We start from the raw sequence: 57,671 nt of genomic DNA on the forward strand, positions 1-57,671 counted from the left end.
AGGCCGAACACCTTCGTCATAAACAAGAAGTAAAAGAAATATATGCACGTCGAAAAGAATCCATTGAACGAGTCTTTGCGGATGCAAAAGAAAAGCATGGTATGCGATGGACTACTTTAAGAGGCCTTAAAAAATTGTCCATGCAGGCGATGCTTACGTTTGCTGCCATAAATCTTAAGAAATTAGCCAACTGGACTTGGGTAAGCCCAAAAATGGCATAAAGAATAAGAATAATAGGCAAAATCACACTCATTTCTAAGATGGATTCTGTGAAAAATTCTTAAAATCATAAAGGCATTTGGGAATAAAAACATTCCCAAATGCCTTTTGTCTTCAATCTGATAGGAAGACCTTTCTTGAATAAAAAGGTCTTCCTATTTTTTTTATTCTTGATCTGGTCGCATCCACAGTAATATTAAAAAAGCTAGACCGATATAGCCAAAAATCGGATATAATATAGAAAGCAAGGTTCCATATTCAACAATGCTAATAAAGTAACTAACGATGAAGATTGCTAAAATAATAATTGAACTGTGAATCGGAATATATCGTCTGATCTGCCTTTCCAGACCAAAGGCATTTCCGATCACAGAAGTAAAGATTTCTCCATAAATAATTAAGATAAAAATCCAATACAGTCCTGCTGCTAATGACTTCATCATGACGGCCATTGGAATTTCATATAAAGTCACATGATCAAGCATGACAAGTGTAAAATGACTGGACAATAAAATAAGCGTTAAAAGGATTCCACCTATTCTTCCGCCCCACTTCACCACTTTTTCATCTTTTAACTCAAACGCAACCGGGACTAAAACAGCCTGGGCGAGAGAAAGATTAAACGCTGTATATGTAAAAGGAGCAAGCACAGCTTTCCACCCGTCACTTTGCGGCGGAATCCACATGACATGGTCGATGAATTGCGGCAGTTTCATTGATAAAATCATTAATAAAAAACTAAATCCAATCATCATTGGAACGACAAATGTATTAACAGCAAATAACCCTTTGGTTCCGACTGTTAAGACGAGGATTGAAAGAATGATCGTGCCAAACACCCCTGCTTCTTTTGGAATATGTAATTGTTCTTCAAAAACAGCTCCGGCTCCCGAAAGCATGACAGCATTTACACCGAGTAAAATAAAAAGCATTAAAACATTAATTCCCGCCCCAAAAAAACGGCCAAATAATACAATATTTAATTCCTGATAAGAACGGCTCTTCGTTTCGATTGCCACCAGCATTAATTTTGTTCCCATTGCTACAAATAGGTATCCGGCAAATATCATCCCCAAAAGTCCCATAAAACCGAATCGGGTGAAAAACTCTACTATTTCTCTCCCAGTTGCAAATCCTGCACCGACGATGGTTCCAACATAAACGGCGGCCAGTTGTAAAGCCTGACTCCATTTCCCAGTCATCAACTCACCTTCTTCCATTACATATATATGACAACTTGTCCTGCCCTACCACAATAAAAAGCAAAACACTTGAAAGTCAAAAAAGGTCAGAGTATAATAAAAACGTAATTAGTCAAAGATAGTCAAAGTCAAAAAACAAAAAAAAGGAGGATGTTATATGCTTTGTCAACAATGTAAGAAGCGTCAGGCAACGATTCATCTTCGCTACCAACTTAATAATCAAATAAACGAAACACATATATGTCAAGACTGTTATCAGGATGTTGTTAACTATGCTGGTCTAAACGGGAATAACACTCCTTTTGATCACACCCCGTTCGGATCTTGGAATAAATCAGCACAAAAAGAAAATAAGGCAAAGGATTCTTTCCTAGAGGATCATGCAAAAAACCTGTCTTCCCTAGCTAAGACAGGAAGAATTGATCCTGTAATCGGCAGAGACGACGAAATGGAACAGGTTATCGAAATTTTAAATAGAAGAAACAAAAACAACCCTGTTCTAATCGGGGAACCTGGTGTTGGTAAAACTGCAATTGCTGAAGGACTAGCTCTAAAAATTGCAGAGGGCAGTGTGCCTGAAAAATTGTTAAATAAAACAGTTTACGTGTTAGATGTTGCTTCACTTGTTGCCAACACAGGAATTCGCGGTCAATTTGAAGAAAAAATGAAAAAGCTGATTGAAGAAGTTCAAAACGATTCAAGCATAATTTTATTTATTGACGAAATTCATTTGCTGGTTGGTGCAGGGTCAGCGGAAGGCTCTATGGATGCAGGCAACATTCTTAAACCAGCATTAGCCCGAGGAGAGCTGCAATTAATCGGTGCGACAACCTTAAAAGAATACAGAAAGATTGAGAAGGATCCGGCTCTGGAACGAAGATTCCAGCCTGTCATGGTGAAAGAACCGACACTTGAAGCTGCTGCCAAAATTTTATTAGGGCTAAAAGAACGCTATGAGGATTTCCATCAGGTGACTTACACAGATGAGGCAATCAAAGCCTGCGTACAGCTTTCACATCGATATATTCAGGATCGGTTCCTGCCTGATAAAGCGATTGATTTATTAGATCAGGCTGGTTCAAAGGTGCAGCTCGATGCCAATAAAGGCTCTGCAGCTGAAATTAAAAAACAATTAGCTGCATTAAAGGAGCAAAAAGAAGAAGCTCTGAAACTTGAGAATTATGAGGAAGCAGCCAAGTTAAGAGATCAAGAAAATAACTTGCTTGAGCAGCTAAATCAGGTAAGTGAAACCAATGAAAAACCAGTCGTTACAGTGGATGTTATTCATCAAATAATTGAAAAGAAAACTGGCATTCCTGTCGGCAAATTAGAGAATGAAGAAAATATGAAGCTCAAAAACCTAGAGAGTGCCATGAAGCTCAAGGTTATTGGCCAAAATCAAGCGATTGAGAAAGTTGCTAAAGCCGTTAAGCGAAGCCGGGCAGGTCTTAAGCCCAAGACAAGACCAATTGGATCCTTCCTCTTCGTTGGGCCAACTGGTGTTGGAAAAACCGAGCTGGCCAAGACACTTGCATATGAATTGTTTGGAACAAAAGATGCATTGATACGCCTTGATATGAGCGAATTTATGGAAAAACACAGCATTTCTAAAATTATTGGTTCTCCACCTGGTTATGTAGGTCATGAAGAAGCTGGCCAGTTAACTGAAAAAATTCGCCGGAACCCGTACAGCATTATACTTTTAGACGAAATTGAAAAAGCTCATCCTGATGTGCAGCATCTCTTCCTGCAAATTCTGGAGGATGGCCGTCTCACTGATAGTCATGGCACAACTGTAAGCTTTAAAGATACGGTCATTATTATGACATCAAACGCTGGTGTTTCAGAAGTAAAGAAACCTGCAGTAGGATTTAACCAGACCAATGTTGAAGAAGAAACAAGTATATTGGAAAAACTTGGGGGATTCTTCAAACCTGAATTCCTTAACCGATTTGATAGTATTATTGAGTTCAACCGCCTTGAGGAGCCAGAGTTAATCCAAATAGTAGATTTACTTCTGGACGAATTAGCAGAGACTTTACAATCTGAACAAAAAATAAAGCTTGAAGTATCTGATGAGGCGAAAAGATATATTGCTAAACGTGGCTATCACCCTCAATTCGGTGCAAGACCATTGAGACGAGTGATTCAGGAAAAAGTAGAAGATCCAATCGCTGATCTTTTATTAGAAGGTTCACCTGTCAAAACCATTTCTGTAGAGTCAGCCGACAATGAGCTTTCCATTCAAGCTCATTAATATGAAACAAAAGAGACCTAAGCAACGGCTTTGGTCTCTTTTGTTGTATTTTTTAAAGTTTTGTATCGTCCACTGAGGAAAGCCAACCATTAATCTCATTAATAACTGATTCGATACAGCCTTCTTCAAAAGGAGATAGTAAGCCTGCAGATTTAACTAGCTCTGTAAAAGATAAACTGCCGCCTCGTTTACATAAATTAACATAGCTTTGCCATGCTTCCTTTTGGTTCTTCTGTGCTTTTACCCAATATTGAAATGCACAAATTTGAGCAAGAGTATAATCGATATAATAGAAAGGAGAACTATATATATGACTTTGTCTTTGCCAATAGCCTCCGTTCTCTAAATACTCATTTCCATCATAGTCACGATGCGGCAGATATTTCTTTTCAATTTCTCTCCAGGCACGATTTCTTTCGTCTGGCGTTGCCTGATAGTTCTGATAAACCCAATGCTGAAATTCATCAACTGCTACCCCATAAGGCAGGAAAAGAAGAGCTTCACTTAGATGGGAATATTTATATTTTTCGGTATCTTCTTTAAAAAACAGCTCCATCCATGGCCATGTAAAGAATTCCATAGACATAGAATGAATCTCACAAGCTTCGTGTGTAGGGAATTGATACTCAGGAACCTCGTAATGTCTGCTAGAGTATACTTGGAATGCATGTCCTGCTTCGTGAGTCAATACATCAATATCCCCTGAAGTTCCATTAAAGTTAGAGAAAATAAACGGAGATTGGTAATCAGCAATATACGTACAATAGCCGCCTCCCGCTTTCCCTTTTTTTGCCACTAAATCCATTAGTTCGCGGTCAAGCATAAACTGGAAAAATTCATGAGTTTCATCTGATAATTCAGCATACATTTTCTTGCCGTTTTCAATAATCCATTCTGGAGAGCCCTTTGGAGCAGCGTTACCAGTTGTGAATTTTAAAGTCTCATCATAGTATTTTAGCGATTTGATCCCAATCCGCTTACTCTGTCTTTCTCTTAATTGAGAGGCTAATGGAACTATATAAGTTTCAACCTGTTTTCTAAAATTTGCGACCATTTGCGCGTCGTATCCGACTCTTTGCATTCTCGCATATCCAAGTTCTACAAAATTATCAAATCCTAATTTTTGCGCAATTTCTGTTCTTACTTTGACTAAGTCATCATATATCTGATCTAATTTTTCTTTATTTTCCGCCATAAATCCAAAACGGGCATTATTAGCTTTAATCCGCATATCCCGATCTTTGGATTCCATAAATGGCCCTAATTGGGCAAGCGTTCTTTCCTCACCCTCAAACGGAATTTTGGCAGAAGCCGTCAGCTTTGTATATTCACTTGAAAGTTTATTCTCTTTTTGGAGTAAAGGAATAATCTCAGGTTTAAATGTTTTCAGTTTAAGGTCGGCCAAAGCAAATAACTGTTTGCCCCATTTTTCTTCAAGCTCCTTGCGAAATGGAGACTTAACTAATATCTCGTAGAAGGAAACCACTAAACCATCTATTTCAGGATAAGATTCATCCATGAAATCCTGTTCTGCCTTGTAAAATTCATCCTCCGTATCAATCGAATGCCGGATGTAAACAAGGTTTGCCAAGGTATCAAATTGATTTCTAAGGCGATTTATTTCCTTCATGGATTCATTAACTTGCTCAAAGGATGCTGCATTCTTAAACTGTTCCAAAGTACGATTAAACTCTTGCTTAAAAACTTCTAAATTGGGTCTTTTGTAATGATATTCTTTAAATGTCTTCATTTTTCTTCTCCTTAAATTAAGTTAGCCAACCTTTATTTTCGATATCGGAATCATTTTTTCCTGCCCGTAAAGAAAAAAAGAGAGTACTTATCAAACGTACTCTCCAAATTACAATTCTTTCCCCGCTGAGGTTTTGCCGATTTGCTTCATAACATCGATTGCAATTGCTTTCTCTTCCTCAGAAACAGCAGACATTAATTCGTGAAGTCTTTTGGCATGCTCAGGAAAAAATTGATCCATAAAAGCTGTTCCTTTTTCTGAAATTTGCCCGAATGTAACCCTGCGATCACTTGGACATGCAATTCGCCTCATTAAGCCTTTCTTCTCAAGTTTATCCACTACATATGTAATGCTTCCGCTTGCAATTAAGATTTTTTCACCAATTTGCTGCAGAGGCTGGTCACCTTTATGATATAAAAGCTCTAAGACTGCAAACTCGGTTGGATTCAGTCCTTCTTTTTGGATATAACGGTTTACCCTTTCATTTAAGTTTTTATATGCTTTTGATAGAACCACAAAAAGCTTGAGTGACTGTTGGAGATCTTTATTTTCTATCATTTCTCCTCATTCCCTAACCTTTCTTTTTCATTAAGTATAATAATAATCATCAACAATTGTCAAATAAAGGAATATTCGATAAAAATTACACATTAATGAGGGTAATTTCCGCCAACAACCTTCCAATTATGATTCACTTCTGCTCGAACCGTCTTATGTTTAAGAAAATAATTTGCTAGTAACTCTGTCATATCGGTTTGCACCTCTTTTATGACAGGCTTATTTTTAAACATCGTATATTCACCGCCGCCACCAGCACGGTAGTTATTCATCACAACCTCGTATAGTCCGGCTGGATCTATTGGTTCCCCGTTGCAGGTCAGCTCTTTTATTCTATTGCCTTCTGGCTCTGATACATCAATAATATAATGAATACCTTCCCACATATCGTAATTGTAGTGCTGCGGCTTCGGTTCACTAAAATTTGGATTGACCGTAATCCTTCCGTCTGAAGAAAGCTGGAAATAAGTAGCCGACTGTTCCAAAGCAGCCTTTATGTCATCACCTGATATTTGCAGAACAATAAGCGTATTTGGATAAATGTAGTTGGAAACGATATCTCTCATTGTAACTTTCGAAGAAAAACCTCTTGAGCTATTGTTAAAGAGGGCTGTATTTGATATGTTCGCATCGGCAGCATCCATTTGTACCTTATTAATAAACTCAATAAGAGGATGTTCTTCTATTCTTACCTTCATTGGATCCTGGATTGACATGTCCCCTTCAATGATACCAATTGGCTGGTCAAGCCACTTTTGTGTATTTTCTTCATATTCTTGCGCAAGTCCAATAATCTCTTGATCAGTTTCAATGTCATCCATCATAATTACATCTGCTTGTTTGTCACGGACTACCCATGACTCTCCGTGTTTTTCTAATGAAATGGTAATCTTCCCCAGCCCTTTTCCGTTAAAGGACGGCTGAACTACGGTTACGCCATTCAATGAGTCAACAGCTATGGTGCGATGCTGATGTCCGGTCAGGAGTATATCTATTCCCTGTATGGTTTGGCATATTTCATAGGCCTGGTTTTCTCCTGTTAACGGTTCCGTTGTTTTTCCCGTTTCTATCTCTTTTTCAAATCCTCCGTGATAGGAAACAACTAGTACATCAAACTGTTCATGATCCCTTAAATAGGCTACCCATTTTTTAGTTGACTGAAGTGCATCCTCGAAAGCGAGTTCCGATATGTGATTCGGATTTTCCCAATTTGGGATATAATGAGTAGTCACTCCTAGAACCGCCACTTTTAATCCATTAGGAAAGGATTTTATAATGTACGGTTTTCCAAAATAAGGCTCTTTTGTTGCTTTATGAACAATATTACAAGATAGCCAAGGAAAGGATGATTCGTGAACAGCCTGATTTAACACCTTCATTCCATAATTAAATTCATGATTGCCAATAACCCCAGCATCATATTGAAGGGTATTTAAGATTTTAATCATAGGATTCGGCAGCTGATTCGCAAATCTTATGTAATGATAGGTTAACGGAGTCCCTTGAATTAAATCACCATTATCAATTACTAGTGTGTAAGGATTTGGATCCTTCTCTTTTTTAATGACTGTTGCTATTTTGGCCAAACCTAATGCTGTTTCTTCATTTGTTCCATAATTAATTGGCAAAATGTTTCCATGCACATCACTTGTCTCTAAAATCGTTAAATTTATTTGCTCCCTGACAGTCATTTTCGACCCTCCAATCTCAAAATTTATTTATAAAACAAATGCCAAAGCATCGTTGCTTTGGCTAGTTTGTTATACAATACGCTTTCTTATAGCTGCAGACAAGAAATCAATAACGGTAACAACGACGATTATTACAAGAATAATCATTCCCATTTCATTCCAATCACGATTTGATTTTGCAATGACAATCGCTGTTCCAATCCCGCCGGCCCCGACAATGCCGAGAATGGTTGATGCACGGACATCGACTTCAAATCTGTAAATTGCATAGGATAAAAATTCAGGAATAATTTGTGGAATGATCCCGTGGAACATAATTTGAATCTTATTCGCTCCTGCAGCCTCCATCGCTTCTACCACTTGCATATCGATGGACTCTAATACCTCAGAGTACATCTTTCCTAGCATTCCTGTAGAACCGATCGCAATCGCCAAAACTCCGGCAAATGGGGTTGGACCAACGGCTGCTACGAAAATAATGGCTAAGATAACGTCAGGAAATGCACGAATTGCACTTAAAATCCACTTACCGATTGTGGCAACAATAACATTTTTAACCATATTTTGCGCTGCAAAAAATCCTAATGGAACAGCAAGCACGGCCGCCATTAATGAGCCAACAAACGCAATATAAAGGGTTTGAATCATCGCATCTCTGACTGCGTAGAAATCTTCTTTAAAATTCAGGTCAAATAATTTTGGAATCACACGATCGAAGTTATTAAGCATTCGTTCGTATGATCTCGCCCATTCAATATTTATCCCCATAAATGTCCAAACATATAAAACAACAACAGCTATTATTCCTATAATTATTTTTGCTTTTTGTGTTGCAGATTTTTTCTTTTTAGGAGGTAATGTGAATTCCATTAAATTAAAGCCTCCCTTAACTTCTTACTAATGTACTCAATTACAATAACTAACACAAAAATGACAATAATAACCCCCATTGCAGCTTCAAATTGTCTAAAGTTCAGTAAGCTATTTAAGATTGTACCGATTCCGCCTGCACCTACTAAACCTAAAACTACAGAAGCACGGATGTTAATTTCAAATACATAAAGGGTAAATGAAATAAACTGAGGTAAAACTTGAGGGACTACGGCGAATCCAATCGTTTGAATTGAGCCGGCCCCTGAAGCCTTCATCGCCTCAAGAGGGTTCATATCGATAGCCTCGATCGTTTCACTTATTAATTTTGCCAAAATACCTAAAGAGAAAATAATAAGAGCTAATATCCCTGGCAGTACACCAATTCCAAATAAGCCTACAAATAAAACTGCAAGAACAATATCAGGGATTGTACGAAGAATATTTAAAACTACTCTTACAAATGTATAGAGATATTTATTGGTTGTAATATTACTTGCAGCTAATAGACATAAAGGAATCGTTAGAATCGCTGCGATAGTTGTGGCAATGACAGCCATTTGAATCGTTTCCGCTAATGATTCCCAAATTTGTGTAACAACTCCCCAATCAGGCGGGAAAAAGAAACCAAACACACGCTGCATATCTGGAATCCCTTCAATAAGCTCGGGGACCGTAGATTCCGTCTTGTATGCACTCCAAAAGTAAAAGCCTAATACAACCGCGAAAATCGCCGTAACTTGGGCTTTTTTCTTTGCTGGAACAAGACTAGGCGATTTTGCTTTTGAAGGTTTCTTTTTGTCTGAATTCACTCTAGGACACCCCCAAGCTTATCCTCCTCTTGAATTGGACGTCCATAAATTTGTTCAAATGTTTTTTCTGTAACTTCCGAAGCAGGACCATCAAATACAATCTCGCCGGCTCTCATTCCGATAATACGATCCGCATATTGCAGGGCCATATCAACATGGTGAAGGTTGACGATGGTTGTAATATTGTCCTCTTTATTAATCTTTCTTAAGTAAGTCATCACTTGATGGGAAGTGGGAGGATCTAGTGAAGCAACTGGCTCGTCTGCTAAAATATAATTAGGCTTTTGAGTTAAAACACGTGCAATACTAACACGCTGCTGTTGACCTCCACTTAACTCATCTGCCCGATTGTACAATTTATCTTCTATATTAACGCGCTTAAGATTTGCATAAGCTAACGCGACGTCTTCTTTTTTAAATAAGTTTAAAATACTTCTGAGAGTACCTGTGTAGCCTAATCTGCCGGCTAATACATTTTTAATCACACTAGAACGTTTCACTAAGTTATAGTTTTGAAAAATCATCCCAATTTTCGTACGCAATTTGCGCAAGTCATTTCCTTTTACCTTTAAAATATCTTGTCCATCTATCAATAATTCTCCGCTAGTTGGTGTAACTAATCGATTAATGCTTCGAATGAACGTTGATTTCCCAGCTCCGGATAAACCGACGATCACAACAAATTCACCATCTTTAATTTCCACATTAATGTTTTTTAAACCCTCAGTTCCGTTTGGATACACAAGGGAAACGTTTTTAAATTCAATCACGGTTTGAACCCCTCCAAAGCTTACAATAGTAACTCCCATAAAAGAGGGGAGACTAGGCATCTCCCCTCTTAATCATATAACATGAGATGTAATTTCAAATATTAGAAAGAAATGGAATCTTTAAATTGGTTGTAAGTTTCTTCAACTACTTTATATTCTTCGTGAGTAGCTTCAGTGATTCCAGTCCAGTTATATACTTCATCCATAATTTTTAGCATTTCTTTATCTTCATTAAATGATAAGAAGATTTCTTTGATTTGAGCTTGAAGCTCATCATCAAGATCTTTTGTTACAGAAATCGTATCGTTAGGAATATCAGCTGTATAGCCAATTACCTTTAGTTTTTCCATAACATCTGGGTAATCTTCTTCAAGCTCAGTACGAACATCTTCAAAAGTAGTTGCTACGTCTGCATCTCCATCATAAACTGCAATCGCGGCAGTATCATGACCACCTGCTGCAACAGTACCGCCAAAGAAGTTTTGCTCTAAGTCAGCAGGACCATCAAGTTCAAATTCATTAATTAACTGCGCTGCAGGGAAAAGGTAACCGGATGTAGATGTTGGATCTGCATATGCCCAAATTTTTCCTTCAAGATCCTTTAAAGATTCGATTCCAGAATCTGCACGAACTACATATTGTGCTTTGTATGTACCGCTGCCATAACGAACAGACTTAAGAATTACTTCAACACCATATTCTTGATTTGCCAATACATAACCAAATGCAGGGATAAATCCAATTTGAACTTCATTTGATCCCATAGCTTCGATCAATGCATTGTAATTTGTCATAACTTTTCCTTCTACTTCGATACCAAGCTCCTCAGATAATCTGTTTGCAAGAGGTTCAACCTTAGCAGAAATTTCACCTGAATCTTGTGAAGGTACAAATCCCATAACTAATTTTTCAGGCTTTTCTGAACCGTCTTCAGCATTTCCGTTTCCGCCAGCATCCTCATCTGCAGTACCGCATGCTGCAAGTACAAGTGAAAGTACAAGAACAAGTATAAGTCCGAAGATTTTCTTCATTCCTAGATCCTCCCAGTATCCTAATGTTTTTTTACAACCTCTCCTATTATGAATCAAAATATGACAAATTTCCACATGAATTATCAATTTTCGCAAAGTTGTTGTAATTATTTTGTAAGATTATACATAATTTTGTTAAGAGAGTTATAGATTAGAAAAATACTGGGGGGATTATACGCATTTGTGATTTCTAAAAGAAGACTATTTTCTAAATCAATGTTCCCTTCATGAAATTTCACAAACACTTTTTCCCTCGATAGTCTGTTATAATGGTTGTTGAACTTTACTAATACATAAGCAGGGTAAATAAGACAGAGTTAAGAATCTTATCTGTAAATCCTCAATCTATACAAACTGTCATACATATAATGAAGAAGGTGCACGAATGTCTAGCTTTGCATTACAAAAAAAAAGAGCTGAAACCCTATCCAAATCAACAAATGAACCTGTTTACCGCATATTATTTTTAATTTCACTTTGTCATCTTTTAAATGATTCTCTGCAATCCGTTGTCACAGCAATGTTTCCGATTCTAGAAAAAGAAATGAATTTATCCTATACACAGATGGGTTTTATCGTATTTTCACTTAATATTGTTTCATCCTTAATGCAGCCTGTGATTGGGATTGTTTCGGATAAAAAACCGATGCCCTATGCGTTACCTGCTGGTCTTACTTTTTCTTTCATAGGAATGATCGGCTTATCGGTTACTGATTCTTATCTTGGGATAATTGGTTCTGTCCTTCTTTTAGGTATTGGCTCCGCGACCTTTCATCCCGAAGGATCTCGGGTCGTTTATATGGCTGCAGGAAATAAAAGAGGAACAGCTCAATCTATTTTTCAGGTTGGCGGAAATACAGGGCAAGCCCTGGCTCCTTTAATGGCTGCTTTTATCCTTCTGCCGCTGGGTCTTGAAAAAGGAACATTCATCTTTGCATTTGTTGCTTTAACAGCTGTCATTTTCTTAGTTTTTGTTTCAAGATGGTATGCATCACAACTCAGTTCGAACAACTTAAATCTAAAGAAAAATGCTGCTTCCAGACACAATTCTGCTATTGATAAACGTGTTGGCTGGGTCCTTGTGATATTATTATTATTTATATTTACCAGAACCTGGTATCTTCAGGCGATCAGCAATTTTTATACGCTTTATTCGATTGAAGTATATGATTTTCAAATAAAGACCTCTCAAATTTATTTATTTGCTTTTCTTGGTGCAGGTGCACTTGGTACATTTTTTGGAGGGCCCCTCGCAGACCGATTTGGCAAAAAAAATATCATTTCTGCATCGATTATAATGACAATTCCGCTTGCTTTATTATTGCCGCACGTTGATCCGGTCTTTGCTTTTATATTGCTAGTTTTCATTGGATTCATTTTAATGACGAGTTTTTCAGTCACCGTCGTATATGCTCAGGAATTAGTGCCCGGACGAATTGGTTTGATGTCTGGTCTTACTGTAGGATTAGCATTTGGACTGGGTGCAATAGGTTCAGTAGCGTTAGGTAATATTGCAGACATGATCGGTCTTGAAATGATGATGATATCGATTTCCTTTTTGCCCATTTTGGGGTTAATCACTTTCTTATTACCGAAAAATGAATAAGTACCCATTTAATTGCTCACAACTAGGTTTTTGCTGGATACTATAGATATTACCTGTACTGTTTATATCATCAAATGTTGGGAGACCTGCGTATGAGTGAAGTTTTAATAGGGAGTGTACTTTCTGCACTTTCAACTGGCCTTGGTGCTTTGCTTATTTTGTTCTTACAAGATTCGCTTACCCATAAAGTTCGTGACAATTTATTAGCTTTTACAGCCGGTGTCATGATGGCGGCCTCCATGTTGGGTTTAATCCCTGATTCACTCGATAGCGGGGGATTCTTCCCTTTGGCTATCGGAATCTGTCTGGGAGTTATATCATTAACTCTTCTTGAAAAAAACATTCCGCACATTGACCTGGACCATACGAAAACTGGGATACGTTTTGACGAAAAAGCGATGTTAATCATTGCCGCAATAACCCTGCATAATATTCCGGAAGGCTTATCGGTTGGCGTCAGCTACGCTTCAGAATCTGGGGGAACCGGAAATCTAATCGCTTTTGCCATAGGTTTCCAAAATGCTCCTGAAGGGTTGCTCGTCGCCCTCTTCCTCATGACGCAAAAAATAAATAAATGGAAATCGTTTATAATCGCTACTTTAACGGGAGCCATTGAGATTGTAACTTCACTATTAGGATATTACTTAACTTCGTTTGTTGATTTTCTGGTGCCTTATGGGCTAGCCTTCGCCGCAGGAGCCATGCTCTTTATTATCTATAAGGAACTGATTCCAGAAAGCCATGGTGACGGAAATGAACGAACATCTACCTATTCCTTTATACTGGGAATATTATTTATGATTTTTCTTATTGAATTATTTCAATGATCATCTTGCTCTCTACTACCCTACTTGTTTTTCACAAATAAGTGCCTCCCTCCTGTAAAGTTAAAAAGTGGTCCTGAATGGATCTGTTCTCTAATGGTCGTAATCTAGATTAGTCTAGATCATACCTTAGGAGGACAGATCCTTTTTCAGTGGAAAACAATGGCTAGTATGAAACAAATTTCGGCAAGTAATTTGATATTATTACCAATTTTTTAAAAAAATAGGAATAAATTGTTGAAATTTATATTCACTATCATTTACAATAAAAAAAAAGCAGATAATTAATAGATTCCGGGATGAGGTGTTTTTTGTTGAAGGTACTTGTTGCAGCTCACGAGGTTGCAAATGCCCTAACTCGTTGGCATGATTTTATTAAAATGGGGAATATTGCAAAAAGTGAGCAGCTAAAAGAGGAAGTTGAGCATCTGCTGATGGACATGGAAAAAAATCAAGACGTCCTGCTTTACTACTCACTGATTGACTACAGGCATAGTCTTCTTTACAATAACGCAAACGAATCAGAGGAAAAGCTTCAAAATATTGATCCTCAGCATGAAATGAACGACTTACTCCTATATTATTACTACTACTTTAAGGGTATGCACCAGTATAAACTTCAAAACTATCAGGAAGCTCTTTCTTTCTATAATCAAGCAGAAATGTCACTAGAGAATCTATCGGATGAAATCGAGAAATCCGAATTTTTTTATAAAGTTGCCAGCGCTTATTATCATATGCGCCAATTTCTTTTAGCGATTGATTATACATTTAAAGCCATTTCTATTTATCAACACTATCCCCTTTATAAAAGCCGGATAGCAGATTGCCATAATGTGCTGGGACTCTGTTATTTAGGACGTAAAGAATATGAAAAAGCGGAGAAGCACTTTAAAGAAAGCTATGATGTAGCTAAAGAGATTGGAGATAAAGACCTCCAGGTATATTTAATGTACAACCTTGGCTATTTATATTCAGAACAAGATCAGTCTGAACTCGCTATTCAATTCTTATCCGAGGTAGCCTCTAAAAAATTTAGGCTTCACAAGGTATGTTATTTACTCGCCAAGGAATTTTTAAAAATTGGCGACCGAAAGCTTGCTTACCTGCATATCAGCAAAGGCAAGGAAATATGCCAGGAAATCAATAATGAAGAATATTTCCATCACCTAAAGGTTTTAGAATTGTTAGATTCTCCTCCACAGCATTTATTAAAGCGTACCACTATTCAAATGAATAAAGTGTTAGATTATTTCCAAGAACAAGGCTTACATGGGTTTGTCCATGATTATGCTATTGAATTTGGAAATCTGCTTTATAAAAATCGGTATTATGAAAATGCCAGTCATTTTTATAATAGAGGAGTTAATTGTCAAACTCCTAAATCTTAATGGGAGGATGGAAAATGAAAAAAGGGAGAAATTTTCTGTTCAAAACGATTGTATTAGGGGTATTGCTTGGCATAGCATTTGGATTTGCTTCAAGTGCTGTCTTCGCGGAACATGGGGAAATTCGCGACGATGAGCACGGCGAAATCCGTGATTAAAGACAATGAAATGAACTCCAGAAAAAGCCCTCATTCCATCAATATGGAATGAGGGCTTTTTCTATGTAATGGGAAACATTTTTTGGAAGATCATAATCATTTGTTTATGGACAATTCTCACTTCTGTAGACTTGGAGGCAGGTTTATGATCGTTATATTCATTTATGAGCTTGTCCAATTCCTGGCTATAGCGAACCGTTTGTTCGTCTGTATAACCAAATTGATTGGCCGATTGAATCATCTGTTCTCGCTTTTGTTTTATTTTTAATATCATTTTATCTTCAAAACTAATCTTATGATCTGGTATAGCGTTCACTATATAGACCCTCCTTTCACTTCCAAACATCTATTCAAAGGCAGTATTTTCGGAAATGTTTAGAAAACAAACGGGCCAGCACTTTTAGGAATTAAGTATACATCCAATTACTAAGTCTACTATGCCTTAAGGCTTGGCCTGTCTATAATTCTTCAAACAAACTATCCTTTTGAATTATTACAAATTATTCTATTTTTGTAAATAGATTCGCAAAACTAGACAATCCTTCTAAGGATTCGTCAAAATTTCCTATAAAGATAAACGAATTAAGGGATAATTCGACAAAAAATGCTTATATTCATACAGTAATCTAGTTAAAAAGCACTAAAATGAGAAGGTTTTAAATCAAATAAAAAAATATAGCCATTTAGACCTGTTTCATAAAATGATTAAATAGACCTGTTATTCTTATACATCTAGAAAAAGTCCCAAAAAAAAGAGACTACCCTAATAGGTATTCCCGAAGTCATTAAGGATGATTCGATTCTCTTTCTCTAATTGGTAAAATGATATGGAAGACAGTTCCATCTCCTACTTCACTTTCAACCTCAATTAATCCCGAGTGCTCTTCAATAATTTTATAACTAACCATTAACCCCAGGCCGGTACCTCTTTCCTTTGTGGTGTAAAAAGGCTCTCCCAGTTTTTTAAGTCTTTCTTTCGAAATACCGCTGCCTTCATCCCTAATAGATATGCGAATTGTATGATTGATATATTTTTGAATAGTTACAGTGATCACGCCACCCTTAGGCATGGCTTCAATTGCGTTTTTTATTATATTTATAAACACCTGTTTTAATTGATTTGGTTCACAATAAATTTTAGGAATGTCCCGATAGAAAATAGTTTGAAATTGCACATTGTGCATCATGGCTTGAGCATGTAAAAGCTCTAATGTTTCTTTCATAATCTGGACAATATCTTTTTTTAAATAATGAACAGCTTGAGGTTTAGCCAGAACAAGAAATTCAGTAATAATGGATTCAATCCTTTGAAGCTCAGAAGTAATGACATTAAAATACATCGAATGGTCTTCCTTGACACTGCTTTGAAGCAGCTGGATAAATCCTTTCAAGGCAGTCATCGGATTCCTGATCTCATGGGCAATGCCTGCCGCCAGTTCACCTACTACATTTAAGGTATCTGATTTACGCAATTGCTCTTGCATTTCCAGCCTTTCTGTAACATCCCGGAAGATGGTTAAATTTAACCCCTTTAAGATATTAAGCTTGGTCGAAAATTCAATATGTTTTTTCCTTTTATTAATTAGGGTAATCGATAAATTGCCATGATCATGTCCCTTTTGTCTTAAGGCTCCCAAATGTCGTTTAATCTCCCGAAAACCTTCAATTTTATTTCCTAATAATTGATTGAATTTTTTTCCTAGACAATCCTTTTTCTCAAGTTCTAATATTTTTGTCCCATTATGATTAATATCAACAATTTGATAATTATCTGTCCAAAGTATAAAACCATCTAGAGACCCTTCAAAGATTCTCCGGAACTTTTGCTCACTTTCTCGGAGTTCTTTTTCCATTTGACGCTGTTCGCTTACATTGCGCAAAATCGTCATGTTATACCCATCAATGGAATGGGATCTGGAGGTAAATTCAATCAGCTTCATTTGGCCATTTGGCATTAAAAATAATGTTTCGGCCCGGATCCCGTCAGATTGATTCAATCTATTGAAGATGCTCTTATAGTGCTCATCTTTTTTGTAGACAAAGTCATCTAATTTTTTCGTCAGCAGTTCTTCATATGTACACTCAAATAAACGGCAGGCCGCTTCATTGGCTTTGACAATTCTAAAAGAATGGTCCCAAAGAACAATTGCATCAAGCGCGCCTTCAAATAAATCTGCAAATAGCTGCTCATTTTTCTTAATTTTAACTTCCATTTCTTTTTTCTCGGTGATATCTCTCATTATTGACATATAAAGACCATTATGGATATTAGAACTTGTGCTAAATTCAAATATACATTGAGTATCACCCATTTTAAACGGGAGCTCACCCTTAGCAATCCCCATTTCCATTAAATGCTTCCATTGTTTGCAAAGCTTATAATGAAAATCGCTTGGAACCATTTCTTCTAGCTTTCGGCCAATAATTTTTTCCTTTGTCGTATTCAAGCTTTTTGTAAAAGAAGGATTCACATCCACAATAATGCCATCCTTGTTAAAAAAGACAATCCCATCCACTGCTCTTTTGAAAACGTCACTGAACATATGACTAGTAATCGCTTGTTCTCTTTCCATTTCTCTGCTAAAGGAGATATCTCTTATAATCATTAAATCATGTTTGGGTTTAACCACATTTATCCCTATATATTGGACATGCTTAACTTTACTGTTCCCTAATGTTAATAAAAGTTCATCAACATGCTGCCCATTGGCTTTCAGTTGACTTCTTTGGTGGTTATAGATCTCCTTTGGCACCAGTGATAAAAAATCTAAAATACTTTTCCGAAGTAATGTTTCTTCATTTTCTTCAAATAATTGAACAGCAGCCTGATTTACTTCTACTATTTTTAAATCCTCCTGAAGCAGGATCGCGGCGTCTAAGGAATTTTGATAAAAGGTATTTGTAATGGAAACCCTCTCTTCTAATTCTTTTACTCGCTTTTTTAGCCTTGCATACTCCTCTTTTCCTATAATGGGAAACTGTTCGTTCAAGCCTGTACACCCCTTACCAAAAAACGTTCCTTTTTTTACTTAGTTCGACAATTTTTCAAAAAATCCTTTATTCCTATAATGATTTGAAAGGATAAAATTGGATGCTTGTTTGATGTTAAAAAAGGGAATACAATGATACAGTTAATTTTATAAATGAGGGATGTTTATGACACGCCATGCATTTTTTGACAACGCCAAGTTCATTTTAATTTTCCTCGTTGTTTTTGGTCACTTGATTCAAAGCTATATAGAGGATTTTTATATGGTATCGATCCTTTATAAGGTCATCTATACCTTTCATATGCCAGCTTTTATTCTTATTTCCGGTTTTTTCGCCAAAGGATTTAAGGAACCGGGGTATATTAAAAAGTTAAGCATGAAATTGCTTTTGCCTTATTTCATTTTTCAGCTATTATATTCCGTCTATTATTACTTTTTACTCGATAGAAGCACCCTTGTCACAGATCCTTTTAATCCGCAATGGTCACTTTGGTTTCTGATCAGTCTATTCTTCTGGAATCTGATGTTATTTCTATATACAAAATGGAAACCTCTTGTTGCCTTAACAATTGCCTGTGGAGTGGCACTTCTTGTCGGCTATGTCGACTGGATCGGAAATTATTTAAGTCTATCCAGAACCTTTGTCTTCTTTCCATTCTTTTTGCTTGGGTATTATATGGATAAAAGGCATTTTGAAAAATGCTGGTCATGGAAGCCAAGAATTGCAGCTTTAATGATTATGATTACTGTCACTGCCTTTTTTATCATTTTTCCTGACTTAAATGAAAAATGGCTACTTGGTTCAAAAGCATATGTTGAGTTAGGCGCATTCGGACTAGAAGGTATGTTGAATCGGTTATTTTTATTCGGAATCAGCTTAATCATGTGCTATAGCTTTTTCTCATTTGTTCCAACCGGAAAAACATTTTTTACAAATCTAGGGAGAAACACCTTATATGTATATCTTCTTCATGGCTTTTTTGTCCGAACCTTTAGAGTTAGTGAAATAAAAGATGAGGTTCAAACCGTTGAAAATCTCGTATGGATTATCCTAATCTCGATTTTTCTGACATGGTTTTTATCAACAAAAATAGTTACCGCCATATTCCAGCCTTTTATTGAACTAAAAATAAGGCGATTCAAAGAATTTATGGTAACAGGTAAAGAAAAAATAATATTTTTCATTACTCCAAAACATCCTCACAGTAAAAATAAGGATTTATAGAACAAGCTTGTTCTGGCTCCTGAACCTTGTATATCAGGAGCCTTTTCGTTTACAATAAATGAGGTTTATACCTTTTAAAAGGAGTCGTAAAGTCTTGAAAACCGTACTAGCCTCACTTAATGCAAAATATATTCATACGAATTTAGCCATTCGTTATTTAAAAGCATATGCTGCTCCAGAATTTGATATTGAATTAGCAGAATATACAATCAAAGATCCTGAAATGAATATTGTAACCGATCTTTACAATCGGAAACCTGACATAATCGGCTTTAGCTGTTATATATGGAATATCGAAGAAACAATTCGGGTCGTAAAAATGCTAAAAAAAATAAATCCACATTTATTTATCGTATTGGGCGGACCGGAAGTAACTTACGATGTGCCTGAATGGCTAGAACGGCTTCCTGAGGTTGATGTAATTGCCCTCGGGGAAGGAGAAGAAACATTTAAGCAGCTTCTTGAAGCTTTAAATAGAGGCGATTCCTTAGATACTGTCTTTGGAATTGCTTATATCAATGAGGAAGGCAAGCTTAAAGTAAACCCGCAGCGCAATAAATTAGATCTGCGCAGTTTGCCTTCTCCGTTTCGTTTCAAGGAGGATATTCCGCATTTATCAAAAAGAGTAACTTATATCGAAACTAGCCGCGGTTGTCCGTTTAGCTGCCAATTTTGTCTCTCTTCAATCGAAGTAGGGGTCCGTTATTTTGACCGTGAAAAAATTAAAGCTGACATTCGATATTTAATGGAAAACGGGGCAAAGACGATTAAATTTGTAGACCGAACCTTTAATATTAGCCGAAGTTATGCGATGGAAATGTTTCAATTTCTTATTGATGAACACCGCCCTGGAACCGTATTTCAATTTGAAATAACTGGGGATATTATGCGACCTGAAGTCATTGATTTTCTAAATAAGGAAGCACCCCCAGGATTATTCCGATTTGAAATTGGCGTTCAGTCAACCAATGATCACACCAATGAATTAGTGAAGAGGCGGCAGAATTTCGAAAAATTAACAAGAACCGTTACCATGGTTAAACAAGGCGGCAAAATTGATCAGCACCTTGACTTAATCGCTGGACTGCCTGAAGAAAATTATGATTCGTTCCGCAATACCTTTAACGATGTGTTTGCACTTCGGCCGGAGGAGCTTCAATTAGGTTTTCTGAAATTGCTAAGAGGAACAGGTTTGCGCCAAGATGCAAAAAAGTATGGATATGTGTATATGGAACATGCCCCATATGAAATGCTTAGCAACAAAGTTCTTTCATTCGCTGAAATCATTAAAATTAAACAAGTTGAAGATGTCCTCGAAAAATATTGGAATGATCACCGCATGGACCTTACCATCGAGTATCTTGTCCAGCATGTGTATGAAACGCCTTTTGATTTCTTTCAAGAGTTTGGTGCTTTTTGGGAGAAACAAGGCTGGTCAAGAATAGGTCATCAATTAGAAGATTTATTTAAAAGACTGAATCAATTTTTAATCCATCAACAAATAGAACAGCTATCTATTGTACAAGGCATGATGAAATGGGATTACTTAACAAACCAGCGCTACAAACCGCGGCATTCATGGTGGAAGGATGGAATCAGTAAAGAAGAAAAGCAGCAGGTTATTCATAGCATGGCTGCAAACCCATCATTAGTATCAAGAGAATTTGCCATCTTAAGCCTATCAGAGAAAGATTTATTCAAACATGCAGCCGTTGAACGATTCCCTTTTAGTATGGAAAAGTATTTAGAAAGCGGAGAAATTTTATTTAACCCAGAATACGGTGTCATCATTTACAATGGAGATAAAATGGAGAAAAAAACGTTCTTCCTATCTCAAAAAAAGCTAGTACATGCTTTAACCGCATCCATATAAAAATAATGAGCTGACCCATTTGAGAATGAGTCAGCTCATTTTTATAATCCTCCGCAACCTCTTGTTTTTTCTTTTTTGTCGGGGGACTGCTTTGTCATATGTCTGATTTCATAAGCTTTTGCTGCATTAAAATCGCCAAATTCATTTCCAAATTCAACCCGTTGTTTGGCTCCCTTGTCTTTTTCCCTCTGCATTATACTCTCCCTTTTCTACCCTGTTTAGAATTTCGGTTTGCACCTTTTATTGGTTCCTCTCCTTGAGCAAATTCTGCGCTAAATTCCATTTCCTCTTTATTCTTATATGGAGTTTTACTGCTTTTTATGGCTGCGTCGTACTCAGCTTTTCTTTTTGCCATGTAAACTCTCCCTCCTTGTACCCCTATCTATAAGATGTGTAAAAGAATAAGTTTTCATGGCAGTAATTCTTTCCAATTAACCGATAATGACCCGTTCTTTTGGATAATGGTAATTCACATTATTATTTCTCCCGCCTAACATAAACAGAAAGGCTAATATCCCAATTCTTCCGACAAACATGAGAAACATAATGACAATCTTTCCAAAGGTTGATAAATCACTCGTGATCCCCATGGAAAGACCTGTCGTACCGAATGCAGAGGCAACTTCAAATATGATAGGCATTAAGCCCATCTCTTTTTCTGAAATAGAAAGGGCCACCACACTCATGAAACAAATCAGACCAGCCATCATCGTAACTGCAAGTGATTTATAGAGATCTTCCTCGTGTATTTCTCTGCGGAAAACTTTAATCGATTTTCGGCCCTTTGCAAATGAGTAAAGAAATAACAGGTTCAATGCGAATGTAGTGGTTCGAATCCCACCCCCTACAGAACTAGGGGAAGCCCCGATAAACATAAGAGCTGACATAACTAAAAGGGTAGGTGTGGTAAATTCGCTGACGTCCATCGTAGCTAAACCGCTGCTTTTCGTTGTTGATGATTGAAAAAGAGCATAAAAAAAACTTTGGTGCCAACTTTTATTGCTTAAGAATGCATTTTGTTCCAACAACAGAATCATAATGGTACCAAATACTAATAGTCCAAAAAAGGTAATGGTAGTTAGCTTTGTATAAAGGGAAAATCTAAATTTAACAGTGGTGCTTTTATGAAACAAAAAATTCTTTACTTCAATTAATACCGGAAAACCTATTGCCCCTAGGGTAAGCAAAATGATATTAATAAACTGAACAAAATAATCGTTCGCAAACGGTATTAATGAGGCCCCGGTTATATCGAATCCGGCATTAGTCGTTGCACTTACAGAAGCAAAAAGACCTTGCAAAAAGGCTATCTTCCAATTAGGGAAATAATCCAGAAAGTAAATCCCCAATATAAGAGCACCCGCTAATTCAATCAAGATAATCAAAATTAATATTTGTTTTAAAAGGTTTACCATTCCAGCCAGGTTTGTTTGGTTTTGATCAGTCATCATGAGGCGTCGCTCTTTAAGGCCAATCTTTTTCCCCAGTATCATCCAAAAAAACGTTCCTAATGTCATGACTCCAACTCCGCCAAACTGGAGGACAAACATCAGAATAAAAATTCCTTCAGTTGAAAAGGTTTCAGACACATTAATGGTTGTAAGACCTGTTACACTGACGGCGCTAACTGCTGTAAAAATAGCATCGATAAAGGTCCACTCCGAATCTGGCTGATGAGCGCCAGGTAAGCTTAAAAGAATAGTGGAGACAGTTACAGCAACCAAGTAATAGGAAACGATCACTTGAAAAGGGGTTAATTTATTGAGTAACAGGAATAAACTTTTTTTCATTTCATTTAATCCTTTCAAGTGTATATAAGAGGCCAATCGTCTGATTGATACCTTTATATATACTATAAGAAAAATCGTATATTTTAAAGTCCTTTTCGTAAAATTGGCTTGCTTGCCATTTTCTTATTGTGTCCAGATAAGGGAATACATTTCTAGTCATAAAAAACATAGGGACTAACAAATACTATACATACACCTAGACCATTGGAGGTGAAAATCATGCCAAAAAGAAATGCTTTATTAGTTCCGGGTGTTGAACAATATTTAGAAAGTATTAAGTATGAAATTGCACAAGAGTTTGGAGTACAGCTTGGATCAGACTCAGTTGCCCGTGCAAATGGATCTGTTGGTGGCGAAATTACAAAACGGCTTGTAAAACAGGCACAAGCACAATTAAATAATAACCCAAATCAATAAATTCTATAAACACTGTTCAAAAAACATCTAATACTATTTAAAAGGAACTAGGCAGCTGCTGATGGAGGAGTTTGCCTAGTTCTGCTTATACTTTGAACTGGATTTCGCTTTCTGAATTACTTTGGTATTAAAAAGAAAAAAGCCAACCATGAATGGCGGCTTTTTACAAATATTTATATTATTTTCCATGATTAGCTTTGTTATTTTTTTTGTTATTTTCTCCACTTTCATTGTTATTGCTACTATTTATCTTATTTCCTTCATTCCCCTTATTTCCATTTTCCCCATTATTATCATTCTGATTTCCGCTGTCTTTTTCATTCTTGTTTGCAGCGGCATTAGAGTCTATTTCTAGGTCCTCTTCTTCTTTATTATCTGTATCTTCACTTTTATTTTTTTTGTCCTGTCCTTTTTCTTTTTCATTATGTTTTGAGTTAGTTGGACTCGTTTGTTCATTTGATTGGTTTGGCTGAGAACCTTTCCTATTCATAGAAGAGTTACCCCTCTTAACGTCTTCTATGTGTTCTTGATTTACAGTTTCTTTGTTTCCTTTATCTTTCTGATGATCTTTATTATTTGATTCTTTTGCTTTATTTTCGATCCTGGTTTCAATCAATTTACCTGTCGAAATTCCTGCATTGATGGCCTTTTCCCGGTCTTCTTCTGTTCCTTCAAACCATTTTACTTGGATATTTTCTTTTTCGATTTCTTCTTGAACCTCTTCTATTTCCACTTCAAATTCTTTTTCTTCCTTCTCTTCGACAAGTACGGTAGAAAGAATAACGGTTTGTTCAGATGTTAAAAACCCCTCTGATTGACTTTCTTTTATAAGAGAACTAGTCACAATTTTAAGCGGCTGGTCTTCCCAATTTTTATAATGTGCGAGAACTTTTTCTGCCTCTTCATTTAGTGGTGCGATCTCGATAATGTTTAATTCATCATCGAGTTTCAGCTCAAAACTAGGATTAATATCTACCGTCACATAAGCGTATACCTTTTGTTCAGACACTCCAAAATTAAACAAAAATGAAGCAAGCAGTAAAACTATTGCTGCAGCGGAAGCCATCCAGACTTTTGAAGGAGGAGAAAATAATCTCTTAGACTTAGCTTTTGTCTCTACAGAATCAATCAGTATTTCATCGCCTAACTGATAATGGACATAATCCTTTTTATGAGTGGTCAAAAATTGACCATCATTGGTTAAAACAATGACCGTTTTGTCATGAATATCCATTATGATTCCTTTACTCATTGCTCACCGCCTCCTTCATATAATCTTTAAGAAATGGAAAATCACCGGTCAGAATTAAGGTCATTCCTATTATATATTTCCGGTTTCTTTCAATGGTTTTGCGGCTTACGCTTACGATTTTCGTTAGTTCTTTTACTGGGATCTTCTTGCTTTCAAAGAATTCTTCAAGCAGCCGTTTATTTTGAGATAATACCTTTGCCACCATAATGGCATTTGTTCTGGCATCTTGGTGCTTTGGCGTTTGGTCAACTAAATCTTGAAAGGAGATATCATAGTCTTTTAATAGATTAGTAAACGATAAAATTTCAAATCTTCTTTGATTCGATTCGTTCTGTCTTTCGTATTCTTTGATAGAAACAGATGAAAGAATGGAAGATTGTGATGGTTCATCTTCTGTTTCTTCTTCATCCATACTAATAACAGGAATCTTATTTTGTGTTCGTATATAATCGATTACTCTTCGCTGAATGATGACATTAGCAAAGGGCAAAAAGGAAGAGCCTTTGTCAACTGAAAATTGATCAATTGCATGATTAAATGCGATGAGACCAATGCTGAATTCGTCATCAGATTCCGTTACATAACGTTTACAAACCTTTGAAACCGCTTTCTTTATAAATGGCTGGTATGTTTCTAACAGCTGGTCTCTTAAATGTTCTTCGCCGTTTTGTATGGAGTCTACGATTTCTTCTATTTTTAAACTTTTTCGATTCGTAAACAATTTCAGCATTCGTCTCACCTCAAGTAAAAATCATTATATCATATTTTAAATTATTGATATGATACTTGGGTGAGCAATAATAGACCCAACATTTCATCACCTAATTGAGTTGGTTGTACTCATTAGGGCCAGACCTTCTATTGGACTGGCCCCAAGAGACAAACTTATGATTTTAAGCTTTAGTTATTAGGACCTTTTCCATTTCCTTGTCCATTACCATTTGCTTTATCGTTTTCTTTGCCTTGTTTAGCTTCTTCTTTCTTTTCTTGTTTAACTTCTTCTTTTGCTGCTTTCTTTTCTTCTTTTGCTTCTTGTTTTACTTCTTTAGCTTCTTCTTTAGCCGCTTTCTTTTCTTCTTTTGCTTTATTTACAGCAGGAGATTCAACTTTTTCTTCAGTAACTGATTCATCTGTCTCTGTTGGTTCTTCTTCAACAGCAGTTTCTGTAGCTTCTGTTGTTTCTTCTGCAGCTTCTTCCGTTACATTTGTTTCTTCTGTTGTTTCATCAGTAGTAGCAGTTTCATCTGTATTAGCTGTTTCTTCAGTTTCTTCCTCAACTAGTTCTACTTCAAAGCCTAGCTTTTCCAGTTTCTTAATAATTTTTGCATACGTTTTTTCAATATTTCTTTCAAGTGCGGCACGTGCTGTTGGATTTTTAACATTTTCTAGCGCATGTGTAAGAGCTATTATGTTCTGTGTTTGAAGATCTTCAAGAGTAACTTGCAATACTTGATCTTCGGATGCTTCTTCTGTAGCTTCGTCAGTTTCTTCTTCTGTCACATCTTCTTCAGTTGCTTCGTCCTCAGTTACATCAGATGCATCATCTTCTGTACCTTCAGTTTCATCAGTACCTTCTTCTGTATTTTCTTGATCTTCAGTGGACTCATCTGTCTCTTCTTCATTTGCCGCATCTTCTTCAGCCTGAGACATATATTCTAGAGCATTATTTAATGTTTCTATAGCTAATTCTTCATCACCGGCATTAAATAGCTCTTCAGCTTCTGCAATTTTTTCTGAAGCGTATTCAGCGTATTTTTGAACCTTTTCTGTATCATCAAATGTTAGCAGTAGTGATACATTCTCAAAGAATTTATCTAAGAAATAAAAGAAATTATCTGGAGTTAACCCCGGATCAGCTGTTGTTACTTCTTCCTGCTCATTTACCTGATTAAGTGATACGCTCTCCTCGTTTGCCAAAGCAGCAGAGCTTGAAAAAATCATGGTTCCTGCAACCATTGCAGCAGATGTTTGCTTGAAATATTTCTTCCAATCCATCTTTGTCACCTCGTAAGTTTTTTATGTAGCGATCGCCTTCACTAACAGATTTCGAATCCATTCTAGCTTTTATGACGTTGCCCATTATAAAAGGTCAAAATTGTACCAAAAGACCTACCATAAATACGTTTATTCGTAAAAAAGAAAGACAAGCCTTCAATAAGAAGCTTGTCTTTATATCTATATCTGTTCTTTCTGCTTTGAGAACTGTCCTCCAAACCGAAGACCTGATCAAAACCTTTTAGAACTATGAGTGAGCATTTTCTTTCCGTCTTAATAAAATCGCACGTATCAAAAAGCCTACAGCCAAACCGGGAATCACCGAAAGCATCGGAAAAAAAATCGGACCAATAAATACGCCAAACCATTCAACCCGAACTGAATACATTAGGCCAACTGTTACAAAATACGCACTGAACGCAAAAGGTAAGTACGAATATTTTTCTTCTCTAGGCATTGCACGTCGGTACGCATCCCACATTGCAAAGAAGTAGAGACATGGATAAAACATCAGCCAGCCATAATCAATAACTTGCGCCGCTTCCCTTGTTTGGCCAAGGAAACTTAGCCTTATCGCTTCATTAAAATTACTTTGAACGTTCGTTACAAACTCTAATAGTACAAATAGCGCTCCTTTTAAAAATTGACCCCCTAATAGCTGGGCAAATCCAGGGAGAGCGACACTCCAAAGGATTGCTTCAAGCTTATCCAGTTGTTTCATTTTTTATATTCAAGTAAAGCCATATTTTTTGTAAACTCGTAAATATAACAGATAAGTCCATCGTGTCTTCTCCTTATCCAAGAGGGTCTATTGTCTGTCTATATTGTTTACGTTCTTGATTGGAAATATGTTAACAAAAAGAAGTTCGTTTAAAGAAAAAGTATTTTCTATTCATTCATTGAAAAAGATGGATTTGTGCTTCTGCCGTTTTTTGCGGACACTGGTTCCGCTATTTGTGCAGAAAAACAGTGATTTTTTGAAGATATTCACTTGAAGCCACTCTTTAATCATTTCCTCAAATTTCATTAGTAACACTCCTTTATTATTGAAAGTTAGCCAAATAAAAAACCGCTTCCATACAAACACATTAACAAAGTGTAAAAAGTATAGAAGCGGCAAATTATATGACTTACTTTTATCATTAGTTTAGCTTGGATTTAAACCTGCCTGCAATTAGCAAAATGCATATCAAGCATCTTTCAATTTCTCCGTATATCCAATCAATCATCCTGCTGTGTCGTTCTCTTTAATTTTTCGAGGCTTTCCTCCAGCAGCTTGATCACTTTTTCCGTTTCATTTTCTTCTATTGTTTCTTCTCCGTCATCTACCGTATAGTGAAGGAATTGTTTTTCTCTATTCTTTTTCTTATGATACCGCTTCATTGAACGTGTAGTCCGATCAAATAAGCTATAAACGACAGGAATAATAATAAGCGTTAAAAAAGTACTGGAAATCAGTCCGCCAATGACGGTTATTCCCATCGGCTGATTTAATTCAGTCCCTTCTCCAATTCCCATCGCAAGCGGAACAAGTCCTAAAATGGTTGTAATCGCCGTCATGAGGATTGGCCGAATTCGCACCTTTACAGATTCGACGATAGCCTCATAGGTATCAAAACCTGATTGTTTCCTCTGATTAATGTAATCTACAATAACAATCGCGTTATTAACAACAATTCCTGCTAAAACAATAACCCCAATTACAGCTGTAACACTGATTGGAGTATTGGTAATAAACAGCCCAATGCTAACTCCAATCACCATTAATGGTACAGTAAACATGATAACAAACGGTGTTTTCAATGATTCAAATTGGGCAGCCATCACTAAATAAACGAAAATAACAGCTAATACAAGAGCTAGAGCCATGTCATACATAGCATCTTCTTGCAGCTCGCGATCGCCGGAATATTCAATCGTCGTTTCGTTCGAAAGGTTTAAGTCATGTATGGCTTGATCTACCTCATTTGAGAAATCTCCTAAGTTTGTTTCAGTGGAATATTTCACTGTAAATTGAACCGCCAGTTCTTGTTCCGCCCGCTGAATAGCTGATGGACCTTCACCAGTCGTGATATTTGCAATTTGGCCAAGTGTAACATAGGTACCGGCTGGTGTTCGAATTAATAAATCATTTAAAGCATCCAGACTATTTCTTTCTGCCTCATCATATTCAACGAAAACACCGCTTACTTCCCCATCTTCCTCAACAATCTGAGTGGCTTGAACCCCTCGTGTCACATTACTTACTACTGTTGCAACCTGAGCAGGCAGCAATCCATGAGCCAAAGCTTGTTCCCGATTGATGGTAATCTGGATTTCTTCTGAAGTTTGCTCTAAATCGGTTGTTATATCCGTTACATATTCGAGATTTCCAAGGGTATCTTCAATTTTTTGAACAGCTTCATTGAGTCTCTCTTCATTTGAATCTCTCACTACAAAACTTAGTGTCTGTGGATTAGTCCCTGCTGCTGACTGAGTATAGAATCTTACTTCAGCAGTTTCATTTTCCGTTCTAGCTGTTTCTTCTATTTCTGTTCGAATATCATCGATGAATTCTAGTGTAGTGACATCTCTATCTGCAGCTTCTTTCATTTTCACATAAATTTCAGCGCGATTCGTCTCGACCGCTCCGCTAAAGGAAGATTCCTGTGTTGCGCCTATCATACTTACATACACATCTACTGCTTCCTCTTGTTTCAGCTGCTCCTCCAATGCACCAACTACATTTATTGTTTCTGCAAGAGATACACCATTTTCAAGCTCTACATTCATGGTAAAAAAGCCTTCATCGGTGCTTGGTAAAAATTGGGTGCCTACTTTAGTAAGGACAAATACACTCCCTGCTAAAATGGTCAATGTTAAAAATAGAGTGAGGAAACGGTGATGTAAGGACCAAATCACAGTTTTTTCTATACTTTTTATTAATAAAGTCTGCTGCCGTTTCTCTTCATTAACAGCATTAGGAGTCTTTAGCCATTTACTTGCTATCATTGGGACAACCGTAAGGGCAACGAGAAGAGATCCGAGCAGGCTAAAAGAAATCGTTAGCGCAAATTCTGTAAAAATATCGCCGATAATCCCTGTAATAAAGACAACCGGTATAAATACCACAACCGTGGTCAAAGTAGAAGCCGTAATAGCCGATGCAATTTCTTTAGCTCCGTCTAGAGCTGCATCCTTAGGAGACTTACCCATTCCAAGATGACGGTTAATATTTTCAATCACCACTATTGCATTGTCTACTAGCATCCCGATCCCTAATGCAAGTGCCCCCATCGTCATGATATTTAAAGTAAAATCGGAAAAATACATCAGAACAAATGTCAAAATCACCGAATAAGGAATTGCAATTCCAATAATAATCGGGCTTTTTACATTACGTAAAAATAGGAACAAAACAAGCATTGCCAGCGCTCCACCGACTAATAAGGAGTTCGTAATATTTCCAATCGCGATTTGGATGTATTCGCCTTGGTCGAATAAAATATCAGCTTCTAATTCCTTATACTGATCATGTTTCAATATTTCTTGGAGCGAATCTTGAAATTCAGCAGAAACATTAGCTGTATTCGCATCTGATTCCTGCAAGACACTAATTAATACAGCAGGCTGGCCATCCGCTCGAGTAATGGCACTTTGATTTCTCACCTGTTTTTCAACAGTTGCCACATCGCTTAACAGAACATTCTCTCCTGTTACAGGGTTCGTTCTAACAACCAGATTAGAGATATCTTCAATCGACTGTAACTGACTGATGATCCGGGTTGTTAGCTGCTGGCGATCGGTAACTACTGGGTCTCCAGGCAACGAAATATCATTGGCCCTTAACACAGAGACAATCTCATCTTGTGATAAATGATGGGCTCGAAGCCGGTCCTGATTTAACGTGACAATGATATCATCAGTTGTAATTCCTGAAATGCTTACATTTGCAACACCATCGACTCTCTCCAAATCTATTTTCAATTCGTTGGCCAAATGATTTAGATCGCTTTGCTGTCCCTCTTTCCCTTTAAGCGAAAATTGAATAATCGGAAACTGTGAAGGATCAAATTTCATAAATCTCGGCTCCACTTCATCAGGTAAAGAGGTTTGATTCATTCTCATAATGACATCGTTTTGAATTTCATCAATCGAAGTCGACCATGAAAACTCTAAAAGAATCAGATTGGAACCTTCTTGCGAAGTGGATTGAATCGACTGAATTCCCGGAAGTGTTGTCAGGCTAGCTTCTAATGGTTTGGTTACCTGCTCCAATACCTCCTGCGGACCAGCACCGGGGTAATTTGCGACCACTACCGCAATGGGAGGATTTAAATCTGGGATAAGCTTAAGAGGGATTCTTAGTACGGATACTCCTCCCAAAATCAATATCAAAAGCATCGTCACAAGGGTAAAGATCGGTCTCTTAATAGAAAACTTGCTAATATTCAAGAAAATCCTCTCCTAGCAGGTTATTAATAAGAATGGAGAATATTTATGTATAAGCTTATGCGGTCATGAATTTTTCTAGTGTTAAACTTGCTATTACTATACCTTTGTGTAAAAAACCGACCCTTTGCTTTTTCAAAAATCAGGGTCGGCATGATGTACAGCTAGCTTCGGTCTTCCATTGGCTGGAATAACGAAATCGTCGGATTTTTTTCTTGGAACCAGCGCAGTGCAAAGTCATTCTCAAACAAAAACACAAATCGGTCGTATCGATCTTTTACTAACATACTCCTTTGGCTCGATAGCTTATCATCAACCTTCTCAGAGTCTACCCATCTTGCTATTTTATGTCCCATCGGTTCCATTAAAATATCAACATTATACTCATTCTTTAATCGATGTTCAAAAACTTCGAATTGAAGCTGACCAACAGCTCCTAAAATATACTCATCAGTTCTCGCTGTTTTAAATAACTGAATCGCTCCCTCTTGTACAAGCTGCTGCATTCCTTTATGGAAATGCTTTTGCTTCAGCGCATTTTTTGCCGTTACCTTCACAAAAAGCTCTGGCGTAAATTGCGGAAGCCGTTCAAAATCGAATGTTTGTTTTCCGGCAACTAACGTATCCCCAATCTGATAGGTCCCTGTATCATATAAACCAATAATATCTCCCGCAACCGCTTCATTTACAGTCATTCGGTCATCAGCCAAAAATTGAGTTGACTGAGAAAGTTTAATATTCTTCCCAGTCCTGGCAAGAGTAACAGACATTCCGCGTTCAAATTTACCTGAACAAATTCGAATAAATGCAATACGGTCACGGTGTGCTGGATTCATATTCGCTTGTATTTTAAAAATGAAACCTGAAAAATCATCAGATAATGGGTCGACCACACCGGCTGTAGAATTTCTGCCCTTTGGAGGAGGCGCAAATTGCAGATACGTTTCTAAGAAGGTTTGCACCCCAAATAAATTAAGAGCACTTCCAAAAAAGACAGGTGTTAATTGGCCTTGATCAATGGCTTCTTTAGAAAAAGGGTTGCCAGCTTCATTCAAAAGCTCTATTTCTTCTAATGCTTGCTGGTAGACAGGGGACTCTTCGATTTCATGAGATTCCCGCAGCTTTCCGTCATCAGTTAACGGCAATTTTGTATGTTCTTTTGTTTTAAATAATTCGACCCTATTATGGTACCGATCATAAATTCCCATAAAATCCTGACCCATTCCGATTGGCCAGTTCATTGGATATGACTGAATGCCTAATACCTCTTCCAATTCTGATAAAAGTTCAAGCGGCGGTCTCCCCTGCCGATCTAATTTATTGATAAATGTAAAAATTGGAATTCCCCGCATCGAACATACTTTAAACAGTTTTAAGGTTTGTTCCTCAATACCTTTAGCGGAGTCAATGATCATGACAGCACTGTCCACAGCCATCAATGTTCGGTACGTATCTTCACTAAAGTCTTGGTGTCCAGGGGTATCCAAAATATTTACTTTAAAATCATTGTACTCAAATTGCAGAACACTCGACGTAACGGAGATTCCTCTTTGTTTTTCGATTTCCATCCAGTCACTCGTAGCATATTTTCCCGTTTTCTTTGCCTTAACTGTTCCCGCTTCTCTTATGGCACCGCCAAATAAGAGAAGTTTTTCAGTTAATGTGGTTTTCCCGGCATCCGGGTGGGATATAATCGCAAAGGTTCTTCTCGATAGAACCTCTTCCTGTAAACTTTTCATGTGTCTCTTCCCTTCTAAACATCAAAAAACTTAGCAAGTGCTAAGCCGTAAGTGCGGCTATTGCCTATGTTAACTTCCTAGACTGAATTCGATCATTTCATTATTAGAAACCATATCTATACTACCATCTTATGAGCAACTTTGCTTCAGTTAATTTTTAAAAAAATTGATATGAATGCAACAAGTTACATTTCCCTCGTCCATTGATAAATTCGCACGGCCAACAATTCTGTGTTTTCTTCAGACAAATCAGCTTTGATTGTCTCTAACACGCTTTGTTTCACATCTTCTATTGAATCTTCATACTGAACAATCCCTGACCAAGCTAGATCGGGCACAGCAGCCAGAAAAAAATACTCCTTCTTATTTTCATATAAAAAAATTTTATATTCCTTTTCATCTAGCATTGTTTTTCTTATTTTCATCTGAAAAATCCTTTCTACCTGTAAATTTCCTCAACTTCGCCTTATATAATTTTTTCACTTGGACACCATAAGATTACCAAGAAATCAATGAAATTGCACAAAAATTGGTCATTTTAGGAGGGAGTTTGTTATGCAATACGTATGGGGAATCTTTGGTATTGTTGTTCTGCTTTTAATAGCTTTTTTATTTTCTATTGCGAAAACAAAAATTAAGCTTCGAACCATTTTAGGCGGTTTATTGTTACAAATTTTAATTGCCTACTCCGTATTAAAATGGGAGTGGGGCAGAATGGTCTTTAATTGGCTGACTAATCGAGTCAATGAAATTGTCGATGCGGCAGCAGATGGAATCGCATTCTTATTTGGTCCGATCTTACCCGAGAACGGAGTGATTTTTGCCTTTCAGGTGTTGCCGGTCGTTATCTTTTTTTCCGCTTTAATATCCGTTTTATATTACATAAAGGTGATGCAATTATTTATTAAATTCATCGGAGGAGGTCTCGCCAAGTTATTAGGGACGAGAAAAGCGGAGTCGATGTCGGCTGCAGCCAATATTTTTGTGGGACAAACCGAAGCTCCACTTGTAGTTAGGCCATTTTTAAGTCATATGACAGCTTCTGAATTATTTGCGGTTATGACGGGAGGACTTGCCTCGGTTGCCGGTTCCACTTTAATTGGATATTCTTTATTGGGCGTTCCATTAGAATATTTACTGGCAGCGAGCTTCATGGCAGCTCCGGCAGGATTAATCATGGCCAAAATATTTGTACCTGAAACAGAATCTAGAGACGAACCCAATGAATATGAAATGGAAGTAGATAAAGAATCGGTCAATGTTATTGATGCAGCTGCAAGAGGTGCCAGTGTCGGCTTACAGCTTGCCCTTAATATCGGGGCGATGCTGCTTGCATTTATTGGCTTGATTGCTGTAATTAATTATTTCTTAGGGAATATTGGAGAACTCTTTGGTTTTGAAGGTTTAACATTAGAATTGATATTAGGCTATATTTTTTCACCGATTGCATTTGTCATTGGTGTTCCTTGGAATGAAGCGGTTGAAGCTGGAAATTATATAGGTCAAAAACTCATTTTAAACGAATTTGTGGCCTACTCTAATTTCGCTCCTGAAATCCCTAACCTTTCTTCAAAGGCGGTTGCCATTATCAGCTTTGCCCTGTGCGGATTTGCCAATATTTCGTCTCTTGCGATTATTTTAGGCGGATTAGGAAGTTTAGCACCGGGACGGCGAGATGATCTTGCAAGAATGGGTGTCAGGGCCATTATTGCAGGGAGTTTAGCTTCATTGCTTAGCGGAGCGATTGCCGGTATGTTTGTTCCATAAACTGTTTCTTGCAGGATGAGAGATTAAAGGCTGTATGTCTTTGCCTTTTTTCGTTATGCAGATTCATATCTTGGATATCCACCAAATTCTATACATTTTTGACAAGAATTAGCTATATATTTTTTACATATCGTAATTGCGATTATTGTGGAATCCTCTAAAATAGAGTACAAGGAGGTTTCATAATGTCCGTACGAATTAAAGTCACCTTAGATGAAGCACTAAAAATGCGAGGAAATATGAAGCAAAAGGAGCTTATCGAGCTAATTAAGCAAAAAACCGGAGAAAATGTCCGGGCTGCAAGTGTCAGTGAGCTTAAAAATAATCAAAGAACCTCTCTAAATACAAGATTATTAGCATTAATAGCTCAAGCTCTTGAAATACAGGACATTCGTGAACTACTCACAATCGAATGGGACTAAATAAAGCTTCATTAAAAGCTCGGCCTTTCAAAAGGCGGGCTTTTTAATATAATATTAAAAGACCTTCCACCCAAGGAAGGTCTTTTTCATTTATTCCTTGCCGACTGCCTGGATTGCCTCACTGACAGCCTCATAGACACATTTTCCTATTCCTTTTCCCAAATCAGTAATAGGGCCTGCGTACTGAATATATGTTCCCTTTTGCGTGGCAGCTAGCAAGATACTGTCAGTGGCAGTTCCTGTTGCAGTGGTATCGGAAAGAGCATCCTTGACCCTTAAATCTGATAAAGCCTTTGCCTTTGCTTCAGTAGCTGTAACAACTCCTTGAAGAAAAGCTTCCTCTGAGAGATGCCCATTAACAAAAATCATTATATTAATTGTCCCGGGCTGAAAGGCACGAGGAAAGAGATAGGACTTCGAAACATCAACAGCGCCGCCAATTCCTGCTGTCACCACTGAAAAAAGTGAAACAGTGCCGTCACTATATTCCTTAATCACACAGTGTTTTAACGGAATAGCCGTCATCATCCCGACAGTATCTGAAACTCGGAATCCTTCTTCATGCAAATACTGTTTCATTTCCAAAGTGCTATTCTCACAATGATAATCGATGCTTACATGGCGATTTACAAAAGTTGAAAACCAGCCAATTCCTGAATTAACAACAGAAGAGGAAATGGTTTTTAAAGGAAACGGGGACTGAAATACAATATGCTTAGGCTTAATTGAAAGAGTCTGGGATGTAATCATTTCTGTTTCATCCTCCTGCTCGTTATTCGGCATGATTGCAAGCTGCGGCCGCGGCATATTAGGATGAGGCTGTCTCCTTACATCTGTATGGTACACTTCCTGTACTCTGTCCTCTGTTAATACCTCCCATGGCGAGCCAATCGAAACGATTTTTCCGTTATCCATTAAAATTAGCCTGTCACAATATAGACTTGCCAGGTTTAAATCATGAAAAATAGAAACAACAGTAAGCTGCTTCTGTTTGGTCCGCTGTTTTAATAGATCCATTAGTACTTTTTGGTGAGACAAATCTAAATGATTCGTAGGTTCGTCTAGAAGAAAAATCTCTGGCTTCTGAGCTAAAGCCTGTGCGAGAAATACCCGCTGTCTTTCGCCGCCACTTAAACTTAGCACATCCTTATCTTGATACTGCATTAAATTAGTATAGTCTAATGCGTCTTTTACCGCTTGTTCATCGGCATCTGACCATTGCTTAAATAATCCTTTTTGATAAGGGTAACGTCCAAAGGAAACGGTTTCCTTTACAGAAAAAGAAAAAGAGGATTCAGTGCTTTGCGGAAGGACAGCCAATATTTTTGCAAGTTCGGCTGGCTTATAAGAAGCCAATTGCTTTTCATTAATAAAAATCTCTCCTGAAGCTGCTGGAAGCACCCCGCTAATCAGCTTAAGCAATGTGGTCTTACCGCTTCCATTCGGCCCTAAAATGCCGATAAACTCTCCCCTGCCAACTGTAAAACTGACATCCGAAACAATGATGTTGTTATCATATCCGCCAAATATATGATCAATCTTTAACATAGGATCCTCTTCCTTCTAAACGTCCGCGCAGTAAAAGCATAGCGAATACCGGAGCCCCGATGATTGAGGTAATCACTCCGATTGGAAGTTCACTTGGTGAGATAATTGTACGAGAAACCAAATCCGCTACTATTAAAAACCCTGCCCCGATAATCGTGGACAATGGCAAGAGATGCTTATGATTGGTACCCCACAGAAGTCTTGCTAAGTGAGGGATGACTAACCCGACAAATCCAATAGTTCCTGAAACTGCTACTGCTGAACCAGTTAACATTGAAGCTGCTAATAGAATCCATAATTTTCTGCGCTGGACATGAACTCCTAAATGCTTCGCTTTTTCTTCCCCAAACGATAAAACATTTAATTCATGGCTATTAAAAATAAGAATAAGACTGCCAATAAAGAAGAAAGGCAGTATTAGCTGAATATATTCCCAGCCCCTCATCGAAACACTGCCAAGCAGCCATCCGATAATCTGTCTTAGTTCATCACCCGATAAAGCAATCAATAACGAAATAAAAGCGCCGATAAAGGAGTTAAAAATAATACCAGTTAGAATAATGGTTGCAACTGACATACTTTTGGAAGCTAATCGGGCAAATAAAAGAACTAACAGAATGGTGAGAAATGCGAAACATATACTTAAAACGGGCAGCGTAAAAGAATGTAACCCCGGGATAGAAAGTCCCAGGTACAATACGATGACTGCACCAAGGGATGCTCCCGAGGAAACGCCCAATGTATAAGGGTCTGCCAAAGGATTTTTTAATAATCCCTGAAAGGCTGCTCCAGCGATTGCAAGTGAGGCCCCGATTAATCCCGCTAACAATACCCTGGGCAAACGGATACTTAGAACAATACTCTCATACATCGGGTCTACTGCAAATGACGCAGAAAATAATTCATTAAATATGCTCCCGATAATAGCTGAAACTGGAACCTGAATACTTCCTACTGAGATTCCAATGATAAGCGAAACAATTAAAAATACACTTGCAAGTAAATAAGCTCCTAGCTTATAAGTCTTTAAAAACATCAGGGTAAACCGCCTTAGCTAACTCTTTTACACCTTCTATCAGTCTTGGACCTGAACGGGCAACTAAATCAGAATGAACATCATATACCTGTTTGGATTGAATCGCCGTGACTTGACTCCAGCCTTCTCGGGCTAGGACTTGTTCAGCTGCATCAGGAGTGTAGTACCCATAAGTGGTAATAATAACATCCGGATTTTTTTCTACGATGGCTTCTTCTGTCATCGGCTGCCATCCTTCTAAGTCTTCTGCAATATTAGTTGCATTAATCGCTTCGAGCATTTCGTGCATAAAGGTATTCGTACCTGTAGTGTAAATTTCAGGCTCTGCACCAACCTCAATAAATACTTTTTTTCGATTTTCTTCTGGGATGGTTGCTGCCATGTCCTTTATTTTTTGCAATTCATCCTTCATCGAAGCGACAATCTCTCCAGCTTTTTCTGATGTTCCAGTAGCTTCTCCTACTAATTCAATAGAGCGATAAACATCTTCAAAAGAGGTTGCATTATTTACAAATAAAACCGTTAATCCCGCCTCTTTCAATTGATCAAGACTATCCTTGCTGCTGACAGCTGTCGATTCATGGGCAAGAACAAGATCCGGCTGAAGCGAAATAATCTTCTCAAGATTAATTTCCATTCCTCCGATTTTTTCTTTTTCTAAGGCTTCTTCAGGATAGTTATCAAAGTCTGTCACACCTACAACCTGTTCACCCAATCCGAGAGCGTAGGCTATTTCTGTATTGCTCGGAATAAGCGAAACAATCCGCTCTGGCTTTGCATCAATTGTAATCTCATTATCTAGTGCATCTGTAACCGTAACCGGAAACGCAGTTTCTTCTGGTGCCCCTTCTTGTTTATTATCCTCGTTATTTTGGCTTTGTGCCTGTTTTGTATCATTTGGATTTTCCGTTTCTTCCTGACTCCCACAAGCAACCATCATACTGATCGCAATGAATAGAGTTAAACTTAGCTGTAGCCATTTTTTCATTTTCTTTTTCTCCTTTCCCAAATAAAAAAAGCATCCCTACTAAGGGAATGCCCTGAAGATGGTTGAATCGACATGTAAAAATAATCTATTGTACTTAGAACAAATCTGTCGAAGTCAAACACCCTCCTATCCTCGTAGGCTTTGTGTTGAAAATATAGGCAGGTCTCCTGGCTCATGGTCATCACTTTTTACGCCTTCCCATACAATTCGTACAGTGGCCTGCTGTAAAAAGCTCCCATTTACAGTGGCGGGACCGCGTTGGAATTTCACCAACTTCCCTTTTAAGCTAGTCCTAACGGATAGCACCCATATTTAAAGCATATGTAATTGATTACATTGTTCATTATACACAATATTAGTTTGAAATGTATATATAGGAATTTTAGCCGGTTTAAATGAGGGGTTTGTGATGATATCGTCTCATTTAAATTAAAGAAAATGCCACCCCTACACCTAGTGGGATGGCCTTCACATTTGCTTTACTTAGGCTCGTCTGGATTATAATTATTGTTTTTAGGTTCAAACTCTTCAGCTGTTTCCATTGCATAGTTTTCTCTTAACGCAGGCGTTGTTCTTCCATTATTCCGATCAACCGTATCCTTATCCGCATAAGCCATATAACGATGGAAGAAAATTTCTCCGATAGTTACGGCTGCTGCTGCTATTAGAGATGCGGTTACATATGGATAATCAGGAACGTCAACTAACATCACAGCCATTGCCCATATTGTAAGAAAGGCAAGTCCAAAATCTGCAATCGATGCAATCGTATTATTTGTTCTTGGCAAGATTCCACGATCGCCTACATAATAAGAGATGAGTGTTAACACTACTGAAATCCAAAATACATTGCCAAATGTCATGCGAAACATTACTGTCAACACAAGCCATAGAACAGCTAGAATAAGTAAAAATTTAATTCCTAAACCACGTAAATTTCCCATGTTTGCATCCTCCTAAAGAGTAGTCAGTTATAGTTTGATTCATTTTTAGCAAAATATTCATGATTACATTGATTCTGGTACATAAGGAATCCTCTAAAAAAGAAAAGGACTGTCCTAAATCTTTCGGACAGTCCCTTACCATTAACTCTCGATGATTTGTTCATTTAAGATGCGTTTTCGCTCTTTAAGAAATTGAGCAATGTTGATGACAATGGTTTTTGATACAGCATAGAAAGGAATGGCTAAAACCATGCCAAGAATTCCAGCAATATTCCCTGCTACTAATAATAAAATAATGATGGTTGCCGGATGGATTTTTAACTGTTTTCCGATAATTAATGGAGATATAACATTTCCTTCTAACTGCTGAGCAATTACTATAACGACTACAGTTAAGATAGCCTTCATAGGTGAATCAAACAGGGCAATAATCACAGCCGGTGCTCCACCCAGGATAGGTCCTATATAAGGGATAATGTTAGTGACCAATACCACCATCGCTAATATTAGTGCATAAGGCAAGTCAATAATTAAATACCCGATAAAGGACAGAGTTCCGACAAATAAAGCTACGGTCACCTGCCCCTGTATATAGGATGCTAACGTATTATTCGTATCTTTCATTGTTTTTAAAGCTTCATCCCGATAAGCGGCAGGCAATAAACGCGCAACACCATCAGGAAACTTATGCCCATCTCTAAACATATAAAATAACAAGAATGGTACCGTTACAACCGTAATCGTAAAATTGGCAACAAAACCAAGAATAGCAGAAATGCTATTGGTGATCGTCTCAGGAATAGCACTTCCAATTTCAGTTAGCTTTTCTTCAATATCATCAATGGTTATGTATTCTTGTGTCATCACCCATTTAAACTGAGGGCTATCTGAAACATCTTCAAAAAAATCCATGCTTTGTGCCGCATATCTTGGCATATCATTAATTAATTGTTTAAATTGGTTGGACACAGCTGGAATAAAATAGCTCAGCATGAGTGAAAACAAACCGGCAATGGCCAGATACACGATAATAATCGAAAGCGTTCTCGGTATTTTGAGCAGCTGAAGTCTTTTCACAAGCGGATTCAGCAAATAAAACAGAAAGCCAGAAATTAAAATAGGGAAAAATAAGGTAGATATAAAGATCCCTACCGGCTCAAAAACGAAAGCTATTTTTGTACTTATATAAATAATCGCAACAACTAACAGTATTTGCAGTGTCCAAAATTGTAACTTTGATTTAACCACCATAGTCCTCCTAATTAAAATTCTCCTCTTGATCTTAATTTTAGAACAGATATTTTATATTTTTAAATGGATACCTTCCATTATAGACAAATTTTTCATACTTTATTTCCCTAAGATTAGTAGAAACTTCATGCGTCTTATTCTTACTAGTTTCAAAGTAAACTGCCCTTTGCCTTCTTTATGAACCTGCTCATGATTTTGCCTCTTTCTTTTCTATCTTTTCCTTTAAATATTTCAGACTTTGATGTAAATAAACATATAACGTGCAACGTCATTCGGATTTATCTAAAATGATAGTATCCCTGTAAGAAATATACGTAAAGGAGTGCACGAGATGGCTGAACACCATTTTCATTTAAAAACGAATTGGCCGGGATTGCGCAATGATGTCGGCGACCTGGAAGCTAAAAATTTAAAAACGAAAATTTCGATCCCTCAAGAGATGGATGGCCCCGAAGTAGGAACCAATCCGGATGAAATGTTGCTAGGTGCAGCCGCAACCTGCTACATTATTACGTTAGCCGCAATGATGGAACGGTCCTCTTTAGAGAAAAAAGAGCTATACATGGAATCCGAAGGAATTGTTGTTGTAACAAATGGGGTGTTTACCTATAAAAAAATTATTCACCGCCCAACGATCATTCTGAAAGAAAACGCATCTGAAAACGACCGTAAACTAGCCCTTAAGCTTGCGAAAAAAGCTGAATCTTCCTGTATGATTTCACGTGCTATAAAAGGGAATGTAGAGATTGAGCTTAAAGCAAACATAATAGCTTAGAGAATTGGGTACCGATATGGTGCCCCTTTATTCTTTATTTTTCTATTCCTCTGGCTTTTAAAATATCTTGTATGACTTCAATATGTAAGGAAGCCCATGCCTTTTCATGAAAATGAAGCATTACACTCAGTGATAAAATCGTTACATACAAAATTATAAAGGTGAGCCAAAGCATCGATCCATCCTTAAAAAGGAATTCCTGCAATTGCTTTGAAAAGATAAATAATAGCCATGGCCCAGCTGATACAAAAATAGGAATAATCCCAGACCCGTTTTTCTCTTTCACCATTTTATAGTAAATATCGATTAAGGTTTTGGTTTCAATTGTTTCATAAAAATCTTGTATTTCCCTAATCTCTTTTAATTCCCTGTTCTGGTCATATCGTAAATGGGTATGATTTGAATTTTTTAATTTCACATAAAATTTATGGGCATCGCCCCGAAACGAAAGCAATTTACCATTCCTCCCCAAGGTTAATAAGGATTGAGGGTAAGAAAAATCCCGTTCAAACCGATTTACACCATCGATTCTTAGGTTTCGTTTCAGGAAGGAAATCATACATATTTTATCATTAAACTAATAGCTTTAAGGTTCCATCCAATTCCGTATGCTCAAATTTAAAGTTCGATTCCATTAACCTTTTGGGAATACAATTCCTGCCTGTTAGTGCATGCTCTGGTTCCATCGACATAAACAAATACGATCCTAACCAGACCAAGGGTGTGGGAGTTGGCGGTGCTATAGGCTTGTTCATAGCTTTTCGCAAAGCACTCATAAATTCCTTATTGGTAACAGCTCTTGGACTTGTAGCATTATAAATACCTGTCATTTGTTTATTGTGCATCGCATTCCAAAATATGCGGTTTAGATCATCAACATGAAGCCAGCTAATATATTGCTGGCCGGAACCGACCGTTCCACCTAAACCCAGTTTCGTTAATTTCTTTAAAGACTGTAATGTACCTTCCTCTTTATCAAGCACAAACGCAATTCGAAATAAAACCTTTCTTGTGCTCGGAAGCAAATGTTTGAAAAAAGCCTTTTCCCACTCTACACATACATGGGCGGAATATCCGCTTCCATGTGGTGCAAGTTCATCACAAACTGTTTGAGTATTGCCGTAAATCGCAAGTGAACCCGCTTGTATCAGGGACTCAGGCGGATTCTTGCATTGTAAAATAGCTTTGTCTAATACTGAAACGGAATCTAATCGTGATGCCATTATTTCTTCTTTATTTTTCTTTGTATATATACAATTAACACTTTTCCCTGTTAAATTAATCACGGAGGTGGCACTTTCTAATTTAGTTGTCCAGTCATCAAGACTTTTCCCGTCCCAGTGTACCCATTCTATCCCTTCCCGATTTTCTGTTTTTCCCCGAGTTAGAATAACAACCCTGCAGTTTCGCTCTAATAAAACCTTAGCAAAAGACCTTCCTAAAAATCCTGAACCTCCCGCTAACACAACCGTCGGTCTCTTCATAATTCCTCCCGCTCAGTTTTAGTAACCTTCTCATTGATTGAATTCCCTTAAATTTTTTCTTTCCTTCACCTTCCTTTAACTGATTGGAAGGAAAGGAGACCGTCATTTGCTGTTATAAAATATCTCGCTTTTCAGTTACTCCTAAGGAGATTCCAACCAATACAAGCAAATACAATACTATTATTACAAGAGAAAATCCAAGTGAACTATCACTCATAAACGGCTCTGAGAGGCCCCGGATATACTGATTCTCACTATAGACTGAAAGTGTAAGATGCGGAAAAATGATATATTTTCCCCATTCATACATGGATACAAGCAATGTAACCGGACCGCTGCTAAATTTCGCTAAAAAGGTAAGACCGGTGGCGAGCCCCATACTCTTTGTAACAGCCCCAATCATAAAGGCTAGTGTCATATAGAACATGATATTAGGATAATGGTAAAGCCCATTTACAAGGTTCGTTATAAAATCTTCAACGAATGCGTCCATTCCAAAAAATAATAATCCAATAAGGAAATTAAATACGATTAAAAAGTAATACATTGCAAAAGTTAATATATTGACGACCATATACTTAGATAACAAAATCGATGTCCGCGAGTGCGCACGAATAAACAACTGTTTGATAGTACCCTCACTATATTCACTCGTAACCGAACTAGCTGCAATCACAATGGAATAAAAAGAAATAATGGTCGTAAAAACGGATGCTGCATTAATCGAATAAGTGATTCCGCTAACCTCAATATTAAATCTGTTACTAAAAATGATTACAAGGACGGCTCCCATTATTAGCAAAAATCCCATCACAACAAGGAACAGCCAGGCTTTGTGTTTTTTATGGGCTTTCAGCCATTCATTTTGAAGCAAAGAAATCATAAAACACCCTCCTTCTGTTCAGTAAGTGATAGGTATTGATCCTCAAGTGACTTTTTCAATGGTGTACATTCATAAAGGAGCAGACCTGTATTGACTAACTCGTTTATAATATTAGGAATCTGTTCATAAGGGATGGAAGCAACTATTGTTTTTTCTCCATCGATTTGCGCTTGTCCAAACGATTCTATTATTGTTAAAGCTGAAGAAAGCTGATCATGCTTTAGTGTAAATCTAACCTTTGTTTGAACCCTGGCATCCCCGCTGCTTTTCACATCTATTTCTTCAACATATTTTCCTTTTTGAATAATAATCACTTTGTCACACATTAACTCTACTTCTTGCAGTAGATGACTAGAAACAAGGATTGAAATATTTTCTTTTCTGGAAATGTGCTTTAAATAATCTCGCAAATGTCTAATTCCCGCTGGATCTAATCCATTGGACGGTTCATCTAAAATAAGAAGGGATGGTTTATGTAATAATGCCTGTGCAATTCCTAACCGTTGCTTCATGCCCAGAGAATAGGTTTTTACCTTTTGATGGATTGCATCCTCCAAGCCTACGAATTTAACAAGTTCTTCAATTCGTGAAAGCGGCACAGGAGTTCTGCTCATCCTGGCAAAATGAAGTAAGTTTTCCCTGCCTGTCAGGTAATTGTAGAGCTCCGGATTTTCAACAATGGCACCAAGATGAGATAATGCTTTTAATTTTTCTTTCTGAATATGATGTCCTTCTACATAAATATCACCTTTAGTCGGAGAGATGAGTCCAGCAATTAAACGAATGGTTGTCGTTTTCCCGGCACCATTTGGTCCTAAAAAACCATATACTTTACCACGCTCAAGCTTAAAAGATAAATGGTCAATAATTGTCTGGCCATTGAGGATCTTTGTCAAATTCTCTACCACTAACGGATAATCTTCTTTTACAGCCACACTGTCACCTCTTCTTCTTTTACCAATCTCTATTTATTAAAATAGTAGTATTGAAACATCGTTTCTTAATAACCGTACATTAAATATACGAAACAAATTAGCTGGACGAAGTATGGGATGAATAGTTATGGGGGCTATTCTTTTCGGTTGCCAGCTGATCAGCATAAAACGCGATTGCCTTTTTGTATCGTTGAATTCCTTCATCGACCGTTAACTCTACTAATTTATGAAGCAAAATTTCTAGCGCTTTCCTATCGTTACCAAGGTTATGTAAAGTCATCGCATAAAAAACAGGAAACTCATTGGCTGTTGGAAACTCTTGCATCCCCTGTTCAAATACCGTTTTCGACTTATGATATTCCCCAATCGTCCTGTAAGTACTTCCTAACCCTAAAAGAGCACCCCTTCTTTCCTGGCCGGCAAGTCCCTGTTTTAATGCATTTTTATAGAAAGGAATTGCCTCTTTTTCCAAACCCAGCAAATCGTGAACCCAGGCGCATTGATAGGATATATAAGGATCACCGTTGTCCTAATCATATAGTGAAAGTAATAATTGCCTTGCTTCCTCGTAGTTACCATTCTCTCTTAGAGAAATAGCTTTATGCAGCAGCTCCATTATTATCAATCCTTTTTAACAGTCTGATTAATTTCCATTATATTGGATTTTTGATTGAGTTGATACAGTAAAACCGCGGTCTTAATCAGCCCGCGGCAGACCCTGTCTATTATTAGTTATGGATTTGGTACCTTTGTTCCGATACATCATCTAGCAAAAAACTTATTTTACCCAATGAAAATAAATGCAGCTCATGCATGGCTCTCGTCGATGCTGTATACAATAATTTTCGTTCGTCTTCACTCCTGTACACATCCTGTGAAATGTTATAAAGAATGACCCCATCGAACTCAATCCCTTTTGCTAAATAAGCCGGAATTACAAGAATTCCTTTCTCATAAGAGAGCGTTCCTTTTTTGATGAGCCTAGCTTCAACCTGGTGTTTAAGCGCTTGATACACTTCAGCACTTTCATGAGCTGTTTTACAGATAATCGCAATCGTTTGATGCCCTTCAGACTCCATTATTTTAATTCTTTCAACAACCCGTTTATTCAATTCTTCCCGCGAATGAACCTTTGTTAAAACTGGTTTTTTCCCGCTCCGGTTAAACGGTTCAATCTGATCACCGAAAGGAATTAGTTCACGGGTAAACTCAACAATTTCCTTTGTTGAGCGATAGCTTCTATTTAATATGACTTGTTTGGTTTCAGTCTTTTCATAAAACTCATCTGATAAAATAGTAGGCGCATTCATCGTATGCGATAAGATTGCCTGGTTCCTATCACCTAATATAGTCATGTAACTGTAAGGGAATAACTGCTTTATATAGGCGAACTGAAATGGTGAGTAATCCTGTGCTTCATCAATCACAATATGACGGATCATAGTATTTGATTTTCTGCCTTCAATCAAGTCCTGTAAATATAGAAAAGGTACAGAATCTTCATAAAGAATTTCGAACCTTTTAAGCCGATTAAGTGTATATTCACAAATTTGCACCCAATTAACAGGCAACGATTCATCGCTGATTTTTAGATCATGATTGAATAAACTCTTATAAAGTGCCATATGATCAATGAATTCCAGCCTCTTCACTTTTGCAAGCAAGGGTTTGAAACGCTTATTTACCACTTCTTTAGCAAGGATGAGCTGTTCTTGCTCAAAATCATCAAAGGTTTCTTCAGTATCTTTTCTCTTTTTTTGGAGTTGTTTAAAAGCTTCCAGGTAATCTTCCTTATCTAATAATTGAACCTCTTGCTCGACCCACTCTTTTTTACGCTCAAGCCTAGCCAGCTTCTTCAATTCTTTTTTGATCCATTCGCTAACAATGGATATTCGGTTAGGAATGGAATACGCTTTATCAAGCGAATAAAATTTCTCTTCTATCTGACGGGCAGAAATTAATATTCTTTTTCTAAATGTAATATTTTTAAAAATTAAGCCCTGATCTGATAAAGATCTTACAAAATTATCTATATAGTTTTTAAATAACAGGCTTGCCTTGTACGAAATCGCTTCTTTCCTAGTGTAAAAATCCTGATCGTTACTGTCAGATAAGATATACTCCATTTGTTCAAATGGGTCCTCCACTTGATATCTGTTACCTAGGCGATGATCAATATATTGCTGCAATGTACTTTGCTGCATATTTTCTTCGCCGAGCTCGGGCAAAACGGTGGATACATAACTGTTAAACATTGGATTAGGTGAAAATAGCATAATTTGTTCCGCCTGTAAAATATTGCGGTAACGATAGAGCAAATAAGCCACCCGCTGCAGGGCAGCAGAGGTTTTTCCGCTTCCCGCAACACCTTGGACTATTAAATATTTTGTACCTTCACTGCGAATAATTTCATTTTGTTCTTTTTGAATAGTTGCAACGATACTTTTCATTTGAGTTGAGGCATTATTACCTAACACCTCTTGAAGCAGCTCATCACCAATCGTTACTCCAGTGTCAAACATCCCTTTTAATACACTGGATCTAATGATATATTGGCGCTTTAAATTGATTTCTCCCTGTATTTGTCCGTCTCCAGGAGTTTGGTAAGCTGCTGTACCCAATCCATAGTCATAGTAAAGGCTTGAAATCGGCGCCCGCCAATCATAGATTAGAAAGTTTTCGTTGCTATGATCTAGTAAGGAAGCAATTCCCACATAAATGGAATCCGATTTGCTTTCCCCTTCTTCCCTAAAGTCAACCCTCCCAAAATAGGGCGAATCCTTTAATCGCCAAAAAGTTTTTAATAATTTTTGAACTTGCCCTTGACTCCGTTCTCGCTCAGATAACATTTCAGCTTGCTGTTTAATGCTGACAAATGTTTCGATTATATCGTCTGGCTCATCAAGATTGATTGTCACATCATTCCAAAAGTTTTTTCGTATTTCTAAAATATCGTCTTTTATGTGGCCAGTATTTTGCTCAAGATAAGAGACTTTCTCATCAATCACATCAACAATAGAATCGATTCGTTCTTGCTCTTTCTTCCAATCCTTTTTGATTTCAGTCACTGAACCACTCCTTAAAAATTTTTAACTAGATGTTTGACAAAGGACAATCAATATGGTAATGTTATTATAGGGATAATATTTCCGTTTTCACATTACCTGCATAACAAATTTAATCATAACATACGAAATCTTTATATTCAATTTTATTTTTTCTAACACCTCTTTTTTTAGGGTGTTTTTTTATTTCATCGGCGACAACAATCGCATAATTATACCCTTCAAGGAAATCCTACCAAATGATATTTAGACCACTTTAGGAAGTGTTTTCATTGGATTTTCTATTTAGTCAGGACAACTTAACTAGTTTAGAATGGGCGCTTCGAGCTTTTATAGCATTTTTGTTTTTGCTTTCTGTTGCAAAACTAATGGGGCAACGATCAATCTCCCAATGGGGACTGCTTGATTTTGTGGTTGTTATGCTGTTAGGGAATATATTGGCACACCCGCTGTCAGATAGCCATTTAGGTTTAAAAGGCAGCCTAATCACAGTTTCTGTCGTTTCTCTGCTTTACATACTTCTTTTGGTGCTCACGTTAAAATCACCAAAAATCCGGCATTTTCTTGATCCGGCACCTATGCCTTTAATAAAAAACGGAGTCATCCTGTATCCAAATCTTAAAAAAGCAAAAGTAACAATCGATCACCTGCTTTCAGAATTAAGAAAGAAAAAAGTAGATGATGCCAAAAAGGTTGCCCTAGCTCTTTGGGAACCAACAGGAACGATTTCAGTTTTTCTATTCCCGCAATACGAACCTGCTACGAAACAAGATTTACATATTGCGCCTAAACCCTTTAATTTTCCACGACCCATTATAAAAGAAGGTTATATAGATTTTCACGAACTCCAAGTGCTTGGCAAAGATGTTAATTGGCTAAAACAGGAGCTCCAAACTAAATTTAATGTTCACACTGATCAAGTGTTACTCGCCACCTTAGATGAAACCAATTCCATTAAAATCTTTCTTTATAAAGAATAATTCATGACCCCGCACAAACCCTATAAAAAAGGAGGTGTTAAAGAGATCGCTCTTTAAACACCTCCTTTTTACAGATATGTCTTTAATAAAAATACGGGTACGGATAATAAGGGTAATAAGGGTATGGGTAAGGATAAAATCCAGGGCTCAGCAATGCCCCCGCAAGTAATCCTCCAGCTAAACCACCCAGGAATGGCCACACTCCGAAAAATCGTCGTCTTCCAAAAAAAGGTCCGCCAAAGAACGGCCGCCTCCCAAAACCGATAATTCTCTGATCACCAGGATCAGGCTGAAATGAAACAGGCACTTGATATTGAATAGGATTCACGATATCCCTCCTCATAGTTTCTCCCTATTTAATATGCAAATTTTAGGGAAATGCCTTAGGCACCTGTCCTTGTTCTTTCCAAAAAATGAAAAAGGCTTGTTCCCAGGCAGGGAACAAGCACTCTTAGCTGTTTTATTACTTTAACCCCAATATTCCTTGATAAATTCGTCCCGTCCTGATTTTTTCCGGTCCTCTTTATATTCACCTGGATTTTTTTTATAAAAATCCTGATGATAATCCTCCGCAGGATAAAAGATAGATGCCGGAAGAATTTTTGTAACAATCGGCTTCTTAAAGCGACCGCTATCCGCAACCGCTTGTTTGGACGCTTCTGCTAACTTCTTTTGTTCCTCGGTATGATAAAATATAGCCGTCCGATATGAATCGCCTCTGTCATGAAATTGACCTCCATCATCAGTAGGATCAATTTGCGGCCAGTATAAATCTAATAATCGCTGATAAGAAAAAATCTCAGGATCAAACGTGATTTGTACAGCTTCATAATGCCCCGAACCACCCGATTTAACATCCTTGTAAGTCGGGTTTTCAAGATGACCACCTGTGTACCCCGATACAACTTTAATAATCCCGGGAAGCAGATCAAATGGCTGTACCATACACCAAAAACATCCCCCAGCAAACGTTGCTAACTCTTGACGCCTACTCATCTGTCATTCTCCTCCACTAGTATCATCTTTTTACCGTTTATATTTTATCATTATTCACATAGGTTTCATTTTTTGGCAAGTAAAATCTATTTACTGTTATTTCTATCAATCATCTCTATTTCCTTTTTTTCTTCATGATACTTTTATGTATCCATATCGCAGCTTGGGACCCGTCACCCATTGCAATTGTTACCTGTTCCGAGTGAGCTACAACATCCCCCGCAGCCCAGACTTTTTCAACATTCGTCATTTTCGTTCTTGGATGGACTGGTATATGCTTGTTATCCATTATTTCTACACCTAACTGCACAGCAAGCTCAGATTTCACATGGTTCCCCCCTAAAGCCACAAAACCCCGCTCTCCATTAACCACATCTCCTCCCGCTAAACGCACACCTTTAAACTCCGATCCAACCGCTACTATCTTTTCCACGTTTTCTTCAATCACTTCTATCTTTTTCTGTTGAAGCTGCTCTTTTAAGTTCTCATCGATTTTCTTTAGTTCCAGATTTATATACACAAGATCGTCAGTCCAATACTTTAAAGTTAATGCCATATTAGCCCCAACATTTCCGGAACCAAGCACAATAGTCCTTTTATTCATAACCTCATAGCCATCGCAATCCGGACAAATGTAAACGGATATTCCCAAACAAGGGTAGATTTCCGGAAACGGCGGGAGACGATCCATAACACCCGTCGCAAGTAACAAATGATCCGCGGTAAAGGTTTGTTTTTCTTGAGTAAAAAGCCGAAAAGTGTCATTTTCTTTATAAATTTGCTCAACACGATCCCTAATAAACTCAACTCCAAGATCCAGAGCCTGTATTTCTCCTATTGCACGCAGCTCCTCTCCGCTAATCCCATCTGGCCAGCCCAAAATATTATGATAAGCCCTGCAAAGGTTTGATCTGCCGCTATCAGAATCTATAACTAATATTTTATGCTTATATCTTCCTAATTGAATTGCCGCTTGGAGCCCCGCAATTCCCCCTCCGACAATAATGCAATCATACCGCACTGTCCATTCTCCTTTTTTCCAATGTCTGTGTTATTATCGTTTCCGCAAAAAAATAGTTCATTCCCACTTAGTTAACCGCCAGATTGAAAACGTTTCCATGTGAGGAAACCTAACAGAAGAGATTAAAATTATTAATTTTTTCAAAATTCAGTTGCGAAAATAGTAAATATGTTCTATATTATTACATATCATGTTATAAAACTTAACATAAGGAGTGGGTGGAAATGGATGCATCTGCAGTTACTTTAGCTTTAGACTCTTTGTGGGTCATGCTGGCAGCAATTTTGGTCATCGCCATGCAAGGAGGATTTGCTCTCTTAGAGGCTGGTTCAACACGGATGAAGAACTCGGGTCACGTGGCTGGGAAGCAAATCATTAGCTTCGCGATTGCATCTCTTGGATTTTGGGCGATTGGATTTGCAATTACTTTTGGGAATGGAAATTCATTTATCGGTACTTCAGGATGGTTTTTAAGCGGAGAAGAGGAAACTTTCTCATCACTATCTTGGGCAGTTGTACCACTTGAACTCAAATTTTTATTCCAGCTGGCTTTTGTAGGTGTTTCTCTAGCTATTGCATGGGGCGGATTTGCTGAACGCGGAAAATTGATTGTGTACTTTATTTTTGGAATTATATTTACAATGTTTATCTATCCTGTAATTGGACACTGGGTTTGGGGCGGCGGCTGGCTCGGCTCCATGGGAATGCAAGACTTTGCCGGATCAACAGTTGTTCACTTGCAGGGAGCTGTTGCAGCGTTAGTGGCTACTATACTATTAGGACCACGTATTGGAAAATTTAATAAGGATGGTTCTCCGAATAGTATTCCAGGGCATAACCAGGTATACACAGTATTAGGAGGGATGATTCTATGGGTTGGCTGGTTTGGCTTTAATGCGGGAAGTACAATGGCGGTTGGTGATGGATTCTTTGGCTATGTTGCTCTTACAACTAATTTGGCCGCAGCTGCAGGTGCTATCGCAGCACTTGTTACGGCAAAATTATTAGTTGGAAAAGCAGACATTCCGGCAACTGTAAATGGAGTTTTAGCTGCATTAGTAGCAATTACTGCATCATGTGCGTTTGTTGAACCTTGGGCAGCAGTTATCATTGGAGCTGCAGCAGGATCCATTACATTCTGTACCTCCGTTTACTTTGAAAAGAAGGGCTTGGATGACCCGGTTTACGCTTTTTCCGTTCACGGAATTGCAGGTATCATCGGAACAGTTTCAACAGGATTTTTCGCCTCTCCAAGATTAGTAGAGATCACTGGAATTGGTCAGCCTGGACTTGTTTATGGCGGCGGATTTGAGCAGCTCTTTGTTCAAATCATCGGCGTATTGGGAGCTGCTGTATATGTTGCTGCGGTTTCATTCGTTGTTCTATATATTTTGAAAAAGACAATTGGATTACGTGTATCTGCAGAAGAAGAAATGAGTGGATTAGATATCAGTGAGCACGGTTCTTATGGCTATCCTGAACATATCGGAATCATAAGCAAGAAGAATCAAGCTAGTTAATCTCTACAGGGAAATATGACAATTTTTATGCATATAACAAAAAGAAGGAGCTGCGACATGCTCCTTCTTTTGATTTTGTAGACTGGATTTCTTCTTATTCGCTTTTCTTGATGACAGGTAAAGTAATAATTACCTTTGTTCCCATCCCTACCTTACTGGAATACTCTATTTTCCCTTTCATCTCCTCAATAATGCGAATCGAGACCATGGTACCAAGTCCGGTTCCTTTATCCTTTGTCGTGTAGAACACGGTTCCAAGATGTTCCAGCTGCTCTTTACTCATTCCCTTTCCGGTATCCTTAATAACAAGTCTTACTTGGCTCTCATTTCCCTCTGTTGTAATCGTTACATACCCGCCGGCTGGGGTGGCTTCTATAGCATTTTTAATGATATTAATGAGCGCTTGCTTTAATTGATACCGATCTGTTTTTAAAAGAAAGTCTCCTTCATGTTCAAATTGGATCGTTACCCCTTCTTTATTGGCAAGCGGTTCGAGCAATTGAACAATCTTTTGAAGTACATCATGTAGTGAGACCTCTGTAATATTGTTAAGCTTCGGCTTCGCAAAATTTAAATAATCATTAAGAATAACTTCTGCTCTCCCTAATTCATTTAAAACTAAAATGAGGTATTCTCGCTTTTTTCCTGTCTCCTCTTGCTCTAGCAGCTGCAAGAAACCTTTTACCACCGTTAAAGGGTTTCGGACCTCATGTGCAATGGATGCTGCCAATTCGCCTAATGTATTTAACTTTTCAGCTGTTTGTATTTTTTCCTGCATTAAGCTCCTCTCAATCAGAGTTTCAGTCAGCACCGCGGAAAAACCAATGGCAATAACTTGAATGGCTCCTAAAATAAGAAAGCTCTCCATGAATTTGGAATATTCCGAATATGGGATTCCTAAGTTTGAATGGTAAATAATGATGATAAAAGGATTAAATATAGATGGCCAAACACCGACAAGAATTGCTATTCCCATTCTTACTTTGGGAACAAGCTTTATAAAAAAGCGATGCAAAATCAGCGGAAGCAAATATCCCAATATTGTCCCTATATATCCAAATAGCAAAGCATCCCCGCCCATAATAGTCCGTATAAATAGAATCATGAGCAGAACGATTCCCCCGGAAACCGGACCCCCATACAAGGTTGCTATGACTAAAGGAACATAGCGAAGATCGAATATTAACTCTCCGCTGGAAATGGGAAAAAACATAACCAAACATGCTGCAACCCCATTTAGTATGCTGATTGTAAATATCACCATTTTGTTTTTTTTATTTTCAAATAAAATACTAAAAATGAGGTAAGGTGCTAAAATTATCAAAACATGTAACAATAATTTTTCTACCAATTACCTTCCCCCCATCTCCTGTAATGTATATATGTATAACAGTACGACAAAGAACCATTTTTTCCTTCAAAATAGGAAGATTCACCCAATATTTTTTCAATATAGTGGATTTCTCGACGATTTTTGAGCAAATAAAGGCTAAATCTGCATTAATTTGGGGAATCTTCATGCTCACATTATATTTCCTAGTCCAAGAAAAAAACATCCATACTGGATGCCTAATAGAAAAAAAGTGTGCGATTATAAAAATATACCTAAGCCACCCATAAAGAACATGATGTAACCCCATAATGCCAGGTAGCCTATTCCAAGTAAGCTTAAAAAATCTTTACTCTGAAACACTTCCCAATTGGTGAGTTTATAAATAAAATTAACAAAAATAATGACAAGAAAAGCACCAAAGAAAAGCGATCCGATTGCTAGGACCATTCCATTTACTGGCTCCGATTTCACCTGGCTAAAATCAAACATGTCTCTCCCTCTTTTAAACTTTTTCTTTTTTTATCGACAAATTTCCCCAATAATACAGGGAAATTTTAACCATTTTTTAAAAAAACCATACTATTTTCCTATTATGACATAAGGAACACTGCTCATGATTTTTTCGATAGTACATATTTTTGCTATATTACATGTAAAAGCTTCGGAGGCAAGTATGAAAATTATAGTTATTTCAGACACCCATATGCCAAAACGGGCTAAACAATTGCCTAAGGTTTTATTAGAAGAGGTTATGAAGGCTGATTTATTGATCCATGCTGGAGATTGGACAACGATCTCACTCTATGAGGAACTAAAGGAGCTGGCTCCGATACAAGGAGTATATGGAAATGTTGATTCAGACGAAATCAGGGACATCTTTGAAGACCATATTCTATTAGACATACAAGGTCATAAAATTGGTGTTACCCATGGACATTTAGGGAAGGCAAAATCGACTCCTGAGAGAGCGATGGAAACCTTCTCCAAAAACCCGGCAGAACTTATTATTTTTGGTCACTCTCATATTCCATACTTAAAAAAGCACAAAGATGTCATTTTATTTAACCCTGGGTCTCCCACTGATAAAAGGTTTCAGCGGCAATATTCATTCGGAATCCTCGAGATTAACAGCAATCTGTCTGTCAGGCATCATTTCTTCGATCTTAAGCATTGATAGATTCATTTAAGTGTATAAAAAAGCATTCATTTCTGAATGCTTTTTTATACTATAAAGACTGAGTAAGGCAATTGTTTACTCTTCATGGAGCTCATTTAGACTCACTGTTTTTTCTTGGCTAGGGTCCTCAAGCGGGTAAACCCTAGCTGTTTCCCCCTTCTCATCCACATGCTGAATATAAACACGTGTTCCATTGTAGGTCACTTTCTTCATGTCTCCTGACTCAGCAATTTGTTGAGCTCGCTGTTTATCCATTATGAAACCTCCATTTTTAAAAGTATTATTAGTAGTATTCCCATTTTTCAAAAGCTCATTTGTCTCTTTGACACGACTTTACAGGTATTGCTGTTGTTAGTAAGATGTACAAAGATATATCTAAAAGTTGCAAGCGCTCACGATAAGGAGAGATAAATGATGGAAGCAGAAGTAAAAAGGACGGATGGTGGATTCTTAGCCAGATTTGAAAGACGATTTAACCATTCAATTGAAAAGGTTTGGAGTTGGCTGACACAGCCCGATAAGCTTGCTGAATGGCTGGCAGAGGCAGAAGTTGATCATAAAGAAGGCGGTACATTTACATTAACCTTCACGAAAACAGAGGGAAATGTATTGTCAGGAAGAGTTCACAAAGCAGAACCTCCTTACGTTTTTGAATTTGTCTGGGATACAGATGGCCCTGAACCTTCACTTGTTCACTGGGAACTGCAGACAAGTGGTGAAGACTGCTTGCTGGTATTTACTCAGAACTTCCACGATCCCACCCATTTGCCAACTATGCTAGCAGGGTGGCATGTTCATCTTGACATGCTTGCATCTTCCCTGGATGGCAATGAAATTGATTTTCCATGGAATCGATGGGAGGAACTTCATATCTACTATGCTGAAAAAATCGCTGATACAGTTATTTGAGTAGGGAAGGCTTTCTAGCTGAACATCCAGCTGAAAGCTTTTTAATTTTATCCATATTCTTCTTCAACAAAGAATAATCATAAAAACTTTCTGAAATTTCTTTAATGTTACTCCCGCTTGCATGTAAGCGTTCCCTTAAAATTTTACACGTAAAATATCTATTGACATTCAATCTTCTGAGTTTTATTATTCTTTTAGAAAATTGACAAAATAATAAGTTACTTATCAAGAGTGACTGAGGGACCAGGCCCTATGACGTCCGGCAACCTCCATTTGGAAAGGTGCCACTTCCTGCAGAATGATTTTCATTCTGAAAGATAAGTCGTGATTGAATAAACGATGCCTCTTTCGAATGAAAGAGGCTTTTTCATTTTCAAACACGATCTGTGAAGGAGGAACCAACATGATCGAAGTGAAAAATTTAGTGAAAATCTATGAAACAAAAAAAGAGAAAGTAGTGGGCGTAGATCATGTTTCATTAAAAATAAATCGTGGTGAAATCTTTGGAATTGTAGGCTATAGCGGCGCCGGAAAAAGTTCATTGCTGCGGTGTTTAAACCTTTTAGAAAAGCCAAACTCCGGAGAAATCATAGTAGATGGACTTTCACTTACCAAGCTAAACAATAAAGAACTGCGCAAAGCCCGATTAAAAATTGGGATGATTTTTCAGCATTTTCATCTGGTTAAATCAAAAACGGTATTTGAAAATATCGCTTTCGCCTTGAAGGCAGCCCATAAATCTAAAGCGGAGATAGAGGAAAGAGTAACAGTACTGCTGGATATGGTCGGTCTGTCGGACAAACGGGATGTCTACCCTGCACAACTAAGCGGCGGGCAGAAGCAGCGTGTAGGGATTGCCCGTGCCCTAGCCAATAATCCATCTGTACTGCTTTGTGATGAAGCTACTTCTGCACTCGATCCAAGCACAACTAAATCCATTCTGAATTTGTTAAAAAAAATAAATCGGGAATTAGGAATTACGATTGTGTTGATTACCCATGAAATGGAAGTTGTGAAAGAAATATGTGACCGAATGGCCATCATGCAAGATGGAAAAATCGTAGAAGAAGGTCCGGTTTATGAAATCTTTGCAAACCCAGTTCAGCCGTTAACAAAGGAATTTATCAATAGCGTACTTCAATTTGAACTGCCAGACTATTTACTTTCAAACCGAAAAGGCAAAATCATAAAAATTCAATTCAAAGGATCTGTTGCGGAAGAAGCAGTTGTGTCAGAAGTCTTTCAGCGCTTTAAAGTAAAAGGTAATATTCTTCACGGAAAAATTGAGTATATCCAGGAGACACCACTTGGAATCTTTATCATGGAAGTGTTAGGTGAATCAGCTGAAGTAGAGAAGGCAATTGAATACATTAAACTCAGAACGGAAAATTTGGAGGTGATTTACGGTGACGTTGCTTGATAGACTCATAGAATTGCTTCCTGAACTAAACATGGCCTTTTTTGAAACGATTTATATGGTCGGTATTGCGATGCTCGCAGGATTTATTTTCGGATTACCGACGGGAATTCTCTTGTTTGTTACTGATAAAGGATTATTTTTACAAAATGGTGCCATTAAAAGTGTGCTTGGATTTATCGTCAATATGGTTCGCTCGATTCCTTTTATTATTCTGCTCATCGCTTTATTGCCATTAGCGAATCTGATTGCTGGAACTACGATAGGTCCAACTGCAGCTTCCGTTTCGCTGTCAGTTGCGGCTATTCCATTTTTCGCAAGGCTGGTCGAAACATCCCTCCGCGAAATCGATAAGGGAATTATCGAAGCGGC

General features: G+C 37.6%; 56 protein-coding genes and 2 riboswitches (1 of these 58 running past the window's edge). Of the genes, 18 read left to right on the forward strand and 38 right to left on the reverse strand.

The window, feature by feature from the left end:
• On the forward strand, nucleotides 1-221 hold a 221-nt coding region (locus MLE14_RS10415), incomplete at its 5' end, for a transposase (protein ID WP_243298308.1).
• Between the two features lie 162 nt (nucleotides 222-383).
• Here the strand turns inward: MLE14_RS10415 and MLE14_RS10420 are convergent.
• Nucleotides 384-1,421 (reverse strand): YkvI family membrane protein, encoded by a 1,038-nt coding sequence (locus MLE14_RS10420; protein ID WP_243298309.1) that lies wholly within the window; start codon nucleotides 1,419-1,421, stop codon nucleotides 384-386.
• 157 nt (nucleotides 1,422-1,578) lie between these two features.
• Between MLE14_RS10420 and MLE14_RS10425 the strand changes: the two genes are divergently transcribed.
• Nucleotides 1,579-3,678, forward strand: a complete 2,100-nt coding sequence (locus tag MLE14_RS10425; protein WP_243298310.1) for an ATP-dependent Clp protease ATP-binding subunit — start codon at nucleotides 1,579-1,581, stop codon at nucleotides 3,676-3,678.
• Nucleotides 3,679-3,730: 52 nt separating this feature from the next.
• Here the strand turns inward: MLE14_RS10425 and MLE14_RS10430 are convergent, their stop codons facing one another.
• From MLE14_RS10430 to MLE14_RS10460, 7 genes are all read right to left on the reverse strand, one after another.
• Nucleotides 3,731-5,428, reverse strand: a complete 1,698-nt coding sequence (locus MLE14_RS10430) for a M3 family oligoendopeptidase (RefSeq protein ID WP_243298311.1) — start codon at nucleotides 5,426-5,428, stop codon at nucleotides 3,731-3,733.
• 108 nt (nucleotides 5,429-5,536) lie between these two features.
• Nucleotides 5,537-5,983 carry a MarR family winged helix-turn-helix transcriptional regulator gene (locus MLE14_RS10435; protein ID WP_313897588.1) on the reverse strand — a complete coding sequence of 149 codons (447 nt, stop codon included), beginning with the start codon at nucleotides 5,981-5,983 and terminating at the stop codon, nucleotides 5,537-5,539.
• A gap of 95 nt (nucleotides 5,984-6,078) precedes the next feature.
• Nucleotides 6,079-7,677 (reverse strand): bifunctional metallophosphatase/5'-nucleotidase, encoded by a 1,599-nt coding sequence (locus MLE14_RS10440; protein ID WP_243298313.1) that lies wholly within the window; start codon nucleotides 7,675-7,677, stop codon nucleotides 6,079-6,081.
• Nucleotides 7,678-7,746: 69 nt separating this feature from the next.
• Nucleotides 7,747-8,547, reverse strand: coding sequence for a phosphonate ABC transporter, permease protein PhnE (gene phnE / locus MLE14_RS10445; RefSeq protein ID WP_243298314.1), 801 nt, complete (start codon nucleotides 8,545-8,547; stop codon nucleotides 7,747-7,749).
• Nucleotides 8,547-9,359, reverse strand: a complete 813-nt coding sequence (gene phnE, locus MLE14_RS10450; protein ID WP_243298315.1) for a phosphonate ABC transporter, permease protein PhnE — start codon at nucleotides 9,357-9,359, stop codon at nucleotides 8,547-8,549. Before phnE (MLE14_RS10450) ends, phnE (MLE14_RS10445) begins: the two co-directional genes overlap by 1 nt.
• Complete coding sequence (gene phnC, locus MLE14_RS10455) at nucleotides 9,356-10,129, reverse strand: phosphonate ABC transporter ATP-binding protein (protein WP_243298316.1); 774 nt, start codon at nucleotides 10,127-10,129, stop codon at nucleotides 9,356-9,358. The genes phnE (MLE14_RS10450) and phnC overlap by 4 nt, the downstream gene beginning before the upstream one ends.
• A 101-nt stretch (nucleotides 10,130-10,230) precedes the next feature.
• Nucleotides 10,231-11,160 carry a phosphate/phosphite/phosphonate ABC transporter substrate-binding protein gene (locus tag MLE14_RS10460; protein WP_243298317.1) on the reverse strand — a complete coding sequence of 310 codons (930 nt, stop codon included), beginning with the start codon at nucleotides 11,158-11,160 and terminating at the stop codon, nucleotides 10,231-10,233.
• Nucleotides 11,161-11,545: 385 nt separating this feature from the next.
• Between MLE14_RS10460 and MLE14_RS10465 the strand changes: the two genes are divergently transcribed.
• The 4 genes from MLE14_RS10465 to MLE14_RS10480 all read left to right on the forward strand — a co-directional run bounded on the left by MLE14_RS10465 (nucleotide 11,546) and on the right by MLE14_RS10480 (nucleotide 15,136).
• Complete coding sequence (locus MLE14_RS10465; protein ID WP_243298318.1) at nucleotides 11,546-12,766, forward strand: MFS transporter; 1,221 nt, start codon at nucleotides 11,546-11,548, stop codon at nucleotides 12,764-12,766.
• Between the two features lie 92 nt (nucleotides 12,767-12,858).
• Nucleotides 12,859-13,593, forward strand: coding sequence for a ZIP family metal transporter (locus MLE14_RS10470; protein ID WP_243298319.1), 735 nt, complete (start codon nucleotides 12,859-12,861; stop codon nucleotides 13,591-13,593).
• A gap of 311 nt (nucleotides 13,594-13,904) precedes the next feature.
• A complete protein-coding gene (locus MLE14_RS10475; protein ID WP_243298320.1) occupies nucleotides 13,905-14,981 on the forward strand; it encodes a Rap family tetratricopeptide repeat protein in 1,077 nt (358 codons plus the stop codon).
• Nucleotides 14,982-14,995: 14 nt separating this feature from the next.
• Nucleotides 14,996-15,136: a hypothetical protein gene (locus tag MLE14_RS10480; RefSeq protein WP_243298321.1), complete on the forward strand. Its 141-nt coding sequence runs from the start codon at nucleotides 14,996-14,998 to the stop codon at nucleotides 15,134-15,136.
• A 61-nt stretch (nucleotides 15,137-15,197) separates the two neighbouring features.
• Here MLE14_RS10480 and MLE14_RS10485 read toward each other — a convergent pair whose 3' ends face one another.
• Together MLE14_RS10485 and MLE14_RS10490 are read right to left on the reverse strand one after the other, a co-directional pair.
• Nucleotides 15,198-15,452: an aspartyl-phosphate phosphatase Spo0E family protein gene (locus tag MLE14_RS10485; protein ID WP_243298322.1), complete on the reverse strand. Its 255-nt coding sequence runs from the start codon at nucleotides 15,450-15,452 to the stop codon at nucleotides 15,198-15,200.
• Between the two features lie 469 nt (nucleotides 15,453-15,921).
• Nucleotides 15,922-18,126, reverse strand: coding sequence for a PAS domain-containing sensor histidine kinase (locus MLE14_RS10490; RefSeq protein ID WP_243298323.1), 2,205 nt, complete (start codon nucleotides 18,124-18,126; stop codon nucleotides 15,922-15,924).
• A gap of 166 nt (nucleotides 18,127-18,292) precedes the next feature.
• On the opposite strand from MLE14_RS10490, the gene MLE14_RS10495 reads away from it, so the two are divergent.
• Together MLE14_RS10495 and MLE14_RS10500 are read left to right on the forward strand one after the other, a co-directional pair.
• A complete protein-coding gene (locus MLE14_RS10495; protein WP_243298324.1) occupies nucleotides 18,293-19,351 on the forward strand; it encodes an acyltransferase family protein in 1,059 nt (352 codons plus the stop codon).
• Nucleotides 19,352-19,445: 94 nt separating this feature from the next.
• Nucleotides 19,446-21,224 (forward strand): B12-binding domain-containing radical SAM protein, encoded by a 1,779-nt coding sequence (locus MLE14_RS10500; protein ID WP_243298325.1) that lies wholly within the window; start codon nucleotides 19,446-19,448, stop codon nucleotides 21,222-21,224.
• Between the two features lie 41 nt (nucleotides 21,225-21,265).
• Here MLE14_RS10500 and MLE14_RS10505 read toward each other — a convergent pair whose 3' ends face one another.
• The 3 genes from MLE14_RS10505 to MLE14_RS10515 all read right to left on the reverse strand — a co-directional run bounded on the left by MLE14_RS10505 (nucleotide 21,266) and on the right by MLE14_RS10515 (nucleotide 23,014).
• Nucleotides 21,266-21,418, reverse strand: coding sequence for a hypothetical protein (locus MLE14_RS10505; RefSeq protein WP_243298326.1), 153 nt, complete (start codon nucleotides 21,416-21,418; stop codon nucleotides 21,266-21,268).
• Nucleotides 21,418-21,579 (reverse strand): hypothetical protein, encoded by a 162-nt coding sequence (locus tag MLE14_RS10510; RefSeq protein ID WP_243298327.1) that lies wholly within the window; start codon nucleotides 21,577-21,579, stop codon nucleotides 21,418-21,420. The genes MLE14_RS10505 and MLE14_RS10510 overlap by 1 nt, the downstream gene beginning before the upstream one ends.
• A gap of 76 nt (nucleotides 21,580-21,655) precedes the next feature.
• The gene (locus MLE14_RS10515; RefSeq protein WP_243298328.1) at nucleotides 21,656-23,014 is read right to left on the reverse strand and encodes a TrkH family potassium uptake protein; all 1,359 of its coding nucleotides are present in this window, start codon (nucleotides 23,012-23,014) and stop codon (nucleotides 21,656-21,658) included.
• Between the two features lie 219 nt (nucleotides 23,015-23,233).
• On the opposite strand from MLE14_RS10515, the gene MLE14_RS10520 reads away from it, so the two are divergent.
• Nucleotides 23,234-23,431, forward strand: coding sequence for an alpha/beta-type small acid-soluble spore protein (locus tag MLE14_RS10520; RefSeq protein ID WP_243298329.1), 198 nt, complete (start codon nucleotides 23,234-23,236; stop codon nucleotides 23,429-23,431).
• Between the two features lie 178 nt (nucleotides 23,432-23,609).
• Here MLE14_RS10520 and MLE14_RS10525 read toward each other — a convergent pair whose 3' ends face one another.
• The 8 genes from MLE14_RS10525 to MLE14_RS10555 all read right to left on the reverse strand — a co-directional run bounded on the left by MLE14_RS10525 (nucleotide 23,610) and on the right by MLE14_RS10555 (nucleotide 33,273).
• A complete protein-coding gene (locus MLE14_RS10525; RefSeq protein WP_243298330.1) occupies nucleotides 23,610-24,683 on the reverse strand; it encodes an anti-sigma factor domain-containing protein in 1,074 nt (357 codons plus the stop codon).
• A complete protein-coding gene (gene sigI / locus MLE14_RS10530) occupies nucleotides 24,676-25,413 on the reverse strand; it encodes an RNA polymerase sigma-I factor (protein WP_243298331.1) in 738 nt (245 codons plus the stop codon). Before sigI ends, MLE14_RS10525 begins: the two co-directional genes overlap by 8 nt.
• A gap of 170 nt (nucleotides 25,414-25,583) precedes the next feature.
• Nucleotides 25,584-26,678 (reverse strand): DUF5667 domain-containing protein, encoded by a 1,095-nt coding sequence (locus MLE14_RS10535; RefSeq protein WP_243298332.1) that lies wholly within the window; start codon nucleotides 26,676-26,678, stop codon nucleotides 25,584-25,586.
• Nucleotides 26,679-26,925: 247 nt separating this feature from the next.
• Complete coding sequence (locus MLE14_RS10540; RefSeq protein ID WP_243298333.1) at nucleotides 26,926-27,399, reverse strand: hypothetical protein; 474 nt, start codon at nucleotides 27,397-27,399, stop codon at nucleotides 26,926-26,928.
• Nucleotides 27,400-27,570: 171 nt separating this feature from the next.
• Nucleotides 27,571-27,705, reverse strand: coding sequence for a hypothetical protein (locus MLE14_RS22460; RefSeq protein ID WP_279326177.1), 135 nt, complete (start codon nucleotides 27,703-27,705; stop codon nucleotides 27,571-27,573).
• 194 nt (nucleotides 27,706-27,899) lie between these two features.
• On the reverse strand, nucleotides 27,900-31,112 hold the full coding sequence (locus MLE14_RS10545) for an efflux RND transporter permease subunit (RefSeq protein ID WP_243298334.1): 3,213 nt from the start codon (nucleotides 31,110-31,112) through the stop codon (nucleotides 27,900-27,902).
• Between the two features lie 161 nt (nucleotides 31,113-31,273).
• Nucleotides 31,274-32,848, reverse strand: a complete 1,575-nt coding sequence (locus MLE14_RS10550; RefSeq protein ID WP_243298335.1) for a peptide chain release factor 3 — start codon at nucleotides 32,846-32,848, stop codon at nucleotides 31,274-31,276.
• A gap of 185 nt (nucleotides 32,849-33,033) precedes the next feature.
• Nucleotides 33,034-33,273, reverse strand: coding sequence for a YueH family protein (locus MLE14_RS10555; protein ID WP_243298336.1), 240 nt, complete (start codon nucleotides 33,271-33,273; stop codon nucleotides 33,034-33,036).
• A gap of 130 nt (nucleotides 33,274-33,403) precedes the next feature.
• Between MLE14_RS10555 and MLE14_RS10560 the strand changes: the two genes are divergently transcribed.
• Both MLE14_RS10560 and MLE14_RS10565 read left to right on the forward strand, forming a co-directional pair.
• Complete coding sequence (locus tag MLE14_RS10560; RefSeq protein ID WP_243298337.1) at nucleotides 33,404-34,615, forward strand: NupC/NupG family nucleoside CNT transporter; 1,212 nt, start codon at nucleotides 33,404-33,406, stop codon at nucleotides 34,613-34,615.
• Nucleotides 34,616-34,800: 185 nt separating this feature from the next.
• Entirely contained in the window at nucleotides 34,801-35,037 is a 237-nt protein-coding gene (locus MLE14_RS10565) for a helix-turn-helix domain-containing protein (RefSeq protein ID WP_243298338.1), read from the forward strand.
• 90 nt (nucleotides 35,038-35,127) lie between these two features.
• Here the strand turns inward: MLE14_RS10565 and MLE14_RS10570 are convergent, their stop codons facing one another.
• The 5 genes from MLE14_RS10570 to MLE14_RS10590 all read right to left on the reverse strand — a co-directional run bounded on the left by MLE14_RS10570 (nucleotide 35,128) and on the right by MLE14_RS10590 (nucleotide 40,801).
• Nucleotides 35,128-36,585, reverse strand: coding sequence for an adenosylcobinamide amidohydrolase (locus MLE14_RS10570; RefSeq protein ID WP_243298339.1), 1,458 nt, complete (start codon nucleotides 36,583-36,585; stop codon nucleotides 35,128-35,130).
• Nucleotides 36,572-37,621 carry a FecCD family ABC transporter permease gene (locus MLE14_RS10575; protein ID WP_243298340.1) on the reverse strand — a complete coding sequence of 350 codons (1,050 nt, stop codon included), beginning with the start codon at nucleotides 37,619-37,621 and terminating at the stop codon, nucleotides 36,572-36,574. Before MLE14_RS10575 ends, MLE14_RS10570 begins: the two co-directional genes overlap by 14 nt.
• On the reverse strand, nucleotides 37,602-38,609 hold the full coding sequence (locus MLE14_RS10580; protein ID WP_243298341.1) for an ABC transporter substrate-binding protein: 1,008 nt from the start codon (nucleotides 38,607-38,609) through the stop codon (nucleotides 37,602-37,604). The genes MLE14_RS10575 and MLE14_RS10580 overlap by 20 nt, the downstream gene beginning before the upstream one ends.
• A gap of 140 nt (nucleotides 38,610-38,749) precedes the next feature.
• Nucleotides 38,750-38,934, reverse strand: a riboswitch (cobalamin riboswitch).
• A 154-nt stretch (nucleotides 38,935-39,088) separates the two neighbouring features.
• Entirely contained in the window at nucleotides 39,089-39,553 is a 465-nt protein-coding gene (locus MLE14_RS10585; RefSeq protein WP_243298342.1) for a YndM family protein, read from the reverse strand.
• A gap of 141 nt (nucleotides 39,554-39,694) precedes the next feature.
• Entirely contained in the window at nucleotides 39,695-40,801 is a 1,107-nt protein-coding gene (locus tag MLE14_RS10590) for an AI-2E family transporter (protein ID WP_243298343.1), read from the reverse strand.
• 334 nt (nucleotides 40,802-41,135) lie between these two features.
• Between MLE14_RS10590 and MLE14_RS10595 the strand changes: the two genes are divergently transcribed.
• On the forward strand, nucleotides 41,136-41,579 hold the full coding sequence (locus MLE14_RS10595) for an OsmC family protein (RefSeq protein ID WP_243298344.1): 444 nt from the start codon (nucleotides 41,136-41,138) through the stop codon (nucleotides 41,577-41,579).
• 34 nt (nucleotides 41,580-41,613) lie between these two features.
• On the opposite strand, the gene MLE14_RS10600 is transcribed toward MLE14_RS10595, so the two are convergent.
• From MLE14_RS10600 to helD, 6 genes are all read right to left on the reverse strand, one after another.
• The gene (locus MLE14_RS10600; RefSeq protein WP_243298345.1) at nucleotides 41,614-42,033 is read right to left on the reverse strand and encodes a hypothetical protein; all 420 of its coding nucleotides are present in this window, start codon (nucleotides 42,031-42,033) and stop codon (nucleotides 41,614-41,616) included.
• Between the two features lie 118 nt (nucleotides 42,034-42,151).
• The gene (locus tag MLE14_RS10605; protein ID WP_243298346.1) at nucleotides 42,152-43,063 is read right to left on the reverse strand and encodes a TIGR01777 family oxidoreductase; all 912 of its coding nucleotides are present in this window, start codon (nucleotides 43,061-43,063) and stop codon (nucleotides 42,152-42,154) included.
• 112 nt (nucleotides 43,064-43,175) lie between these two features.
• Nucleotides 43,176-43,946 (reverse strand): ABC transporter permease, encoded by a 771-nt coding sequence (locus tag MLE14_RS10610; protein WP_243298347.1) that lies wholly within the window; start codon nucleotides 43,944-43,946, stop codon nucleotides 43,176-43,178.
• Complete coding sequence (locus MLE14_RS10615) at nucleotides 43,943-44,881, reverse strand: ABC transporter ATP-binding protein (protein ID WP_243298348.1); 939 nt, start codon at nucleotides 44,879-44,881, stop codon at nucleotides 43,943-43,945. Before MLE14_RS10615 ends, MLE14_RS10610 begins: the two co-directional genes overlap by 4 nt.
• Before the next feature lie 97 nt (nucleotides 44,882-44,978).
• On the reverse strand, nucleotides 44,979-45,392 hold the full coding sequence (locus MLE14_RS10620; protein ID WP_313897747.1) for a tetratricopeptide repeat protein: 414 nt from the start codon (nucleotides 45,390-45,392) through the stop codon (nucleotides 44,979-44,981).
• 217 nt (nucleotides 45,393-45,609) lie between these two features.
• Nucleotides 45,610-47,949, reverse strand: a complete 2,340-nt coding sequence (gene helD / locus MLE14_RS10625; protein ID WP_243298349.1) for an RNA polymerase recycling motor HelD — start codon at nucleotides 47,947-47,949, stop codon at nucleotides 45,610-45,612.
• A 269-nt stretch (nucleotides 47,950-48,218) separates the two neighbouring features.
• Here helD and MLE14_RS10630 point away from each other — a divergent pair, with 269 nt between their 5' ends.
• Complete coding sequence (locus tag MLE14_RS10630; protein ID WP_243298350.1) at nucleotides 48,219-48,926, forward strand: DUF421 domain-containing protein; 708 nt, start codon at nucleotides 48,219-48,221, stop codon at nucleotides 48,924-48,926.
• 82 nt (nucleotides 48,927-49,008) lie between these two features.
• Here the strand turns inward: MLE14_RS10630 and MLE14_RS10635 are convergent, their stop codons facing one another.
• The 3 genes from MLE14_RS10635 to MLE14_RS10645 all read right to left on the reverse strand — a co-directional run bounded on the left by MLE14_RS10635 (nucleotide 49,009) and on the right by MLE14_RS10645 (nucleotide 50,943).
• On the reverse strand, nucleotides 49,009-49,269 hold the full coding sequence (locus MLE14_RS10635; RefSeq protein WP_279326178.1) for a spore coat protein: 261 nt from the start codon (nucleotides 49,267-49,269) through the stop codon (nucleotides 49,009-49,011).
• A gap of 125 nt (nucleotides 49,270-49,394) precedes the next feature.
• Nucleotides 49,395-49,922 carry a peptide-methionine (S)-S-oxide reductase MsrA gene (gene msrA / locus MLE14_RS10640; RefSeq protein ID WP_243298352.1) on the reverse strand — a complete coding sequence of 176 codons (528 nt, stop codon included), beginning with the start codon at nucleotides 49,920-49,922 and terminating at the stop codon, nucleotides 49,395-49,397.
• Nucleotides 49,923-50,037: 115 nt separating this feature from the next.
• On the reverse strand, nucleotides 50,038-50,943 hold the full coding sequence (locus MLE14_RS10645; RefSeq protein WP_243298353.1) for an NAD(P)/FAD-dependent oxidoreductase: 906 nt from the start codon (nucleotides 50,941-50,943) through the stop codon (nucleotides 50,038-50,040).
• Nucleotides 50,944-51,167: 224 nt separating this feature from the next.
• Here MLE14_RS10645 and MLE14_RS10650 point away from each other — a divergent pair, with 224 nt between their 5' ends.
• Nucleotides 51,168-52,463, forward strand: a complete 1,296-nt coding sequence (locus tag MLE14_RS10650) for an ammonium transporter (RefSeq protein WP_243298354.1) — start codon at nucleotides 51,168-51,170, stop codon at nucleotides 52,461-52,463.
• Nucleotides 52,464-52,557: 94 nt separating this feature from the next.
• Here MLE14_RS10650 and MLE14_RS10655 read toward each other — a convergent pair whose 3' ends face one another.
• Entirely contained in the window at nucleotides 52,558-53,814 is a 1,257-nt protein-coding gene (locus MLE14_RS10655) for an ATP-binding protein (protein WP_243298355.1), read from the reverse strand.
• Nucleotides 53,815-54,054: 240 nt separating this feature from the next.
• Nucleotides 54,055-54,285, reverse strand: coding sequence for a hypothetical protein (locus tag MLE14_RS10660; RefSeq protein ID WP_243298356.1), 231 nt, complete (start codon nucleotides 54,283-54,285; stop codon nucleotides 54,055-54,057).
• A 184-nt stretch (nucleotides 54,286-54,469) separates the two neighbouring features.
• Between MLE14_RS10660 and MLE14_RS10665 the strand changes: the two genes are divergently transcribed.
• Nucleotides 54,470-54,970, forward strand: coding sequence for a metallophosphoesterase family protein (locus MLE14_RS10665; protein ID WP_243298357.1), 501 nt, complete (start codon nucleotides 54,470-54,472; stop codon nucleotides 54,968-54,970).
• Nucleotides 54,971-55,048: 78 nt separating this feature from the next.
• Here MLE14_RS10665 and MLE14_RS10670 read toward each other — a convergent pair whose 3' ends face one another.
• A complete protein-coding gene (locus MLE14_RS10670) occupies nucleotides 55,049-55,228 on the reverse strand; it encodes an H-type small acid-soluble spore protein (protein WP_243298358.1) in 180 nt (59 codons plus the stop codon).
• Between the two features lie 159 nt (nucleotides 55,229-55,387).
• On the opposite strand from MLE14_RS10670, the gene MLE14_RS10675 reads away from it, so the two are divergent.
• The 3 genes from MLE14_RS10675 to MLE14_RS10685 all read left to right on the forward strand — a co-directional run.
• On the forward strand, nucleotides 55,388-55,882 hold the full coding sequence (locus tag MLE14_RS10675) for an SRPBCC family protein (protein ID WP_243298359.1): 495 nt from the start codon (nucleotides 55,388-55,390) through the stop codon (nucleotides 55,880-55,882).
• 219 nt (nucleotides 55,883-56,101) lie between these two features.
• Nucleotides 56,102-56,206, forward strand: a riboswitch (SAM riboswitch).
• Between the two features lie 79 nt (nucleotides 56,207-56,285).
• Nucleotides 56,286-57,302, forward strand: coding sequence for a methionine ABC transporter ATP-binding protein (locus tag MLE14_RS10680; RefSeq protein ID WP_243298360.1), 1,017 nt, complete (start codon nucleotides 56,286-56,288; stop codon nucleotides 57,300-57,302).
• A 31-nt stretch (nucleotides 57,303-57,333) separates the two neighbouring features.
• Nucleotides 57,334-57,671, forward strand: the 5' portion of a protein-coding gene (locus MLE14_RS10685) for a methionine ABC transporter permease (RefSeq protein WP_243298391.1). The gene runs 286 nt beyond the window's last position; the window shows 338 of its 624 coding nt (coding positions 1-338); it begins with the start codon at nucleotides 57,334-57,336; its stop codon lies beyond the right edge, outside the window.

The organism is Bacillus litorisediminis, assembly GCF_022808645.1.
GTDB classification, from domain to species: domain Bacteria; phylum Bacillota; class Bacilli; order Bacillales; family JC228; genus Bacillus_BF; species Bacillus_BF litorisediminis.

Coding starts and splice junctions, on each gene's coding strand:
- MLE14_RS10535 (WP_243298332.1), bottom strand. CDS start 26,678: ATGGATTGGAAGAAATATTTCAAGCAAACATCTGCTGCAATGGTTGCA.
- MLE14_RS10570 (WP_243298339.1), bottom strand. CDS start 36,585: ATGTTAAAGATTGATCATATATTTGGCGGATATGATAACAACATCATT.
- MLE14_RS10565 (WP_243298338.1), top strand. CDS start 34,801: ATGTCCGTACGAATTAAAGTCACCTTAGATGAAGCACTAAAAATGCGA.
- phnE (WP_243298314.1), bottom strand. CDS start 8,547: ATGGAATTCACATTACCTCCTAAAAAGAAAAAATCTGCAACACAAAAA.
- MLE14_RS10550 (WP_243298335.1), bottom strand. CDS start 32,848: ATGAAAAGTTTACAGGAAGAGGTTCTATCGAGAAGAACCTTTGCGATT.
- MLE14_RS10575 (WP_243298340.1), bottom strand. CDS start 37,621: ATGTTTTTAAAGACTTATAAGCTAGGAGCTTATTTACTTGCAAGTGTA.
- MLE14_RS10425 (WP_243298310.1), top strand. CDS start 1,579: ATGCTTTGTCAACAATGTAAGAAGCGTCAGGCAACGATTCATCTTCGC.
- MLE14_RS10440 (WP_243298313.1), bottom strand. CDS start 7,677: ATGACTGTCAGGGAGCAAATAAATTTAACGATTTTAGAGACAAGTGAT.
- MLE14_RS10670 (WP_243298358.1), bottom strand. CDS start 55,228: ATGGATAAACAGCGAGCTCAACAAATTGCTGAGTCAGGAGACATGAAG.
- MLE14_RS10605 (WP_243298346.1), bottom strand. CDS start 43,063: ATGAAGAGACCGACGGTTGTGTTAGCGGGAGGTTCAGGATTTTTAGGA.
- MLE14_RS10675 (WP_243298359.1), top strand. CDS start 55,388: ATGGAAGCAGAAGTAAAAAGGACGGATGGTGGATTCTTAGCCAGATTT.
- MLE14_RS10585 (WP_243298342.1), bottom strand. CDS start 39,553: ATGGGAAATTTACGTGGTTTAGGAATTAAATTTTTACTTATTCTAGCT.
- MLE14_RS10525 (WP_243298330.1), bottom strand. CDS start 24,683: ATGAGTAAAGGAATCATAATGGATATTCATGACAAAACGGTCATTGTT.
- MLE14_RS10680 (WP_243298360.1), top strand. CDS start 56,286: ATGATCGAAGTGAAAAATTTAGTGAAAATCTATGAAACAAAAAAAGAG.
- MLE14_RS10470 (WP_243298319.1), top strand. CDS start 12,859: ATGAGTGAAGTTTTAATAGGGAGTGTACTTTCTGCACTTTCAACTGGC.
- MLE14_RS10595 (WP_243298344.1), top strand. CDS start 41,136: ATGGCTGAACACCATTTTCATTTAAAAACGAATTGGCCGGGATTGCGC.
- MLE14_RS10555 (WP_243298336.1), bottom strand. CDS start 33,273: ATGAAAATAAGAAAAACAATGCTAGATGAAAAGGAATATAAAATTTTT.
- msrA (WP_243298352.1), bottom strand. CDS start 49,922: ATGAGTAGGCGTCAAGAGTTAGCAACGTTTGCTGGGGGATGTTTTTGG.
- MLE14_RS10510 (WP_243298327.1), bottom strand. CDS start 21,579: ATGGCAAAAAGAAAAGCTGAGTACGACGCAGCCATAAAAAGCAGTAAA.
- MLE14_RS10580 (WP_243298341.1), bottom strand. CDS start 38,609: ATGAAAAAATGGCTACAGCTAAGTTTAACTCTATTCATTGCGATCAGT.
- MLE14_RS10460 (WP_243298317.1), bottom strand. CDS start 11,160: ATGAAGAAAATCTTCGGACTTATACTTGTTCTTGTACTTTCACTTGTA.
- MLE14_RS10430 (WP_243298311.1), bottom strand. CDS start 5,428: ATGAAGACATTTAAAGAATATCATTACAAAAGACCCAATTTAGAAGTT.
- MLE14_RS10665 (WP_243298357.1), top strand. CDS start 54,470: ATGAAAATTATAGTTATTTCAGACACCCATATGCCAAAACGGGCTAAA.
- MLE14_RS10610 (WP_243298347.1), bottom strand. CDS start 43,946: ATGATTTCTTTGCTTCAAAATGAATGGCTGAAAGCCCATAAAAAACAC.
- MLE14_RS10465 (WP_243298318.1), top strand. CDS start 11,546: ATGTCTAGCTTTGCATTACAAAAAAAAAGAGCTGAAACCCTATCCAAA.
- MLE14_RS10660 (WP_243298356.1), bottom strand. CDS start 54,285: ATGTTTGATTTTAGCCAGGTGAAATCGGAGCCAGTAAATGGAATGGTC.
- MLE14_RS10495 (WP_243298324.1), top strand. CDS start 18,293: ATGACACGCCATGCATTTTTTGACAACGCCAAGTTCATTTTAATTTTC.
- MLE14_RS10635 (WP_279326178.1), bottom strand. CDS start 49,269: ATGAGGAGGGATATCGTGAATCCTATTCAATATCAAGTGCCTGTTTCA.
- MLE14_RS22460 (WP_279326177.1), bottom strand. CDS start 27,705: ATGAAATTTGAGGAAATGATTAAAGAGTGGCTTCAAGTGAATATCTTC.
- MLE14_RS10650 (WP_243298354.1), top strand. CDS start 51,168: ATGGATGCATCTGCAGTTACTTTAGCTTTAGACTCTTTGTGGGTCATG.
- MLE14_RS10560 (WP_243298337.1), top strand. CDS start 33,404: ATGCAATACGTATGGGGAATCTTTGGTATTGTTGTTCTGCTTTTAATA.
- MLE14_RS10520 (WP_243298329.1), top strand. CDS start 23,234: ATGCCAAAAAGAAATGCTTTATTAGTTCCGGGTGTTGAACAATATTTA.
- MLE14_RS10540 (WP_243298333.1), bottom strand. CDS start 27,399: ATGAAACAACTGGATAAGCTTGAAGCAATCCTTTGGAGTGTCGCTCTC.
- MLE14_RS10515 (WP_243298328.1), bottom strand. CDS start 23,014: ATGAAAAAAAGTTTATTCCTGTTACTCAATAAATTAACCCCTTTTCAA.
- MLE14_RS10420 (WP_243298309.1), bottom strand. CDS start 1,421: ATGACTGGGAAATGGAGTCAGGCTTTACAACTGGCCGCCGTTTATGTT.
- sigI (WP_243298331.1), bottom strand. CDS start 25,413: ATGCTGAAATTGTTTACGAATCGAAAAAGTTTAAAAATAGAAGAAATC.
- MLE14_RS10480 (WP_243298321.1), top strand. CDS start 14,996: ATGAAAAAAGGGAGAAATTTTCTGTTCAAAACGATTGTATTAGGGGTA.
- MLE14_RS10505 (WP_243298326.1), bottom strand. CDS start 21,418: ATGCAGAGGGAAAAAGACAAGGGAGCCAAACAACGGGTTGAATTTGGA.